This is a genomic window from Rhizobium sp. Root149 (assembly GCF_001427345.1).
Taxonomy (GTDB): Bacteria; Pseudomonadota; Alphaproteobacteria; order Rhizobiales; family Rhizobiaceae; genus Neorhizobium; species Neorhizobium rhizoryzae.
The window spans coordinates 1-56,481 of sequence record NZ_LMGD01000026.1 but is presented as its reverse complement, the minus strand read 5'-3'; the positions used below and the strand labels follow the sequence as shown (position 1 = coordinate 56,481).

The 56,481-nt window shown below is 58.5% G+C and carries 56 protein-coding genes and 2 pseudogenes (1 of these 58 only partly in view); 44 read left to right on the top strand and 14 right to left on the bottom strand.

The genetic code is table 11. The features are described from left to right. Together ASD54_RS25360 and ASD54_RS25355 are read right to left on the bottom strand one after the other, a co-directional pair. Positions 1–615, bottom strand: the 5' portion of a protein-coding gene (locus ASD54_RS25360) for a LacI family DNA-binding transcriptional regulator (RefSeq protein ID WP_082547396.1). 441 nt of this gene lie to the left of the window's left edge; 615 of the gene's 1,056 nt are visible here — the first part of the coding sequence; it begins with the start codon at positions 613–615; its stop codon lies off the left edge, out of view. 8 nt (positions 616–623) lie between these two features. Next, the gene (locus tag ASD54_RS25355; RefSeq protein ID WP_244484855.1) at positions 624–1,382 is read right to left on the bottom strand and encodes an SDR family oxidoreductase; all 759 of its coding nucleotides are present in this window, start codon (positions 1,380–1,382) and stop codon (positions 624–626) included. Between the two features lie 169 nt (positions 1,383–1,551). On the opposite strand from ASD54_RS25355, the gene ASD54_RS25350 reads away from it, so the two are divergent. From ASD54_RS25350 to ASD54_RS25305, 10 genes are all read left to right on the top strand, one after another. Beyond that, a complete protein-coding gene (locus ASD54_RS25350; protein WP_062557386.1) occupies positions 1,552–2,751 on the top strand; it encodes an ABC transporter substrate-binding protein in 1,200 nt (399 codons plus the stop codon). A gap of 47 nt (positions 2,752–2,798) precedes the next feature. Beyond that, on the top strand, positions 2,799–3,548 hold the full coding sequence (locus ASD54_RS25345; RefSeq protein ID WP_156379382.1) for an ABC transporter ATP-binding protein: 750 nt from the start codon (positions 2,799–2,801) through the stop codon (positions 3,546–3,548). Continuing rightward, on the top strand, positions 3,548–4,249 hold the full coding sequence (locus ASD54_RS25340) for an ABC transporter ATP-binding protein (RefSeq protein WP_062557474.1): 702 nt from the start codon (positions 3,548–3,550) through the stop codon (positions 4,247–4,249). The genes ASD54_RS25345 and ASD54_RS25340 overlap by 1 nt, the downstream gene beginning before the upstream one ends. A gap of 32 nt (positions 4,250–4,281) precedes the next feature. Continuing rightward, positions 4,282–5,151, top strand: a complete 870-nt coding sequence (locus ASD54_RS25335; RefSeq protein ID WP_062557385.1) for a branched-chain amino acid ABC transporter permease — start codon at positions 4,282–4,284, stop codon at positions 5,149–5,151. Then, positions 5,151–6,113, top strand: a complete 963-nt coding sequence (locus ASD54_RS25330; RefSeq protein WP_062557384.1) for a branched-chain amino acid ABC transporter permease — start codon at positions 5,151–5,153, stop codon at positions 6,111–6,113. The genes ASD54_RS25335 and ASD54_RS25330 overlap by 1 nt, the downstream gene beginning before the upstream one ends. Beyond that, the gene (locus ASD54_RS25325; protein WP_082547395.1) at positions 6,113–7,072 is read left to right on the top strand and encodes an NAD-dependent epimerase/dehydratase family protein; all 960 of its coding nucleotides are present in this window, start codon (positions 6,113–6,115) and stop codon (positions 7,070–7,072) included. The genes ASD54_RS25330 and ASD54_RS25325 overlap by 1 nt, the downstream gene beginning before the upstream one ends. A gap of 47 nt (positions 7,073–7,119) precedes the next feature. After that, a complete protein-coding gene (locus ASD54_RS25320) occupies positions 7,120–7,425 on the top strand; it encodes an antibiotic biosynthesis monooxygenase (protein WP_062557382.1) in 306 nt (101 codons plus the stop codon). 68 nt (positions 7,426–7,493) lie between these two features. Beyond that, complete coding sequence (locus ASD54_RS25315) at positions 7,494–8,483, top strand: fumarylacetoacetate hydrolase family protein (protein WP_062557381.1); 990 nt, start codon at positions 7,494–7,496, stop codon at positions 8,481–8,483. A gap of 53 nt (positions 8,484–8,536) precedes the next feature. Next, complete coding sequence (hisD, locus tag ASD54_RS25310; protein WP_062557380.1) at positions 8,537–9,847, top strand: histidinol dehydrogenase; 1,311 nt, start codon at positions 8,537–8,539, stop codon at positions 9,845–9,847. Then, complete coding sequence (locus tag ASD54_RS25305; RefSeq protein ID WP_062557379.1) at positions 9,844–10,599, top strand: SDR family NAD(P)-dependent oxidoreductase; 756 nt, start codon at positions 9,844–9,846, stop codon at positions 10,597–10,599. Before hisD ends, ASD54_RS25305 begins: the two co-directional genes overlap by 4 nt. Before the next feature lie 193 nt (positions 10,600–10,792). Here the strand turns inward: ASD54_RS25305 and ASD54_RS25300 are convergent, their stop codons facing one another. Next, positions 10,793–11,116, bottom strand: coding sequence for a LysR substrate-binding domain-containing protein (locus tag ASD54_RS25300; protein WP_244484854.1), 324 nt, complete (start codon positions 11,114–11,116; stop codon positions 10,793–10,795). A gap of 89 nt (positions 11,117–11,205) precedes the next feature. On the opposite strand from ASD54_RS25300, the gene ASD54_RS25295 reads away from it, so the two are divergent. The 5 genes and pseudogenes from ASD54_RS25295 (at position 11,206) to ASD54_RS26340 (ending at position 15,464) form a co-directional block, all read left to right on the top strand. Further along, positions 11,206–11,640 carry a transposase gene (locus ASD54_RS25295; protein ID WP_062557378.1) on the top strand — a complete coding sequence of 145 codons (435 nt, stop codon included), beginning with the start codon at positions 11,206–11,208 and terminating at the stop codon, positions 11,638–11,640. After that, positions 11,637–11,990 carry an IS66 family insertion sequence element accessory protein TnpB gene (tnpB, locus tag ASD54_RS25290; protein ID WP_200958492.1) on the top strand — a complete coding sequence of 118 codons (354 nt, stop codon included), beginning with the start codon at positions 11,637–11,639 and terminating at the stop codon, positions 11,988–11,990. Before ASD54_RS25295 ends, tnpB begins: the two co-directional genes overlap by 4 nt. A 45-nt stretch (positions 11,991–12,035) precedes the next feature. Further along, on the top strand, positions 12,036–13,691 hold the full coding sequence (locus ASD54_RS25285; RefSeq protein ID WP_062557377.1) for an IS66 family transposase: 1,656 nt from the start codon (positions 12,036–12,038) through the stop codon (positions 13,689–13,691). 2 nt (positions 13,692–13,693) lie between these two features. Next, positions 13,694–14,278, top strand: a complete 585-nt coding sequence (locus tag ASD54_RS25280; protein WP_062557472.1) for a plasmid pRiA4b ORF-3 family protein — start codon at positions 13,694–13,696, stop codon at positions 14,276–14,278. Between the two features lie 119 nt (positions 14,279–14,397). Then, positions 14,398–15,464: pseudogene (locus tag ASD54_RS26340) on the top strand (IS630 family transposase). A 9-nt stretch (positions 15,465–15,473) separates the two neighbouring features. Here ASD54_RS26340 and ASD54_RS25265 read toward each other — a convergent pair. Then, positions 15,474–15,698 (bottom strand): DUF6429 family protein, encoded by a 225-nt coding sequence (locus ASD54_RS25265; RefSeq protein WP_062557374.1) that lies wholly within the window; start codon positions 15,696–15,698, stop codon positions 15,474–15,476. A gap of 49 nt (positions 15,699–15,747) precedes the next feature. Between ASD54_RS25265 and ASD54_RS25260 the strand changes: the two genes are divergently transcribed. Further along, positions 15,748–16,341, top strand: coding sequence for an FCD domain-containing protein (locus ASD54_RS25260; RefSeq protein ID WP_082547393.1), 594 nt, complete (start codon positions 15,748–15,750; stop codon positions 16,339–16,341). A gap of 1,046 nt (positions 16,342–17,387) precedes the next feature. Here ASD54_RS25260 and ASD54_RS25250 read toward each other — a convergent pair. Further along, the gene (locus ASD54_RS25250) at positions 17,388–18,362 is read right to left on the bottom strand and encodes a mechanosensitive ion channel family protein (protein WP_082547392.1); all 975 of its coding nucleotides are present in this window, start codon (positions 18,360–18,362) and stop codon (positions 17,388–17,390) included. Positions 18,363–18,417: 55 nt separating this feature from the next. Further along, positions 18,418–18,831, bottom strand: a complete 414-nt coding sequence (gene rnk / locus ASD54_RS25245; RefSeq protein ID WP_062557370.1) for a nucleoside diphosphate kinase regulator — start codon at positions 18,829–18,831, stop codon at positions 18,418–18,420. Positions 18,832–19,363: 532 nt separating this feature from the next. Between rnk (ASD54_RS25245) and ASD54_RS26335 the strand changes: the two genes are divergently transcribed. The 6 genes from ASD54_RS26335 to ASD54_RS25210 all read left to right on the top strand — a co-directional run bounded on the left by ASD54_RS26335 (position 19,364) and on the right by ASD54_RS25210 (position 24,427). After that, on the top strand, positions 19,364–19,792 hold the full coding sequence (locus ASD54_RS26335; protein ID WP_082547391.1) for a GreA/GreB family elongation factor: 429 nt from the start codon (positions 19,364–19,366) through the stop codon (positions 19,790–19,792). Between the two features lie 184 nt (positions 19,793–19,976). Then, positions 19,977–20,879 carry a DMT family transporter gene (locus ASD54_RS25230; RefSeq protein ID WP_062557471.1) on the top strand — a complete coding sequence of 301 codons (903 nt, stop codon included), beginning with the start codon at positions 19,977–19,979 and terminating at the stop codon, positions 20,877–20,879. Positions 20,880–20,964: 85 nt separating this feature from the next. Then, positions 20,965–22,314 (top strand): NADP-specific glutamate dehydrogenase, encoded by a 1,350-nt coding sequence (gdhA, locus tag ASD54_RS25225; protein ID WP_062557367.1) that lies wholly within the window; start codon positions 20,965–20,967, stop codon positions 22,312–22,314. Between the two features lie 287 nt (positions 22,315–22,601). After that, a complete protein-coding gene (locus tag ASD54_RS25220) occupies positions 22,602–23,252 on the top strand; it encodes a hypothetical protein (RefSeq protein ID WP_244484853.1) in 651 nt (216 codons plus the stop codon). Positions 23,253–23,387: 135 nt separating this feature from the next. Next, the gene (locus ASD54_RS25215) at positions 23,388–23,915 is read left to right on the top strand and encodes a hypothetical protein (protein ID WP_062557365.1); all 528 of its coding nucleotides are present in this window, start codon (positions 23,388–23,390) and stop codon (positions 23,913–23,915) included. Between the two features lie 95 nt (positions 23,916–24,010). Beyond that, complete coding sequence (locus ASD54_RS25210; protein ID WP_156379375.1) at positions 24,011–24,427, top strand: NUDIX hydrolase; 417 nt, start codon at positions 24,011–24,013, stop codon at positions 24,425–24,427. A gap of 655 nt (positions 24,428–25,082) precedes the next feature. On the opposite strand, the gene ASD54_RS25205 is transcribed toward ASD54_RS25210, so the two are convergent. Then, positions 25,083–25,394 (bottom strand): hypothetical protein, encoded by a 312-nt coding sequence (locus ASD54_RS25205; RefSeq protein WP_062557363.1) that lies wholly within the window; start codon positions 25,392–25,394, stop codon positions 25,083–25,085. Between the two features lie 358 nt (positions 25,395–25,752). On the opposite strand from ASD54_RS25205, the gene ASD54_RS25200 reads away from it, so the two are divergent. Further along, positions 25,753–26,142, top strand: a complete 390-nt coding sequence (locus tag ASD54_RS25200) for a MarR family winged helix-turn-helix transcriptional regulator (RefSeq protein ID WP_348272052.1) — start codon at positions 25,753–25,755, stop codon at positions 26,140–26,142. A 135-nt stretch (positions 26,143–26,277) separates the two neighbouring features. Here ASD54_RS25200 and ASD54_RS25195 read toward each other — a convergent pair whose 3' ends face one another. The 4 genes from ASD54_RS25195 to ASD54_RS25180 all read right to left on the bottom strand — a co-directional run bounded on the left by ASD54_RS25195 (position 26,278) and on the right by ASD54_RS25180 (position 30,324). Continuing rightward, positions 26,278–26,901, bottom strand: a complete 624-nt coding sequence (locus ASD54_RS25195; RefSeq protein WP_244484852.1) for a carbonic anhydrase — start codon at positions 26,899–26,901, stop codon at positions 26,278–26,280. A 124-nt stretch (positions 26,902–27,025) separates the two neighbouring features. Further along, positions 27,026–28,192 (bottom strand): cystathionine gamma-synthase, encoded by a 1,167-nt coding sequence (gene metB / locus ASD54_RS25190; RefSeq protein ID WP_062557361.1) that lies wholly within the window; start codon positions 28,190–28,192, stop codon positions 27,026–27,028. An 81-nt stretch (positions 28,193–28,273) separates the two neighbouring features. Continuing rightward, a complete protein-coding gene (locus ASD54_RS25185) occupies positions 28,274–29,395 on the bottom strand; it encodes an HPP family protein (RefSeq protein WP_062557360.1) in 1,122 nt (373 codons plus the stop codon). A gap of 20 nt (positions 29,396–29,415) precedes the next feature. Continuing rightward, the gene (locus ASD54_RS25180; RefSeq protein ID WP_062557359.1) at positions 29,416–30,324 is read right to left on the bottom strand and encodes a LysR family transcriptional regulator; all 909 of its coding nucleotides are present in this window, start codon (positions 30,322–30,324) and stop codon (positions 29,416–29,418) included. A gap of 118 nt (positions 30,325–30,442) precedes the next feature. Between ASD54_RS25180 and ASD54_RS25175 the strand changes: the two genes are divergently transcribed. From ASD54_RS25175 to ASD54_RS25160, 3 genes are all read left to right on the top strand, one after another. Continuing rightward, complete coding sequence (locus tag ASD54_RS25175) at positions 30,443–31,144, top strand: 5-formyltetrahydrofolate cyclo-ligase (protein ID WP_062557470.1); 702 nt, start codon at positions 30,443–30,445, stop codon at positions 31,142–31,144. A gap of 56 nt (positions 31,145–31,200) precedes the next feature. Next, positions 31,201–31,482, top strand: a complete 282-nt coding sequence (locus ASD54_RS25170) for a hypothetical protein (RefSeq protein WP_156379374.1) — start codon at positions 31,201–31,203, stop codon at positions 31,480–31,482. A 409-nt stretch (positions 31,483–31,891) separates the two neighbouring features. Then, a complete protein-coding gene (locus tag ASD54_RS25160; protein WP_062557469.1) occupies positions 31,892–32,365 on the top strand; it encodes a DUF309 domain-containing protein in 474 nt (157 codons plus the stop codon). Between the two features lie 732 nt (positions 32,366–33,097). On the opposite strand, the gene ASD54_RS25155 is transcribed toward ASD54_RS25160, so the two are convergent. After that, positions 33,098–33,289, bottom strand: a complete 192-nt coding sequence (locus ASD54_RS25155) for a hypothetical protein (protein ID WP_062557356.1) — start codon at positions 33,287–33,289, stop codon at positions 33,098–33,100. A gap of 272 nt (positions 33,290–33,561) precedes the next feature. Between ASD54_RS25155 and ccoN the strand changes: the two genes are divergently transcribed. From ccoN to ASD54_RS25095, 11 genes are all read left to right on the top strand, one after another. After that, positions 33,562–35,202, top strand: coding sequence for a cytochrome-c oxidase, cbb3-type subunit I (gene ccoN / locus ASD54_RS25150; RefSeq protein WP_062557468.1), 1,641 nt, complete (start codon positions 33,562–33,564; stop codon positions 35,200–35,202). 4 nt (positions 35,203–35,206) lie between these two features. Continuing rightward, entirely contained in the window at positions 35,207–35,959 is a 753-nt protein-coding gene (ccoO, locus tag ASD54_RS25145; protein WP_062557355.1) for a cytochrome-c oxidase, cbb3-type subunit II, read from the top strand. An 18-nt stretch (positions 35,960–35,977) separates the two neighbouring features. Next, positions 35,978–36,148 (top strand): CcoQ/FixQ family Cbb3-type cytochrome c oxidase assembly chaperone, encoded by a 171-nt coding sequence (locus ASD54_RS25140; protein WP_062557354.1) that lies wholly within the window; start codon positions 35,978–35,980, stop codon positions 36,146–36,148. Then, entirely contained in the window at positions 36,139–37,020 is an 882-nt protein-coding gene (gene ccoP / locus ASD54_RS25135) for a cytochrome-c oxidase, cbb3-type subunit III (protein WP_062557353.1), read from the top strand. Before ASD54_RS25140 ends, ccoP begins: the two co-directional genes overlap by 10 nt. Continuing rightward, a complete protein-coding gene (locus ASD54_RS25130) occupies positions 37,017–37,196 on the top strand; it encodes a hypothetical protein (RefSeq protein ID WP_062557352.1) in 180 nt (59 codons plus the stop codon). Before ccoP ends, ASD54_RS25130 begins: the two co-directional genes overlap by 4 nt. Positions 37,197–37,218: 22 nt before the next feature. Next, positions 37,219–38,037, top strand: coding sequence for a DUF2189 domain-containing protein (locus ASD54_RS25125; RefSeq protein ID WP_062557351.1), 819 nt, complete (start codon positions 37,219–37,221; stop codon positions 38,035–38,037). 119 nt (positions 38,038–38,156) lie between these two features. Next, a complete protein-coding gene (locus ASD54_RS25120) occupies positions 38,157–40,319 on the top strand; it encodes a heavy metal translocating P-type ATPase (protein ID WP_280139234.1) in 2,163 nt (720 codons plus the stop codon). Then, complete coding sequence (gene ccoS, locus ASD54_RS25115) at positions 40,316–40,465, top strand: cbb3-type cytochrome oxidase assembly protein CcoS (protein WP_062557349.1); 150 nt, start codon at positions 40,316–40,318, stop codon at positions 40,463–40,465. Before ASD54_RS25120 ends, ccoS begins: the two co-directional genes overlap by 4 nt. 62 nt (positions 40,466–40,527) lie before the next feature. After that, on the top strand, positions 40,528–41,025 hold the full coding sequence (locus ASD54_RS25110) for a hypothetical protein (protein ID WP_062557348.1): 498 nt from the start codon (positions 40,528–40,530) through the stop codon (positions 41,023–41,025). A gap of 1,089 nt (positions 41,026–42,114) precedes the next feature. Then, positions 42,115–42,564, top strand: a complete 450-nt coding sequence (rnk, locus tag ASD54_RS25100) for a nucleoside diphosphate kinase regulator (protein WP_062557346.1) — start codon at positions 42,115–42,117, stop codon at positions 42,562–42,564. A gap of 149 nt (positions 42,565–42,713) precedes the next feature. Next, a complete protein-coding gene (locus ASD54_RS25095) occupies positions 42,714–43,253 on the top strand; it encodes a hypothetical protein (protein ID WP_062557345.1) in 540 nt (179 codons plus the stop codon). A gap of 296 nt (positions 43,254–43,549) precedes the next feature. On the opposite strand, the gene ASD54_RS25090 is transcribed toward ASD54_RS25095, so the two are convergent. Beyond that, positions 43,550–44,143: a DUF488 domain-containing protein gene (locus ASD54_RS25090; protein WP_062557344.1), complete on the bottom strand. Its 594-nt coding sequence runs from the start codon at positions 44,141–44,143 to the stop codon at positions 43,550–43,552. A 519-nt stretch (positions 44,144–44,662) separates the two neighbouring features. On the opposite strand from ASD54_RS25090, the pseudogene ASD54_RS27365 reads away from it, so the two are divergent. The 6 genes and pseudogenes from ASD54_RS27365 to ASD54_RS25060 all read left to right on the top strand — a co-directional run. After that, positions 44,663–44,779, top strand: a pseudogene (locus ASD54_RS27365) (DUF1127 domain-containing protein); the annotation flags it as partial. Positions 44,780–45,700: 921 nt separating this feature from the next. Then, the gene (locus ASD54_RS27025; protein WP_062557342.1) at positions 45,701–45,877 is read left to right on the top strand and encodes a hypothetical protein; all 177 of its coding nucleotides are present in this window, start codon (positions 45,701–45,703) and stop codon (positions 45,875–45,877) included. 192 nt (positions 45,878–46,069) lie between these two features. After that, the gene (locus ASD54_RS25075; protein ID WP_062557341.1) at positions 46,070–47,050 is read left to right on the top strand and encodes a DUF3991 and toprim domain-containing protein; all 981 of its coding nucleotides are present in this window, start codon (positions 46,070–46,072) and stop codon (positions 47,048–47,050) included. Positions 47,051–47,158: 108 nt separating this feature from the next. Further along, positions 47,159–47,764, top strand: a complete 606-nt coding sequence (locus ASD54_RS25070) for a DUF1419 domain-containing protein (protein ID WP_062557340.1) — start codon at positions 47,159–47,161, stop codon at positions 47,762–47,764. Positions 47,765–47,774: 10 nt separating this feature from the next. Then, the gene (locus ASD54_RS25065; protein ID WP_062557339.1) at positions 47,775–48,176 is read left to right on the top strand and encodes a DUF3085 domain-containing protein; all 402 of its coding nucleotides are present in this window, start codon (positions 47,775–47,777) and stop codon (positions 48,174–48,176) included. 99 nt (positions 48,177–48,275) lie between these two features. Continuing rightward, complete coding sequence (locus tag ASD54_RS25060; RefSeq protein WP_062557338.1) at positions 48,276–53,396, top strand: DEAD/DEAH box helicase family protein; 5,121 nt, start codon at positions 48,276–48,278, stop codon at positions 53,394–53,396. Positions 53,397–53,470: 74 nt separating this feature from the next. Here the strand turns inward: ASD54_RS25060 and ASD54_RS25055 are convergent, their stop codons facing one another. Beyond that, the gene (locus tag ASD54_RS25055) at positions 53,471–54,259 is read right to left on the bottom strand and encodes an NYN domain-containing protein (protein ID WP_062557337.1); all 789 of its coding nucleotides are present in this window, start codon (positions 54,257–54,259) and stop codon (positions 53,471–53,473) included. 416 nt (positions 54,260–54,675) lie between these two features. On the opposite strand from ASD54_RS25055, the gene ASD54_RS25050 reads away from it, so the two are divergent. Beyond that, positions 54,676–56,424, top strand: coding sequence for a ParB/RepB/Spo0J family partition protein (locus ASD54_RS25050; protein ID WP_062557336.1), 1,749 nt, complete (start codon positions 54,676–54,678; stop codon positions 56,422–56,424). Positions 56,425–56,481: the final 57 nt, after the last annotated feature.

The following is a 56,481-nucleotide window of genomic DNA, read 5'->3' as shown; positions in this document are numbered from 1 at the left end:
TGGTCTGCCCGATATGTAGGCGAAACTTTTATGGCCGGCGGCCAGAAGCAGGTTCGCGATCGCCGCGCTTCCGCTGAAATTGTCACTGGTGACGCTGGAAACCGACACCGCCTGGGAGCGGCGATTCACCATCAGAACCGGAACGCCGGCCCGCTGGCAGTTCTCTGCGGCTTTCGATGACAAAAGTGTTGATGCCAGGATCAAACCATCAACCTTGAATTTTAACACGTCCTCCACGAGAGGATCGGTATCGGCATCGGCGGGCGTTGTGAACAAAAGGATGCGATAGCCGATGCGGCTCAATGCCTCCGACAGACATTGGAGAAGTTTTGGATAGAACTGGTTTTCCATGTATCCAACTGCAACTCCGATCGTGTGCGTCCGGTTGGTGATCAGCGATCGCGCAAGAAGGTTGGGACGGTAGTTGAGCAGTTCGGCGGCGGCAAGAATTCTCTTGCGCGTTTCCGGTGCGATACTCGCGGTCTTGCTGAACGCCCTCGACACCGCTGCCTGAGATACCCCCGCCTCACGCGCCACATCCAGGGACGTCGCCGCACGGCGACGCGCGGAACGCTTGGTCTCGATCACCATATCGTCGGGCGTGTTGACTGGCATGCTCGCCCCTAAAACATCGACTGCAGATCCCCGTCTACCGCGATGGCCTGACCGGAGATAGCAGAGGAAGCTTCGGACGCGAGGAAGACTACCACAGTTGCGATCTCTGTGGGGGATATCAGGCGCTTCTGGCCTACCTGGCTGACCACCTTGCTCAACATCTCCTCTCGCGAGATACGATTTTCCTCCGCCTGCATCTCGATGACCCGCTGCAATCGCGGCCCGTCCACCGCGCCGGGTAGAACGGCGTTGACACGGATTCCGCGGGGAGCCAGCTCCAGTGAAAGCGCCTTTGTCAGTCCAACTACCGCCCACTTCGAGGATGCGTATGGTGAGCGGAAAGGGAAGCCCAGACGGCCGGCGGAGGACGAGATATTGATAATTGCTGACTGCCGCTCCCCGTCCATGAGCCCGATCATCTTGCGGACAACGTTGAAATATCCGCCCACGTTCACATCAAAGGTCCGATCCCATTCCTGCGGATCCACTTCATCGACTGGCCCTGCCGGGCCGGCAATTCCCGCGTTGTTCACCAGCACGTCTATCCCCCCAAGCTGCTCTTGAACCGCGTGGACGAGGCTTTCAACGGAAGCTCGGTTTGAGACGTCGCAATGGCTGCCGGTAATTTTGTCGGAGCTCAACCGCGAGAGCGCCTCATGATCGACGTCGCATACATGAACTTTAGCGCCACAAGCGACAAACTGCTCCGCAATCGACAGGCCGATGCCATTTGCACCTGCAGTCACCAGAACTCGTCTGCCTTTCATTCCGTCCATCTTAAGATACTCCTCGTGTATAGGGTTGCAAGATGTTATCAGGCTTCCGCACCCGAGGCGAGAGCAAACGAGATTTTCTTGAGCCAACCGGTGTTGCATACCTATGCATCGTATGGTAGGGGAATCGTAACTGGTGGAGCAGTTGGGAGGATCAGAGGATATGGGTAAGCAAACTATCGCAGCGCTAATACTCGGCATGGCAGGCGTGGCCGTCATCTTGTCGCCCGCCGCGGCACAGGAGAAAGTTCAGATCGGCATCCTGTCGGACTTCTCCGGACTCAATGCCATGATCGGCAAGGGTTCGCTGGCTGCGGCGCAGTTAGCGATAGAAGATTTCGCCGATCCCAAATACGCCGTCGAAATCCGGTCGGGCGACCATCAGAACAAACCGGATGTCGGGCTGACGCTCAGTCGCGAATGGTACGACACGGGTGTCGACGTCATCGTGGACGTTCCTAATTCGTCAGTCGCGCTGGCGGTGCAGCGCCTAGCGGAGGAAAAGGGCCGGATCGTCCTTTTCGGCTCCGCGGCTTCGGAAAAGATCACCGGTGAGTCCTGCACCAAGACCGCGGCCCAGTGGGGCTACAATACTGCAGTTGTTTCCCGGGTTGCCGTCAATGGGATAGTCGCCGAAGGCGGCAAGAAGTGGTTCTTCGTGACTGCCGACTATACATTCGGGAACGACCTCGAAAAGGGCGCGCGCCAGGCTCTCGAGAAGAGCGATGCCGAGATCGTCGGAGGCGTTAAAGTTGCCATCGGTACGACCGATTACTCGACGTACCTGTTGCAGGCTCAGGCTGCGGGTGCCGATGTTATCATGCTCAATCTGGGCGGCGCCGACCTCGTGAACGCCCTGAAGCAATCCCGGGAGTTCCAGATCCAGGAGTCGGGCGTCCGCGTGACATCCGCGTTTAGCGAGCCCAGCGTCCTAAAGGAGCTCGGGCCTGCCTCGGCGGCCGGGTATCTCTTTAGCACGAGTTGGTACTGGAACCTGAACGACACGACGCGTGCATTTTCGGATCGGTTCATGAGCAAGACCGGAGATCGTCCGCTGATGGCGCATGCGGCGGTTTATTCCGCCGTCAGTAGTTACCTCGATGCCGTGGCTTCGGCTGGCTCTACCGACGCTACGGTCGTCATGGCGAAGCTGAAGTCCAAAACGATCAACGACGTCTTTGCGACCGAGGGTCGGCTGCGGGCTGACGGTACATTCCAGCATCAAATGTATCTGATGCGCGGTAAGGGCCCGGACGCATTGCCGGACGCCTGGGATGTCGCCGAGGTCGTGGCGGAAATCCCAGGATCGGATGCCTTCCCGCCGGCGGCAGGAAGCGCGTGCTCGCTCGTCAAGTCGAACTGACCAATCGCGTCGAAGCTAACGCTTGCCAGCTTCATAGCTATGGAAAGGTGAGGCACGTGATACTGGAAACTATCGAATTGGGTAAGTCGTTCGGAGCGTTCGAAGCTGTGGCGGGCGTTTCCCTGCAGGTAAAGGAAGGGTCGACTCACGCCTTGATCGGACCAAACGGCGCCGGCAAGACGACGTTGTTCAACCTTCTCACTAAGTTTGTTCAGCCCAGTAGGGGGCGCATCATCTTCGCAGGGCAGGATATCACTGCGGCGAAACCCGACGCCGTCGCCAAAGTGGGCCTGGTTCGCAGTTTCCAGATTTCTTCGGTATTTTCCGAGCAGACCGTCCTGGAGAACGTCAGGCTTGCCCTGCAGCGCAGAAGGGGTGAATCCTTTGATTTCTGGCGCAGCGAGGATGTTCTTCGTCAGTATGACGACGAAGCGGATTCCCTGCTGGAGCAGGTCGATCTTCTACGCTTTAGAAAGGCGCGCGCAGGGGATTTGTCCTACGGGCGCAAGCGGGCGCTCGAAATCGCGACGACTATCGCGCTCAATCCCAAACTGATGTTGCTCGACGAGCCGATGGCGGGGATGACCGAAGAGGACGTGCAACGGAACGTCGAACTGATACGCCGTGTGCGCGTCGGTCGGACGGTGCTGATCGTCGAGCACAATTTGTCCGTCGTCAAAGACCTCTGCGACAGAGTGACCGTGCTTTCGCGGGGCAAGGTCATGACCGAAGGCGACTATCAGACGGTGTCGCAGCATCCGGAGGTCCTCACAGCCTATCTGGGAGATGATGCATGATGACCGGGCCGCTGCTCGATGTGAAAAACCTGAACGCCTGGTATGGCGAGAGCCATGTTCTGCACGGATTGGATTTCGAGGTTCGCAAGGGGGAGGTCGTAACCCTGATCGGCAGAAACGGTGCCGGAAAGACGACCGCACTGCGTTCGCTCATGGGTCTCGTTCGCCGCAGCGGTCAACTCGCGTTCGATGGCCACGACGTCGCAAAGCTCCCAAGCCACAAGATTGCACGGCTAGGCCTGGCGATCTGCCCCGAAGATCGCGGAATCTTTCGGGCGCTGACGGTGACGGAGAACCTTAACCTTCCTCCGGTGGTCGCGCCGGGGGGGATGACGATCGAGGCGATCTACGACGTCTTTCCCAACCTGCGTGAGAGAAGCCGCAACAGCGGCGGAAACCTATCGGGTGGAGAGCAGCAGATGCTTGCTCTAGCCCGCATCTTGCGTACCGGAGCGCAATGCCTACTCTTGGACGAGCCGACAGAAGGTCTGGCTCCAGTGATCGTCTCTCAGATCGCCAGCGTGATGCAGACGATCCGCGACCGTGGTTTCACGGTGCTGTTGGTTGAGCAGAATTTCCGCTTCGCGGCGCGGGTCTCAGACAGGTTCTATGTAATCGAAACGGGTCGGATCGTTGACGAGATGCTCGCGGCCGACGTGCAGCAGCACGAGAGCAAGATCAAAGGCTATTTGGGAGTCTGAGCGGCAATGTGCTGCAGGTAAAAGAGGCAAGTATGTCCACCATCCTTCTCTTAAACGCGCTGATGTTGGGGCTTATAAATGGGGCGTTCTACGCACTCCTTTCCATGGGCCTGGCCCTGATCTTCGGTCTCTTGAACGTCGTCAATTTCGCCCACGGCGCGCTCTTCATGTTGGGCGGATACATCGCCTGGACGCTGCTGAATTATCTGGGGGTCGGCTACTGGCCGTCGCTCATTTTTGCCCCCCTGCTTGTCGCAGTGCTTGCGGTCGTAATCGAGGTGGCGTTCCTGAGACGCCTTTACCAACTTGATCATCTCTACGGCCTGCTTCTGACCTTCGGCGTGGGCCTGATCATCGAGGGCCTTGCCCATAATCTCTACGGCAGCGCGGGCCTTCCTTTTCCGGTTCCCGCAGAACTCACCGGCGTGGTGCGAGCCGGGCCGTTGGTCGTTCCGATCTATCGGCTGTGGGTTCTTAGCCTCTCCATGGTCATGTGCATAGCCATCTGGCTTCTCGTGGAGAAGACGCGGCTTGGCGCGATCTTGAGGGCATCCACCCAGGATGCCAGCCTTGTGTCGGCCTTCGGGATCAACGTCCCGATCCTCGTCACGGCTACCTATGCTGGCGGGGCAGCCCTTGCTGCTTTTTGCGGTGTTCTCGCCGCACCGGTCTACTCCCTGTCCCCATCTATGGGGGCCGCCTTCCTCACCAGCGTGTTTGCCGTCGTCGTCGTGGGAGGCATGGGCTCTATAGTCGGCGCCGTGGTGGCAGGCTTTGGCCTCGGCATGATCGAAGGCCTGACCAAGATCTTCTATCCTGCCGGGTCGTCCATATCCATCTTCGTCGCGATGGCGCTGGTTCTGCTGATGCGCCCGCGCGGCTTGTTCGGAAAGGCATCCTGATGAACGGCTTCAACAGCAGGCTCCTCATCTTGGGGGCAACGGCTCTCGCAGTGGTTGTCGCACCGTCTTTCGCTTATCCGCTTTTTCTCATGAACATCATGTGCCTTGGCCTGTTTGCTGCGGGAACGAACCTGCTTGTCGGGTACCTGGGGATGGTGTCCTTCGGTCAGGCGGCGTTCTATGGGATGGGCGCCTATCTTTCGGGCTGGCTCGCCAGGACGTATGGCTTCACGCCCGAACTGGCGATACTAGCCGCGACGATAGCGGGAGCCATTCTTGGCGTTTTGCTGGGGTGGCTTTCGATCCGCCGTCGAGGGCTGTATTTCTCCATGATCACCCTGGCTTTCTGCCAGATGGTCTATTTCATCTGCCTGAGGGCGCCCTTCACGCATGGCGAAGACGGGATCCAAGGCATCCCGCGGGGAAGCTTTCTCGGGCTGTTTTCGTTGAACAGCGATGGAGCGATGTACGTTTTCGTCGGCGTAGCCTTCGTGCTGATCCTCGCGCTGATCCTGCGCATCGTTCATTCGCCCTTTGGCCATGTTGTGCAGGGAATCCATGGAAACGAAGCCCGAATGATATCGCTTGGCTACAATGCTGACCGGTACCGCTTGGGCGTCTTCGTCCTCGCGGCCGCGATAGCCGGTGCCGCGGGCGGCATGAAATCCCTGATCTTCGGCATTGCCACGTTGCAGGATGTCGGCTTCGTACTCGCCGGCGAAGTGGTTCTGATGATCTTGGTCGGCGGGATGGGGACGCTCATCGGCCCGCTCGTGGGCGCGGTTATAGTGGCCTCCCTTCATTATTACCTGGCGGGCTTCGGGTCTTGGGTGCTGGTCGCCCAGGGTCTTGTCTTCGTGGTCTGCGTCATGACCCTTCGCAAGGGACTTGTCGGAGAAATTGTTCATCGTATGCGCGAGCGTGAGCCTCGCGACACTTTGGCGGAAAGGCATGGCATATAATGAGAGTTATGGTGATCGGTGCGGGCGGGTTTCTCGGACGCCGGCTTGTAGAGAAACTCGCTTCCGGCGAGCAGGTCGGACCTTCCCGTAGGACCTCGTCCGAGATCCTGGCCGTCGATGCTGTTCCACTGAATACGGAGCTAGCAAATGTCACGGAGCTTGTCGGCGACATCCGCGATGAAGCGTTTCGGCGCTCAATCCTGACCGAGCCTGTTGATGTGGTCTTTCATCTCGCTGCCATTCCAGGTGGCGCGGCAGAGGCCGACCCGGCTATCGCATGGGACGTCAACGTTCTTGTCTGGAAGGAAGTGCTGAACCTGTTGTCGGCGCGTTCCGCCAACCCAAGGGTCGTCTTCACCTCCAGCGTGGCCGTGTTCGGCGTTCCCATGCCTCCGGATCTCATCTCGGACGATACAATACCGCTCCCGACCATGAGTTATGGCGGCCACAAGCTAATCGGCGAAATCCTCCTTGCAGATGCCAGCCGCCGTGGGGAAATCGATGGGATCGGTGTCAGACTGCCAGGGATCGTCGCTCGCCCGAAGGCGCCGACGGGCCATCTCTCCGCCTTCATGAGCGACATTTTCCATGCCTTGGCTGCGGGCGAGCCGTTCGTCTGCCCGGTTTCCGCCGATGCCACAAGCTGGTTCCTGTCGCGAGAACGATGTGTTGAGAACCTTCTTCATGCCTCGTGCATCGCGTCCGATTTCCCGGCTGATCGTCGGTGTTTCACGCTGCCAGCATTGCATCTCAGTTATATTGAGCTCGTTGCGGGAATCGCCGAGCACTTTGGCCCGCAGGTTCATGAACTGATCCGCTACGAGCCGAATGAACGGTTGCAGGCGCAGTTCGGCGCCTATCCGCGTCTCGAAACGGAGATTGCCGACCGGCTGGGTTTCAGGAACGACGGGAACGCCCGGGAACTGGTGGGACGTGTTCTTGGGATAAACCGGTCCTAATGGACCGGGCTTTCACCGTTTCGAAATCGAAGGACTAGGCAGGAAAGATGATCGTAGAGGTCGCGACAATTAACGTGAAGCGAGGCTCTGAAGAGGCGTTCGAGGAGGCGGTGGGCAAAGCGAGAGACGTCTTCTCCCAGGCCCATGGATGCGTGGGCCTGGCACTGGAGAAGTGCGTGGAGAAACCTGGGGAATACGCCGTCATAATCCGGTGGCGTAAGCTGGAAGATCACGTGCCGGGGTTCCGGGAGTCTCCATTGTTCGCGGAATGGCGCGCCTTGATCTCGCCTCATTTCACCGAGCCTCCAACTGTTAAGCATTTCGTCGTCAAGCTGGAGCTGATGTCCTTCTAACTGGCATGCAGTCCGTCCAAGAGGCATTAGACGCTCGAGGTTAAGCAGGTAACGAGAAGAGGAATGTTATGAAACTGACGACAATTGCCGATGGAAGCATCGATGGCCGGCTTCACATCGTCACCCGTAACCTCGAAAGGATGATGCCGGCGCAGGCGGCATCCACGCTTCAGCGCGCTTTGGATGATTGGGAAGTCATCGCTCCTCGACTGGAAGAGGAGTTTGCGGCATTGAGCGCTGCGCCGGACGCCGAAGGTACCCTGGCTTTTGTTCAAGCGAATGCCCTTGCACCCCTGCCTCGAGCCTGGCAGTGGCTCGACGGCTCGGCCTTCGCCAGCCATGGCGAGTTGATGTCGCAGGTCTTCGGCATTGAAAATGTTGCGCAAAGCGGCCGCCCCCTGATGTATCAGGGGGTGTCGGATCGCTTCTTGTCGTCCCGGGAAGATGTTCCTTTTCCCAATGAAGACGATGGCATCGATTTCGAGGGCGAGTTCGGGATCATCACCGACAGAGTTCCAATGGGCGTCTCCGTTGAGGCGGCGCGCCACTATATCCGTCTTGTGGTCCTCATCAACGACTGGAGCCTGAGGCGGATTGCCCCGATCGAGATGGGCACCGGATTCGGCTGGATCCAGGCAAAGCCACCCTGCTCGGTTGCGCCTGTTGCCGTCACGCCCGACGAGCTCGGCTCTGCATGGCAGCGCTGCCAGGTGGATCTTCCGCTCATCGTCGATTACGAAGGTTCGCGCTTCGGCGCGGCAATCGGATCTGCAATGGATTACGGCTTCGACCGCCTTGTTTCCCACGCTGCCTATTCACGCTCCTTGGTGCCCGGCACGATCATCGGCTCCGGCACGGTCTCGAACGCGAATTTTAGGGACATCGGTTCGAGCTGCATCGCAGAACGCCGCGGGATCGAGATGGTGGATCTGGGCGAGGCCGTGACCCCCTACATGAAATTCGGCGAAAGCGTGCGGATGAAGGCCGACCTGCCGGACGGGACACCGATGTTTGGCTCCATCGACCAGCGCGTCGCCCCTGTACCGCGATCCGCGTAAAATACTAACGGCCGCACCGCCTCCCGCGCGTCGGCATACTTTTGAGGCAAGCTATGACTATAACCTACCTGAAGCGGGGCAAGCCGCAATCGGAACGCAACGAGGACGACGCCAAGGTGCGATCTGTCGTTGAGACGATCCTGAAGGAGATCGAGAACCAGGGCGATGCAGAGGTCAGGCGGCTCAGCGAACAGTTCGACGACTATTCACCAGCCTCCTTCCGGCTGAGCGCTGAGGAGATCGACAGCCTCATCGCCCAGTTGACGCCGCGTGAGCTACAAGACATCCGCTTCGCGCAGGAACAGGTCAAAAAATTCGCGCAGGCGCAGCGGGCCTCACTCTCCGATGTCGAAGTCGAGACGCTGCCAGGCGTCATTCTCGGCCACAAGAATATCCCGGTGCAATCGGTCGGATGCTACATCCCAGCGGGCAAGTTTCCGATGGTCGCCTCGGCGCACATGTCAGTCGCTACCGCAAGCGTCGCTGGTGTACCGCGGATCGTTGCTTGCACGCCTCCATTTCAGGGCAAACCGAATGCTGCCGTGATTGCCGCCATTCATCTCGGCGGAGCTCATGAGATTTACGTCATCGGTGGTATCCAGGCGATCGGAGCCATGGCAATCGGAACAGAAACGATCGAACCGGTCCACATGCTTGTCGGCCCGGGCAACGCCTTCGTCGCAGAAGCCAAGCGGCAGCTGTTTGGCCGCGTCGGCATCGATCTCTTCGCCGGGCCGACTGAAACGATGCTCATCGCCGACGAAACCGTGGATGCGGAACTTTGTGCGACCGATCTTCTTGGTCAGGCTGAACACGGCTATAACAGTCCCGCCGTCCTCGTCACCAATTCCAGGGTTCTGGCCGAACGTACCATGGGCGAGGTGGAGAGGATGCTGACGATCCTACCGACGGCGGAGACCGCTCGAAGGAGCTGGGAAAATTATGGCGAAGTCATTCTCTGCGACACCTATGAGGAAATGTTGCAGGTTTCCGAAGACATCGCGTCAGAGCACGTTCAGGTCATGACCAATCGGGACGACTGGTTCCTGAAAAACATGACATCGTATGGAGCGCTGTTTCTCGGTGCGCGCACAAATGTTGCCAATGGCGACAAGGTCATAGGCACCAACCACACGCTGCCGACCAGGAAGGCGGGCCGCTATACGGGAGGATTATGGGTCGGAAAGTTCCTCAAGACTCACAGCTACCAGAAGATCACCAGCGATGCCGCCGCGGCCGAAATCGGCGCCTATTGCTCCCGTTTGTGCATGATCGAAGGCTTTGTAGGTCACGCCGAGCAGGCCAACATCCGCGTCCGGCGATACGGCGGGCGAAATATCCCCTACGGTGCGGCAGCCGAATGATTACTGCGAGCTTCACCCTGGCAGGTAAGCACGCTCTGGTTACCGGCGCCGGACGAGGTCTGGGAAGAGGGATCGCTGAAGCGCTTGCTGCCGCCGGCGCCCGTGTCACTGTCTGCGCGCGCTCGCAACCGGAGCTTGAGGATGCTGCGCGCGGGATCCGCGATGGAGGAGGTCTCGCCGACATCCTTGTGGCGGATGTCACTCAGGTGGCACGGTTCGCCGAGGCTGTTAACGGCATCGACCCTATCGATATCTTCGTTAACAATGCTGGGACCAATCGGCCGAAGCCGCTTTCGGAGGTAACGGAGGAAGACTACGACGCGGTGATGGGGCTGAACCTGCGGGCGTCCCTCTTTGCAGCCAAAGCAGTGTCTCAAAGAATGATCAAAGCCGGAAGGCGCGGCTCGATCATCAACATGTCCTCCCAGATGGGCCATGTCGGTGCACGAAACCGTACCCTCTACTGCGCGTCGAAATGGGCGATAGAGGGGTTCACCAAAGCGCTGGCAGTGGAACTCGCCAATGATTTGATCCGCGTCAACACGCTTTGCCCGACCTTCATCGAGACACCGATGGTCAGACCCTTCCTGGATGACGATGCGTTCAAGTCATCCGTTCTCGACAAGATCAAGCTTGGTCGCATCGGACAGGTTCAGGATATTGTCGGTGCCGCCGTTTTCCTTGCTTCCGATGCATCGTCCCTCATGACGGGATCCTCCCTTCTAGTAGATGGCGGCTGGACGGCGGAGTAGGCGGCCAGTCCAGGCTTGGGCATCGCACCGATGAACGCGTGGGCCGTGCTAGGTGTAGGACACACGTGATCGGTGCATTGGCAGACACGTCGGCAGCAGCGGCCGAACCCGGCACCGTGAGGATGATGATCCGCCGCAACAGGGCTGACAGGGAATAGACCGTAACCTCGGGCGCAACTCAGGTGCGATCAATTCATAATTCCGATAGTTGCAGCCATGCGGGCCTGTCGGCATACATTTCGTGGATGAGTTCCTTGACATCGTTGATCCTGCCATTCGCATCGGCGCGTCGATAGCTCATGATCACCGGGGATGTGGCCTGCTTGTCTTCGATCATCCGGTAGAACACGTCGTCGGGCCGCTGGCGTTGGGAGGAGGCGGGTACGATGCAGAGCCCCGCGCCTGCTGCGACCATTCCCAGAGCCGTCTGGATTTCCCGTACCTCTTCCACCGAAAGAGGCCTGATGCTGAATTCTGCAAGCAGGTTCAAGATCTCGTCGGCAAAGCTCGGTCGCAAGGTATCCGTCCGAGCGAGGCCGCCTTTGAATATTGAGTAAAACTGTTCAGACCCTGTCCTTATTCCCAGGCATAAGGACAGTTGCACAGATGGAGATTTTTGAAGGGGACAGCGCGTCTCGGGTGAGCCGTATCGAGGTGATCAACACCGGTCGGCGGCGTCGCTTTAGTGAGGATGAGAAGCTGCGCATTGTCGCAGAGAGCTTTGCGGGGAGAGGCCGGGCGTCGGCCACGGCCCGTCAATACGGCATCAGCCGCTCCCTGTTGAACCGTTGGCGCAAATCGGTTCGCCAGGGTTTGCACGGCCAGAAACAAACCGATGATTTTGTGCCGGCGCTCGTCATGCCGGAAGCTTTTATGCCGGTGAAGCAGGCCACGCCACCTGCTGCGATGGAGCATCCGGTGGCGTCTCCCTCCGGCCGTATGGAGATTGTCGCGGCGAACGGCCGTCGTGTGGTCGTGGACGGCAGCGTCGACGTTGAGGCGCTGCTTCGGATCATGCGGGGGCTGGAGACGTTGCGGTGATCACGCTTCCTTCCGGTCAAAATGTGCGTGTGTGGATTGCAACGGGCCATACCGACATGCGGTGTGGGTTTCCATCCCTTGCGTTGCGGGTGCAGGAGGTGCTGAAGCTGAACCCTCTGGACGGCAATCTTTTTGTGTTCCGCGGTCGCAGCGGATCGCTGATAAAAGTGATCTGGAGTGACGGCCAGGGGAGCTGCCTTTATACAAAAAAGTTGGAGCGCGGCCGGTTCGTCTGGCCGTCTGCGGAGGGCGGAGCGATCTCGATATCACCCGCGCAGCTCAGTTATCTTCTATCCGGGATCGACTGGAGGCACCCTCAGGAAACCTGGCGGCCGACGAAGGTCGGCTAGCATTATTCAATTGAAAATACAGTAGAAATCTGATCGAATGGCTTCATGATCTCAAACCCTGTCGATCTTCCTGCGGATGTTGTCGGCGCTTACCTGGCGCTGCTTGGTGAGCATGAAGCCTTACAGGCTAAACACGCTATCGCAGTTGCGGAAGCGGCCAATGCGCAGGCGATGCTCTCTGACAACGAGGCGCTGATCGTTGCTCTGGAATTGAAGATCGAGAAGCTCAGGCGCGAGTTGCGGGGCCAGCGCTCTGAGCGCACGGCGCGCCTGCTCGACCAGTTGGAGTTGCAGCTCGAGGAACTCGTGACGGCGGCGACGGAGGATGAGGTCGCGGCACAAGCAGCAAGCGCCAGAACCTCGAGCGTACGTTCGTTCACGCGCAAACGGCCGGTGCGCAAGCCATGGCCGGACGATATCGAGCGTGAACGTATTGTCATCGAGCCGCCGACAACTTGCGCCTGCTGTGGTGGTTCGCGCCTGTCGAAGCTGGGCGAGGACGTTACCGAAACACTGGAGGAGATACCGCGCCGGTTCAAGGTGATCGAGACGGTGCGGGAAAAGTTCACGTGCCGTGACTGTGAGGCAATCAGCCAGACCCCGGCACCGTTCCATGCCACGCCGCGCGGCTTCATCGGTCCTCATCTGTTGGCGACGATCCTGTTTGACAAGTTCGGCATGCACAGCCCGCTCAACCGGCAAAGTGCGCGGTTCAAATGCGAGGGGATCGATCTTTCGACCTCGACGCTAGCCGACCAGGTCGGGTACGCAACAGCCGCTCTCATGCCTGTCTTCGATCTGATCGAGGCGCATGTCTTTGCGGCCGAGCGTCTTCACGGTGATGACACCACCATTCCCATTCAGGCCAGGGACAAATGCACGACCGGACGCATATGGACTTACGTATGCGATGACCGGCCATTTGGAGGATCAGCGCCGCCAGCCGCAATCTATTATGCGTCGAGTGACCGGCGCGGCGAACATCCCCAGAAACACCTGGCCGGATACGGCGGCATTCTGCAGAGCGATTGCTACAATGGCGAGCCGATCGCTGTCGCCGCAACGAAAGAGATCTCGATCACCTTCGCCTTTTGCCACGCGCATGCGCGGCGGAAATTCTTTGAGCTGGCCGATATCCAGAAGAATGCGCGGGATCGCAAACGCAAGGGCAAGCCGATCTCGCCGATCGCATTGGAAGCCGTCAAGCGCTATGACGAGTTGTTCGAAATCGAGCGCCAGATCAACGGTCTGAGCGCCGAAGAACGACTGGCGGCACGCCAGGAGAAGAGCAAGCCGCTGTTCGATGACATGCACGAGTGGTTGACGAAGGAACGCGCCACGCTCAGCAGATCGTCCGAGGTCATCGAGCCGATCGACTACATGCTCAAGCGCTGGGAGGGCTTTGCCCTCTTCCTCGAAGACGGGAGAGTTTGTCTCACGAACAACGCAGCCGAGAGGGCGCTGAGAAGTGTCGCATTGGGAAGACGGAACTGGACCTTCGCCGGTTCCCAGCGTGGGGCAGATCGTGCCGCTGTCATGCTGACCGTCATCACCACCTGCCGCCTCAACGATGTCGACCCAAAGGCGTGGCTTGCCGATGTCCTGGCTCGCATCGCCGATTATCCTGTCACGCGCCTGCACGAACTGCTGCCCTGGGAGTGGAAACGCACATCGCCGGCAACCGTCATGCTGGCGGCCTGACAATGGTAGCTTCCGTCGTTCGCCTGAAGGTCACCCTCGATCGTGTCGAGCCGATAGTGATGCGGCGCGTTGTCGTGCCGTTCACCATCAGGCTCAGTCGGCTGCACGAGGTATTGCAGGCGGCGATGGGCTGGACCAACAGCCACCTTTACGAATTCCGCATGCGTGACGTCGGCTTTGGTTTGCCTGACGAGAAATGGGGGGATGGTCCGATCGATGCGCGCAAAGTCTCGCTGCTGTCGGCAGTCCAGGACACCGGTGCGAAATCGTTCAAATACCTTTACGACTTTGGCGACGGCTGGGAACACAGCATCAAGATCGAACGCACCTTTCCTGCAGTCGGCACGGAAGGACCGATGCTCCTCGAAGCAACGGGACACTGCCCGCCTGAAGACGTTGGTGGTCCATGGGGTTATCAGGAGTTCCGCGAGACGCTTGCAGACCCGGCGCACGAGCGACATGCCGAAATCCTCGAATGGTGGGGCAGCAGCGATTATGATCCCGCCGCCGCCAACTTCTCGCAGCTCAACAAAGCTGTCGATGACCTGGCTGCAAAATGGGCCCGAAAAGCGCGACGCAAAACCTGAACGCCGGGTTGTGGGGGAAGGCCGAAACTGGATATTATACGCCGCCTCGCTGACCTCGACTCTTTGGCATTCCCAAAGTGCGGTGAATCTGAATCTCTGGTGCAAACCGGAGGTCTGCGATGCGATCAGGGATTTCATTACGGGTGGATTTTGATGGAGACAGTCTGCGGCGGCTGGCGCGGCAGACGAAAGATGCCGCTCAAGCGCGCCGTCTGTTGGCACTCGCCTCAATCTACGATGGAGGCTCGCGTTCCGATGCCGCCCGCCTCGGCAGCGTCACGCTCCAAATTGTCCGGGACTGGGTCATGCGGTTCAACGAACACGGTCCCAAAGGCCTGATCAATGGCAAGGCTCCCGGTCCACAGTCGCGGTTGAACGATCAGCAGCGTGCGGCCCTGGCGCAAGCAATCGAGCGTGGGCCGACACCCTATCTCGACGGCGTTGTTCGTTGGCGTCTGTGCGATCTGGCGCAATGGCTTTGGGAAGAGTTTCGCGTTTCGGTGAGCGAGCAAACGCTGAGCCGTGAAGTCCGGTCCATGGGCTATCGCAAGCTGGCTGTCCGACCCAAACATCACGCGCAAGACCCTCAAGCCATTGAGGATTTTAAAAAAGTTTCCCCGCCGCAGTGGCAGAGATTGCCGCTGGAGCCGCCCGAGGAAAACGCGTAGAGATTTGGTTTCAGGATGAGGCCCGTATCGGGCAAAAGAACAAGATCACCCGCCGATGAGCCAGGCGAGGAACACGGCCTTCAGCACCGCACGATCAGCGCACAAGGTCGGCCTACATCTTCGGCGCAATCTGCCCGAAGCTCGGCAAGGCGGCCGCGCTGGTCATGCCATGGTGCGACACCTACGCCATGACCCAGCATCTGGCCGAAATCGCCCGACACGTCGATGCCGACGCGCACGCTATCCTCATCATGGATCAGGCAGGCTGGCACATGTCCAACAATCTCGTCGCACCCGAAAACATCACCATTCTGCCACTCCCGCCGAAATCGCCGGAGCTGAACCCGGTCGAAAACCTCTGGCATTTCATGCGCGACAACTGGTTATCAAACCGCGTCTTCAAATCATACGACGACATCGTCGATCATTGCTGCGATGCCTGGCGGAAGCTCGAAAGCCAGCCCTGGCGCATCATGTCGATCGGGCGCAGAGAATGGGCTATGGGTTTTGATCAGTGAGGGGCCGTATTACCGTGTGAACAACCGGCGGAACAGTTCTTCCGAACGTCGTAGACCTTCGTCCGTCAGGACCAGCGACTTCGACTTGTTCGCCGGATCGAAGATCAATCCCTTCTCATGCAACCGGTCCGTCGTTGCCCAGTCAAATCCCTTCCAGGCGCAACGCTCGTTGTGGAGCGTCAGCCATAACAGTGCCAAGACCGCGTCATCGATTTTGTCCTCGTCGAGTTCCATTCCGCCATGCTATCACGCGCGAGACTTCAAGTCCCGCGGCCCACCTCGGATGGATACGACACTGGCCACGAAGATTGGGTGCAGCAGGGGTACCCTGCGGAGCGCACTGGATCGCTTAGAACGCGAAGGTATTCTATGGCGTCATGTTGGTCAGGGGACATTTTTAGGTCCTCGTCCAAGGCAAGAACCTATTCGCCCTCAAGTTCTTTTCGAGATGGCATCTCCAACCGAACTAATGCGAGCGCGTATCATCCTTGAGCCACCGATCTCTGCTGTAGCAGCGGTCTCAGCAGGAAGTCAGGATGTGGCGCTTCTTCGCGAACTCGCCTTGCGGTCTCGGGAAGCAACAGATTGGGCAGAATATGAAGCTGCCGATGATGCTTTTCACAAAGCCCTAGCGGCTGTCACAGGAAATCATCTTTTGATGGCCGTGCTGGGGATGCTTTCAACCGTGCGTGGGAGAGCCCAATGGCAGAGAGGACACGATGCCGCTTTTAGCAAGGCGAGGAAACGCGAATATGCGCTGCGGCAAGGAGACGTTCATTTGGCAATCGTCGACGCTGTCGCAAACAAGAATGGCGTTCTTGCCAGCGAGACGATGCGACAGCATCTGGCCTACATAGATCACCTCTTCTCCGCCTAAAGGCCGCAGTCATGGGCCATCAATTATTCAGTCGATCCGACTGCTAGGCTTAGATGCCGAACGGGTGCACCATGGGCATCTCGCCGCTGCCTTTGGCAGCTCCTTGTTGCAAACCCGACACGTAAGTCTGGTGCTCGTGTTTCTCATGTTAGCCTCCTATTCGGATTCACGGTTCATGCAATGCCGAAGGGTTGCAATTCACCCAGCACAGGATCCAGAGCTCCGGGTCCTGTGCTGGGTGAAGCCCTGCATGCAGTGAGTGACCTCGTCATCGGGAATCGTGCTGACATGGTCACGGCCCTGTCCACGTGGCTTTGGCTGCTTGGACCTTGCTCGCAAGGAGCTCCACAAGCCCTCCTCGAGTTGGGTGTGAAGCCCACTTCAGCTGTTCGAAGACACCTGGATTGACTGCTTCTGAAACAGACTTCGATAGGCAGAATGCGGTCAGTCCGTCGATACTGATCTCGGCATTCCTTTCGACGAGAGAACAGAACACCTCTGCTGCTCTACGCGACAGGAAGATGACCCCGGAAAACGCGTTGTTATGTAGACCTTCCAGCGTTGAGCGGGAGATCGACGCTGAGGGCACAGCGGCATATACGACCGTCCTGCGCGATCGATACCCCCATTGTCGAAGTTCGGCGGCGATGTCGCAGCTGATGTCTCGGCCCGAGACATGAACTATCATGCCGTCCGCAGGTCTCCAGGTGGAGCAGATCAATCGCAACAATGACGCGGCGTCTCCTGTCCCAGCAAGCACTGACTGAGCTCCATGCGCTGCCAGCCGACCCGCGGTCTCAGGTCCAACAGCATAGATCACCTTGCCCGCAGGTGAGCCACCTTGTCCGATGAAGGCGTCGACACCGTTGGCGGACGTGAACGCTAAGGCTGCAGCGGGCTCTAAAGCTTCCGCCTCAACTTGCCTCACGTGCTGAATCGACAGCATCGGCTCGCTAACGCAGAATATTCCCATCGAAGCCAGCGACTCGACCATCTCTCCGGCTTGTAGGTCAGAACGAGTAAGCAGGAGACGACGCATCTTCTGATCACGCGGCGGTCTTGAGGATAGGTCCATTGCTTTGCTCCGATGGGTATCTGCTCGTGCAGCGAGATGCCTGCCTTTTCGCGCACTGACGCGGCAGACCTATTGCGGCCTCTCTGAGCGCGCTCGCTATAGAGGCAAGTACAGAATCCCTGCAGTCGATATCTTCGGCGAAATTGGGTACCCAAAAGCGTACCGAGTAGACCGCTCCATCCAGGGAAAGATCGATGAGCCTGACGTCAGGAGGAGGATCTCTCAGGACGGCCTCGGCCGCGAGTGCTCCTCGGAGAAGTGTGGCTTTCGCGAAGGAGACCTCGGCATCATGATCGAGCGTGATCGTGATCTGAGATCGGTAGTGCCTCCGCGGCGCGCTATAGTTCGTGAGTTGTTGTCTCGCCACTTGGCTGTTGGGCAGGATCATATAGGTAGCGTCCCTCGTCAGCAGACGCGTCGATCGCCACCCAATTTCCACAATCTGACCTCTTGTAGCTCCGTCGAAGTCGACCCAGTCCCCGATCCGGAAAGGCGCTTCAAGGCCGAAGGCGACCCCTGTGAGGATGTCAGCCACAACGTTCCTCATTGCAAAGCCGATAATAGCGATGATCAGTCCGGAGCCAGCCAGAATGCTACTTGCAGAATCTCCAAACAGAACGGAAGCCGACGCAACTGCAGCCGACAAGAATGCCAGCGAAGTCATCAATTCCTTCAGGAGTCTTGGCCGCCGATTCTTTTTCAGTTGCCGGTCGAAGAAAATGGACAGAAGGCGACTGAAGAGAATTGCACTGGCGAAAAGGATCACACATGTCGTTGCCTTCTCCGTCCAAAATACTTCACCAGCCTGGTCCGCAGGCAAACCAACAACTTGAATGGTCAGCGTGCTGACTATGACAATGATCGGCCAAGCAAAACGGTTAGCCTGCTTTACGCGGGCTCTTGATGTCGTCATCTTTTTCACTCTGCATTTAAGACGAATACGCATGCGGAAGCCCCCGGTCAGTTGTGAACGGGTTCTGCTGTCATCCGAAATCAGCCCGTTAAGCGGCGGTGAGCGGTGCTTCGGTCGTCACCTCAAGGACGGTCAACTTGTGTGAATGCCCGTCACGGCCGTTCCACTCAATCTGCTGTCCCGGAGAAAGTCCGAGAAGTGCAGCTCCAATTGGCGTCAGCACGCTCACCATTGAGCGTTCGATGTCAGCCAGTCCGGGGTAACAGAGGGTCACCGTTCTCCTATGGCCGCCTTCTGTCAGGTAAGATACAGTCGATCCTATCCCCACTGCGTCCGCCGGGAATTGCTCGTCTTCTACAACGTCAGCTCGCTCAAGTTCGATGAGCAGTTCTTCAGCAACGTCCAGGTCGCGCCCCGGTGCCGCGAGTGCAAGAGAGGTCAAACGTGAGTGGTCCGTCTGCCTGACGATGATGGTTGGCTTTCCGCCTTCGGCGTTCTTCATTTTAATGCCTCATAGCGCAGCCCAAGAGACTGCGTTCGGTAAAAACTGCTTGTGGAAGGTGAGGTCGCGCAATCCCGGAGGATCAAATCCCGGGTTTAGATGCGCGACAGCAGTCTACGGCCCGGGCTAGTGTCCTTCGACGGGACACTCTCGGCAGAGGCAAAAGCTATGGAGATTGATAATCTTCAACATGGCGCTTTAATCATGGCATGCTTCATGGGGAAGTCAACAAGCGCTTCATCGGGAAGTTTTGCCAATGGAGATGCGCCTACAGAAGCGGGTAAAGTGCTTGACTTCCTCGCGTCTTGCATAGATGCTGAGCCGATGTTGATTGATAGCGATATACGCGTGCTGCGCGCATTCCGGGTCTGTCCTATCGCAGGATCTTAGCTGGATCCGGCCTTGTCGCCTGCCGGGTCCTTAGCGGCTACCTCAACACGTTTAGCCTCACCATCTGCGACAATCTCTCTTGAAAACGACCAGACGATGCAACTCCGTCCATCGGCGGAGCTAATGCGCAGGTGACTAAACTATGTCTTCGCTTGACCGAACTACACCCGTGATTGGGGTAACTGACTTCCACGCTCTCAGCCGCTTAGCCCTTATGGCCTTAGCTAACAATTTTGATGTGGGCCCTGAATTGAGCGAGAAGCTGGAGAATACGTGGGTGCTGGCAGACGAACAGGTCTCGCCCCACACCGTTCGCCTTGGATCCGCTGTCTCCTACGAGGTTGATGGGCACCACCGCGAAGTCACTCTTGTTCTTCCAGATGAAGTGGATGCGGATAAGGGTCATCTCTCCGTGCTGACGCCTATTGGTGTTGCGCTGATGGGGCTTAAGCCCGGACAGCAAGGGAAGTGGCAATCTCGAGACGGACGAAGTCATCAACTGACGGTGGCGAGTGTCAGCCGGGCCAGCAAAGGTCCGTTAGTTGCCGTCGCTTTTGGCAGCGGCATTTGACCAAGGTGGCATTATCAGGGATGGGGCCTACGGCTGGCGGATGCAGCTTGCCTGGACGAGTAAGGATCCGGCCCCCAGCCATCATATCTATCGAAATACTGCTGCGGATGGCACGTCACACGCTCGCCTCCAATGGGATGAGAGCCTTCGCCATCCCCACAGCGCAACGTCTCTCGGAGTGATTATGGCAGTAGACAAACGTATAGATGGAACACGGCTGCACGCGGATTTCGCACAGGGTTTGTTTTGGATGGCGCTCAGCATGGCGTCTTTCATAAGCATGGCAGTGGGTTCACGAGAGCTCGCTTCAACCTTGTCAATCCGCCAAGTTTTGTTCTTCCGTGCCTTGGTCGGTCTAGGCGTGATTCTGCTGGTCGGCCGATCACTCCTACCGCAAATCCGTCAGAAGAAACTGCTTCGACGACATCTCGCTCGAAATGTCGTTCATTTCGCTGCGCAGTACTTCTGGACCATTGGGGTGGTTCTCCTCCCGCTTGCCTCAGTGTTCGCTCTGGAGTTCACGATGCCCATCTGGGTGGCATTCTTCGCATGGTTACTGCTCAGGGAGCAGCTAACCGGGCCAAGACTCCTCGCGACCCTTGGCGGCTTTATCGGGGTTCTGGTGGTAGTGCGCCCAGGATATGGAGTTGTTGATCCTGCCGCTGGCCTAGTGCTGCTAGCCGCCGGAGGCTACGGACTTTCCCTAATACTCGTCAAACAGCTCACTAAGGAATGCTCACCTGGGGTGATCGTGGTCTGGATGATACTCATTCAGTTGCCGCTGGGGCTTCTGGGTGCGATGACCGATTGGCGGGAAGTTAGCTTGACCGATGTTCCGTGGATGTTGGTTGCAGGTGTTGGAGCTTTGAGTGCTCACTACTGCCAGGCACAGGCGCTGAAGAGGCTCGACGCGTCCGTCATCATGCCTATCGATTTCCTGCGAGTGCCCATGGCGGCGGTCGTCGGGTTCTACGCCTATGGTGAAGGCATAGATGTCTGGGTTGTACTCGGGGGAGGGATAATCCTGCTCTCCAACTTCCAGGCAATGAGGTCTGAGCGACTGAGGTCTCGGACTCACGCCGCGTAACCCCATAACAAACTAGTTAGATCGTGTGAGCGATCCGGCTGCTGAGGGATCCTCGCCTTAAGCCGTTTAAATTGCGGAGTGAACAATGGTGCATGTCGACGAAAAGCTAGAACCCATTCTCAATGAGGTCTTGCGACGAAACGCGGGAGAATTTGAGTTCCACCAAGCCGTGCGGGAGGTTCTGGAGAGCCTTGGAAGGGTGATTGCAAAACATCCTCGCTACGCTGAGAACGCACTGATCGAGCGGATCTGTGAGCCTGAGCGGCAAATCATCTTTCGAGTACCTTGGGTCGATGACGGCGGGCAGGTCCAAATCAACCGCGGCTTCCGTGTCCAGTTCAACTCGGCGTTAGGGCCCTACAAAGGCGGCATCCGGTTTCACCCGTCAGTGAACGTCGGCATCATTAAGTTCCTTGGCTTTGAGCAGACATTCAAGAATGCCCTAACTGGGATGCCTATCGGCGGAGGAAAAGGCGGTTCCGACTTCAACCCGCGAGGGCGTTCTGACGGCGAAATCATGCGCTTTTGTCAGTCGTTCATGACTGAGCTTCACAGGCACATTGGCGAGTACACCGATGTCCCTGCCGGAGACATCGGTGTGGGTGGCCGTGAGATCGGCTACATGTTTGGACAATACAAAAGGCTGACCAACCGCTTCGAAGCCGGTGTCCTGACCGGGAAAGCCCTCTTTTATGGTGGTTCGCGAGCTCGCAAAGAAGCGACAGGTTATGGCGCGACCTACTTTGTCCGCAAGATGCTTGCCACAAAAGCGATGGACTTCTCCGGTAAGAGAGTAACGATCTCCGGCTCAGGCAATGTCGCCATCTATACGATGGAGAAGGTGATCGAGTTCGGCGGAAAAGTCGTCGCCTGCTCAGACTCCAATGGTTACGTCGTTGACGAAAGCGGGATCGATCTCGCCTTAGTCAAAGAGATCAAAGAAGTCCGACGAGACCGCATCTCGGAATACGTCAAGATGAAGGGGGCGGGAGCTCGCTTTATCGAGGCAGGATCCATTTGGGATGTGCCCTGTGATGTAGCGATGCCGTCAGCAACGCAAAACGAGCTCACTGGTAAAGACGCCAAAACACTGATCAAGAATGGTGTTATCGCGGTGGGAGAGGGAGCGAACATGCCATCCACGCCTGAGGCGGTAAAGTTGTTTCAGGAGGCTGCAGTCATGTTCGCTCCTGGAAAGGCGGCAAACGCGGGAGGGGTTGCGACATCGGCTCTGGAGATGCAGCAGAACGCTTCCCGTGACAGTTGGACATTTGAACAGACAGAAGCGCGCCTTGCGGTGATCATGAGCGCAATCCATGATGCCTGCGCCGAAACCGCCGAGGAGTATGGTGCGCCGGGGGATTACGTCCTTGGTGCCAATATCGCTGGATTTGTACGCGTTGCGGAAGCGATGGACGCGTTGGGAGTTATCTAGCTGAAGGGCGACCAGGTCCGGCTTGACTTGGTGGCGCGTCAGTTTACGATCGCATCCATGATGACTTTTGGAACGAGAGCTAAACGGGAGCCTCTACGCCTTAAAGCGGGGGCCTAACCCGATCGCATTAGTGCGGTCGGGCGCTTTGCTGTTTCCAAAAATCCGTTGGCCTCTGCTGTCTTTTGGCATGAGGCTCTTGGTCAGAGGTCATCATCATGTTTCCTTCGTTGCTCACTAGGGCCGAACTAGGTCCTGATCCTGCCGTTCTAGCGGATCTTGCCGCTATCTTGGGTGAAGACGAAGCCTCCCTCGCGGCAGTTGTCAAAGCGGCAGATGCCGTGGCAGGGATGCCTAGGTGGATAGTGTTGGCGGTGATCCATGCTTTCTGGCGGAAGGCGAACGTAGCACCTCAAGTCACTTCATCCGTCTTGAACGCTTGGCCGGAGATCCCAGCTTCTATCGAAGAGGTCCTTAGCTTCAAGGCTGGTGCCGCAGCTGAAGAGAGCGATCCTTTCCTGTTCTTTCATCCGATCGCGACTGAAACGATCCCCATCCCCGCTCTCGACGAGTACATGGACCTCGTACAGAACCGCTTCTTCATCTGGAAACGTCCAACCATCGACCGGACATCCTTAGGAAGAGCACTGATTGAAGGATCCCAATCGTATGGTGGAGGACAGTATCTTGACGCGCTCAGATCGCTCAAGGCTCAACCGTCATACCAGAGCATCTGGCTCGGCTTTACAGAAGGAGGGAGGTTCTTCCGCAACGAAAGAAGCCGCCATAACTTGCGACCAACATTGGCATCGTCAGTCTCTGAGATCAGTAACCCGAGCTCGTCCTTTGAGAACAGCTACGCTTGTAAAATTTCTATCAACGTCTCGATTGCTGCTCGTGAGTTGAAGCGGCGCGCTTTAGGTCTGGATGTTGTTTCATGACTGCAGCAAAGCTTGGGGCACCAAAAGAACTACGCTGGCGAAACGAGATCCTGGCCGCAGGATCTTAGCCCTGGTCTAGCGTGAGCTAGGCCAGGGAGAAGCCGCCTTAACCCAGAATCTTTTCGGAGAAATCAAATGTCCAGAGAATCCTTCTGTCAACTGACAGCGGGCGATGTCAACGTGCTGATGTCTATGCTTCACGCATATTGTGAGACGCCGGGGCTGTTTAGAGCGTTCCTGCGCGAAAAACTGAACCACGCCGAAATATACTTCAAAGATGATATTCCTTCAGATGTTGTGACGCTAGATAGCCACGTTTTGTATACCGTGAACGGGCAGGACACTTGGCTACATGTGCTTGTGAGGAGCAGCCCGGAAGGTCTGCCTGACTTCGCGCTCTCCGTCCACACTATGCGTGGGCTGGCGCTATTGGGCCTCGCTGAGGGTGAGAAGGTCGAGTGTTACCTCGAGGACGGCGGCTTGGAAGTATTGCAGGTCGTGACAGTAACCTACCAGCCGGAGGCACGTGAGAGCAAGACTGAGAGATCCCACGCAGCACCCTCGGAGGCCATCGATAACGCCCCGCAAGTGCTCACCTTCAAGCCACGACTGAGGTCGCTGGTGCGCGAGCCGGACGATGATCCCGGGCCGAGTGCAGCCTAATGGCTCGGCGCAAGCAGCTTCTCGACGCCGGGGATGCATTCGTGCCCGGCGTCGACACCGACCTGCGGTGTGCCTTGAGCTTCAGGAGTGAACCGATGCGCCAGGTTGGTGCCCTGCCGTGGCGCGTCTCCAAAAGCGGAAGCCTGCGCATCATGTTGATTACCTCGCGGAGTGGTCGTCAGTGGATTATACCGAAAGGCTGGCCCATTGCAGGCAGATCTGAATATTGCTCCGCGACTCAAGAAGCACTGGAGGAAGCTGGAGTGATTGGCATAGTAGCTGCAGCAGCGATAGGCGAGTTTGAGTATGCTACACGCAAAGAGCCGCAAATGAGGAGACGCGTTCGGGTCTTTCCCCTTGAGGTTCGTGGGACGTTGGTGCGTTGGCAGGAGTGCGCAGAACGGAAGCGACGCTGGTTTACTTTAGAAGAAGCAGTAACCACCGTTTCGAACAATGATCTTGCCGCGCTTATTCAAGCGTCATCGAGCAAGCTGTCAATGATAAGCGGCTAGCCTGCAGCCCGGCCCGATGGTGTCCCCTGCAGGATCTATCGAGCTATGATTTGGAGCATCGTGTCAAATGACATCGGGAGTTGGGCCGGGGCAACAGGTAAACTAGACCACGTTTTGCGTAACCGATAGCTGTCACCGCGAATGGTGTGACGTGGCTGTGGTGCAGTAGGCGATCAAGGAATGCAGCAGCAACGAAGGATCACCGAAAGCTGTTCCCCATTCGCTCACACTGCGGTTTGACGTCAAAAGTATGTCGCAGCGCTAATACGACGAGATACCAACTGGAAGAGGTGTGTAGCATTCGGGTCGAAAGTAGATAGCCGAGTCATCGATGACCAGTAGCTTGAGCTTCAAGAGGAGTGCGAAGCCTTTCCTCCAAACGTCCCTCACCATCTGCCTTTACGAGTGCGGTGATCAAGACCTGGTTTGTGAGAAGGGCACGGTGTTATTTTGCCGAGGGACCCACTTCCCAAGGCGATGGCGAGTGTTCCGCCGAAGCTGAGATGGTCTTGCAATGGTGCGTGCGAGAAAGGCTAGGCTGAGAGGATCAGCATAGGTTCATATCGATCGCGCCTGCGGCCAGGGCGAGTTGCCTCTCTCAATGCAGGTGCCCCTACAAATACCTGGTCTGGCGCTAGAAGGGGAAGGTTTCGTGCTATTGTTCTTCGATGTATTCTAGATCTACTGATATTGCGCCCTGGGCTGTGACTGCGAAACCCCGAACTTTTATGAAACGGCTTTCAGCAAGCTCAGCCTGCAGCTCATGAACAGTTTCTAGGCTTTCGATCATGAGTCGCTTCATGATGTTTGGGTTTGTTGCATTAAGAAGGCGCTGATTTGATTCTTGCAGCTCAAGTAACTTTGCGCTTACAATTTGCAGAGTGGCTTCATCAGTTAGTGGGGCTTGGGCATAGCAAGCGGATGCGAAATTAAACGTAATTGAGGCGGCAACGATAATATTCTTCATCCTACTATATCCATTTACCCATTTTATCTTTGGTCACTAAGTCAGAACGCTGATAAGCAAAGGTGCTCTTTAGTATTCGCAAAAAACTGAGGGATCCGAACCCGCGCCGATGAACCCCAGCTTGGTGCAGTTTTCTTTTATTGCAAGCGATACAGTAGAACAAAGCTTAGAGTTTTTCCTATAACCGCGGCGGGGCAAACCAGCAAGCCGATTGGCTGCATTCAAGACCTTTGCCTTCAAGAGGTGCAACGTCTGCTAAACTCAGTGTTCTTCCATATGAATAGGCACTGTCGTACGCTAACGCCCGTGTGAGTAAGGGAGCGCGAAATGTCAGAGGTCAAACTCAGCGATGAGGACCATGAAACTTCTCGAACCTGCGCTACACGCTGCGTCGGTTCATGGACTTCAGCACGTCAGCCGCCCAGCGGGAGGGCCTGCCGGCTCAGCAGCATCAGGCTCTCCTGGCGATCAGAGGACGTCGTGGAGGGGCAATGACAATCGGCATGCTGGCAACCAGATCAATGGTCGCGCACACTCCGCGACGGAGCTGGTCCGGCGTCTCGGGGCAAGCGGCTACGTGGAGCGTCGTGTTGACGAAACAGATCGCCGCCGCCACACGATCGTTCTGACGGACAAGGCTCATGACATCCTTGAAAAGCTCAGTTCGATCCACTTGACCGAGATCCGGGAAATGGCGCCGCAGTTGATCGACATCCTCCAAAAGCTACAAGGAGAGCGGAGGGAGTGAAACGATGGAGCGGAAGCTGAGCTAGCTCGCATCGGTCCAGCGATGTGCGGCATTTGCCAGCAGCGGCTTTCGCCTCGGCAGCGCGTCGAAAGTCGACTGAAAGTGAATTCTGCAAAAGGTTCAGGAAGACCGGATCTAGGTTCCGCGGCTCCCACCGACAATCGTGCAATCAAGATCCGAAAGCAGACCATCCTTCAGGCCGTACACCCAACCATGAATGGAGACGTTCTTGCCGGCCTTCCAGGCTGATTGCATCGTCGGGGTGCGAGCTATACGGTCGACTTGGGCGCGAACTGAAGCTTCGCACAGCCGATCCAGGTCGAGATCGCTCCAGCACTCAGTGCAGGCGAACTCCTGATCCGCAACATCCCGCACTGGCTGTAACCAATGATCTATCAACCCGAAGCTTTCATCCGCAACTGCTGCGCGGATACCGCCACAACCATAGTGCCCGCAGATGATTATATGCTTCACGCCAAGCTGATAGACGGCAAACTCTACGACGGAAAGCATATTGAGGTCGGCGGGGTGAATGAGATTGGCGACGTTGCGGTGGACGAACACCTCACCGGGCTCTAGCCCGGCAATGACATTGGCAGGGACCCGGCTGTCAGAGCAGCCGATCCATAGATATTCCGGCTGCTGCAGCTTCGATAGGCGCTCGAAATAATCAGGCCTTTCAGATCGGCGCTCCTGAGACCATCTTTTGTTGCGGGTGAAGAGGTCTTCGATCATCTGGTGCTCCCAAGTAATCTGCATTTCGTTAATCCGCCCGTTGCACGGGTCTAAGCCATTTCAGGTCAGCACCAGCGGCGCTCCCCGAAGAGGCCGATAGTTTGCACCGACGGCCCGCTTTCAGCCGGACATGCCCTGTCCTTGCTCATCACGGTGCTGCCCGTCCTGCGTCCAGAGCCTCGGACAGGTCATCGATAAGATCGGCCGGCTCCTCTAGACCAACCGACAACCGAAGGAGAGCATCTGAAATGCCTGCGGTAGCGCGCGCTGCCTCGCCCATGCCGAGGTGGGTCATGGTCGCGGGATGAGCGATAAGGCTCTCCACCCCACCTAGTGACTCGGCCAGCGTAAAGAGCCTGAGGGTGCTGATAAACTTCTGCAAAGCCGATCCACCCAAGCTTGTTTCGAAGCTCAGCATTGCGCCGAACCCCTTCTGCTGCGACGCTGCTAGCGTATGGCCTGGATCGGCCGGAAGACCGGGGTAATATACGTGCTCCACGGCAGGATGAGGAGCCAAGAACTCCGCAATCGCCATAGCGGCTCTCTGCTGTGCCTCCATGCGAGGAAACAGCGTTCGCACTCCTCTGAGGGTCAGATAGGCATCGAAAGGAGAACTTGTAACGCCGGTAAGATTTGCCCAGGCTGACAGCTCTTCCCCATCTGCTTGGTCTGCTGTCACCAAGGCGCCGCCGACGACGTCAGAATGGCCGTTGATGTATTTGGTGGTTGAGTGGACGACGTAATCCGCTCCAAGGAGAAGCGGGTTTTGCAGCGCAGGGGACAGGAAGGTGTTGTCCACAACAAGCTTGGCCCCGGCCTCGCGCGCCATGGAGGCGATTGCTGCGATGTCCACCACCCTCATCAAGGGATTTGACGGAGTTTCAACGAGCACCAGCCTGGGACGATGCCCAAAGCCCTCTCTCAGCATAAGCGAATCGTTCTGGTTGACGAACAGCACCTTGAAATGACCGCGTTCGGCTCGACCTTGGATCAACCTGTAGCTCCCGCCATAACAGTCGTGGGGAGCAAGCAGGAGGTCATCGGCCCGCAACGTCGAGAGTGCCAAGTCGAGCGCTGCCATGCCGGATGCCGTCACAATGGCGAGCGCGCCTCCCTCTAGAGAAGCGAGCGTGGCAGCTAGCTGATCCCGGCTTGGGTTGCGTGTGCGAGAGTATTCGTACTCGCGCGCTTGTCCAAAGCCTTCAAAGGTGTAGGTACTGGACAGGTAGAGGGGAGGCGTTACCGCGCCAAATGAAGTATCCTGTCCAATGCCCTGCGATACCGAGACCGTACGTGCCGACTTGGGTTTGGTCATTGCCAAGGCTCCTATCTACGACAGCGGTTGAGCCATCTATCATTCCCCCAGAGGATGAGACCGAGCGGGATACCTTATCCGCTAAGCGGCCTTCCCGTTTTCTGCGTGTCGCACCGAAAGATGCTTCATGGCGGCAGAGAGCAGGTCGGTTTGCGAAACAAGCCCCAGTATCCGATCGTGATCATCAACCACGATGACAGCGTGATGCCAGCCATCCGTGAGCGAGGAAGCCAGGCCCAGCGCAGGGTCTTCTGGAGACGCCGTAATAGCCTTGGAGGCCATGGCCGACAAAGGGCCGGTCCTGGTGGCGATCTCGCGTAGTCCTACCGTCCCAGCTAGTCGTCCATTTGCGTCGACGACAGGAAGCGTGCGGATGTTGTGCTTGAGGAGCAGCCATTGCGCCTGCTTGGCGCTCCGTTCAGCTCTGATCGAAATCACGTCTTTCGACATGATATCCGCACAGCGGACCTCTTCGTGCGACCGCACCACCGCCTCAAGTTCTACCTGCCGCAACAGGCGGCCGAGATCGTCACGGCCTATGTCGAAAGCCTCGTTCATCTTGTCCAGGGCAGCGTCGATGTCAGCCTCCCCAAACCCCAGTCGCTGATCAGACGGAAGGTCGCGCGTCTGATGAACATTCCCTGCCGGTGCAGCTACATGAGGATAGGTATGGCTGGAAAGCTTGTGGAACAGAAGGCCAAAGACCACCAACAGGCAAGAATTGAGGGCGACGGGGACAAACGGAAAGAGCAGGCCCCAGCCGGTCACGGCAGAGCCGCCGAGCACAGCGGTCAGCGCCGCTGCACCTCCCGGGGGATGCAACGAGCGGGTAAAAGACATCGCTGCGATGGCAAGAGAGACGCCAACACCAGTCGCCAGAACGGGATCCTTGATCAGCATTGCCGCCAACAGCCCCACAGCGGCGGAGATCGTGTTTCCTCCAATGATTGGCCACGGCTGCGCGAGCGGGCTCGCAGGGACTGCGAAGAGGAGTACGGCAGAGGCGCCCATCGGCGCCACCAGTAATGGGAGCTGCGAACTGCCATTGAACAGGAACGCGGAGATCATCCCGGTGAGCGCAATAGCCGCCAGGGCGCCAAAGCAACCCAGAAGACGATCTCTTAAGGTCGCACCCAAGAGGATAGGCTGGAAGATCCGGTTGCGGCGGCGCCGGGGCGCCTTTGGCGGGTAGAAAAGCGTCATAGCGGAACGGGTCTCGAGGATTAGTGCGTGAGCACTGCTGCGGACGAGCTGTTGTGAGATTGCGAAGCAATAGCGCTTCGAAAGGCTTCAAAAACGTCAGAGCGAGTATCGCTTTTGGTAACCAACACCGTCTCGACATTCGCTATCTCGTGCGTCCGAACCTCCGACGCCCAGTTCAACATAGCGAGAACGCTCTCGGGGATGACACCGACCGCATGACCGCCAAGCACAGTCGCGATGATGGCATGGTAGGAGCTCACTTCAGTCGTGCGAACCGGAGCGCCCAGTCCCAGCCATCGCTCTGCAACATTGCGGTACGTGCAACCCGGCTCCAGTGCTGCAAGGGTTTCCAGTTGTACATCTTCCGCCCCATTGAGCGGCGGGTGGCTGTTTGGCAGAACCAAAAGAAGACGTTCGGTATAGACGGAGGTCGCGCATAGAACCTTTAAGCTTTTGGTACTGTGCCACTCTTGCTGCATTTGCTTGGGAGGCAACGCGACGAACGCACAGTCGATGTCTCCAGAGACCACCGAGGCAATCAACTCGCGGCTCGCGGCGATGGTGAGCGCCACCTGCACCTCAGGTTGGCAATCGGCAAAGTGTTTAAGGACGGGAGGAAGTCTGCTGGCTGCAGTGCTTTCCATCGTGCCCACTCTCAAGACAGCCCCGCCGACAGGTGACTTCATCGCTTTGCGCGCCTCACGCGCCAGCGCCCTGAGGCGCTTGGCATAGGGCAAGAACAAGCTGCCCTCGCGGGTCAGGCTCATTTTCTTGCCTTCACGACTGAACAGATTGGTTCCGAGATCTTCTTCAAGCTGCTGAACGCGCGTCGAGACGTTGGACGGCGCGCGACCAAGCCTTCGGGCAGCGCGGGTTACGCTGCCCTCTTCCGCGACAGACAAAAAGATTTCTAAAATTGCTTCGTGCAATTATTGTTCTCGCTTCGAGAATGAACTGCGCTTATTATTCCTAACACGCAGAGTTCTTCAAGAGACCGTGGTAGGCCATTGTTCGAATTATGATGTGCGAGAGGAAATGGTTTTCATGATGTCCAACGACGAAGAGAACGACAATCCAGAGTTCGCTTCACCTGCCTGTCTGATGCACGAAGTCGATCCCGCGTATATGGGGCTTGAGCCTCAGGAGCCAGATGTTGTCGCTTGGCGACGGGAGGAGCGGCGGCGTCTAATCGAAATAAGGACGCAGAGGCCTCTGGTGGAGCGAGAGGAGCGCACGCGCTCCCTCTGTCGCCGCCTTGACAGCCTGCTCCCCCACTCAATGAACAAAACGATCAGCGTTTACTGGCCATTGGCGGGGGAGCCAGATCTGCGCGACTGGATGCATTCGCTCGACGCGCGGGGAGCCACCTGCTTGCTACCAGTGGTGATTCAGAAGAACTGCCCTCTGGTGTTTCGTCCTTGGCGTCGGGGAGAAGCCCTGGAGAAAGGCGTCTTCAATATCCCTGTTCCCATACGACTTGAGGAGCAGCGTCCGGATATTGTCATAGCTCCGGTCATTGGCTTTGACAGCGACTGCTATCGGCTGGGCTTCGGAGGAGGTTATTTCGATCGCACTCTCGCATCCCTTGGTTCCAGGCCATTGGTCATCGGTGTTGGATACGAATTCCAGAGGATGGAGAGCATCCGCCCTCAGGCGCATGACATTCCCATGGACGTCATTGTCACGGACCAGAGTTTGATAGTGCGAGAGCGGTCGCGAAGTCTGGTTTCATGGCACCTCGATGCGTGAGGCATGAGATGGACAGCGTTGGCATAGATCTCCTTTTTATCAGGCCATTTTTGCTGGTGATCGCGATCGCCCTAAGCTGGAACCAGTTCGTTGCGATCTTTGACCCCGACATCAAGATGGAGCGGCGGCGACTGATCAGCGCTACGATTGCAACCTCAGTTGCTCTTGCAGCCTTCGCGCTGACGTACAAGCATTATGGCCCCATCCGAGGCAGCCTGATCTCAACGCTGGGCCTTCTCGTGGCCTTGCTTCCTTATCCTCATCCACCTGTTGGCCTAGCCTCAAGCGTCGCGGCGAGTGGGTTCCTCTTGATGCATGTTTGGACAGGTACGGGCTGAACGGGAGATCCATCATGAGATATGTCGCTGATGTTCCGCACAAATGGGAGCCTTGGTACGCGTGGCACCCGGTCTTAGTTGACGGTGACAGCCTCTTTTGGCTTGAACTGGTTTGGCGGCGCAAAAGGCACAAGGGCGGCTGGAATTACAGCACGCTGCGTTCGTCTATCCAGGCGCAGGTGGCCGAGGCGTCCGTACCAGTCTATGTAGGCGTTTGAGGTAGTTTTAGGCCTTGGGATGCTGCGCCGCCGGTTCAGTAAAAGCTACTACTTAGACGTCATCGTGCCCGACGCACCATGTCTTTCCCAAGCAAGCAGCTCGTTATGGTCAAAGTATGAGGCAAATTCGTATTGTTCCGCACCGGTGTTTCCCCCGTTACGCTTACCTGCCCGGTCGGCAGCCGCACCCCGTGCGCGATCCTGATGGCCACAGCTACAAGCAAGAGACTGCACCGGTTAATGCGTCGCTTGAAGCCGAAGAATTCTTATGGGGCTGCGACCTCTTTAATCATGGCTACTATTGGGAAGCTCATGAGGCGTGGGAAGGGTTGTGGCATGCTTTGCAGAAGGGGGATGCACTGAAAGACCTGCTTAAAGCGCTAATACTGCTTTCGGCGGCTGGCGTGAAAATCCGGGAAGGCAAGGGTGCCGCAGCAGTTCGCCACGCGGGCCGAGGCGCGGCTCTGCTCCGTGGAGATAGGCGGCTTTCAGGTAAAGCCTTCGCCCAGGCGCTCGGATCATCACCGGAGCGGATCGCGAGTTCCGCGGAGGCGACAGCGAACAATCCGCCGGTTCTGCGGGTGACCGCACTCGGGTGCCCCGAGCCCGTCTTCGCGTTCGGCATAGGCGATCGGCTGAACCCACGCGGAACCGCCAATACATGAGCCGTTCTGGATCTGCTGATGCCAGCGGGAGAGGGTGCGGGTCCAGGCGTATCGCCATTCACATTGGCCGCAACCGCCAACAAGGGTGGAAGTTCGGCTCGACGTGGAGAGCCGATTAGAGCACCGAGACCGGTCAAAGAGCCGCGGAGCGGCGCGAGGCGTCGCTCCGGCACAAGCTAAGAAGTCCGACGTTCAGTACCTTTGTCTTCCACAAAGGCTTCACCGGTAAGCCGTTTTCATTCACCGGTTGCCTGAGCCAAAAGTTCCGCCATTCGCGTCTGGAATTGGCAGGCAATTTCACGGCTTCCACCTAATCCAAGTTTGCTTCGCGGTCACCTACATAGATTGGGTTAACCATTCCCAAGGTAAAGTTTGGGGTGCACTTGAGGCCTTAAAAACCCTCAGCATCGAGTGTGCCGAGCGCAAAGGGTCCGGGCTAAATTGTGATTTCGGGCTGGCGAAAACCAGCGCGAGACGGGTTGCTGATCATCAACATGCTTTCTTGGAGAGGCCGGCATCGAAACGCTCGCGCGCCTTCTTCGGCAGCTTCGCCGCTTTGACGGCGTCTTTGTTGCTGGATCATCGACGACAACAAGCGCTACCAGCATTCCGAAGTGAGGTGCACGCTTCATGACATAGGCGCCGGCTGTGTCGAAGGTAACCTTGACAGCCTCATTCATCTTGCCCTTGAACGGCGTTGCGTCTTCCGGCAGCAGGCCAGTCGCGTTGACTTCAAGTCAACATGGTTTGCAGCGTCCTGCGCGACGCCTTGAGGTTCTTAAGCTCTCGCGTTTGAGGTGCCTCTGAATCCGTCAACTCCGTGTGACGGGGGAGCTCAGGGTGGTGCCGCTCGAGTTCTTCGATCATCGCATCATAGATACGGATCTGTTCTTCGATGAATTTTATCATAAGCGGGTCGGCCATGGCTCACACCTTTGAAGCTTCTACGATAACTCGGCTAAAAACCAGCAGTTTGACCTGTATCAACCGTTACGGTGCTTCACCGCAGCAAAATCAAATGAACGTGTTGGCGCGGCTAGCGCGCATTCTTGACGATCATCAAGTAAGTGGCGAATTCCTCGTCAGTAGCTGAAAAAACCGCCTCTTTCGGTTGTCGCTCCGGACACATCGTTCTATGTCCGAAATGGCGGCGCTGAGCCGTGTCTGACAGAAGCAGGAGAGGGAGAGGCGACTTGATTGGGCGGTTAACCTCAGGCGAGCGGCAGCTCGCTGCTATTGTACTGACAGTGCTGGCCGTTATCGGAATAGCAATGGCAGCGGCCGGTCGCGCCGATCCGCTAGGCGTGCATGGCTTGCTCGTCTTGCTCTACAGCGGTGCCTTGCTTGCCCTTGTTCTATCTGGGCTTTTCGAACGGGAACCGGATCCGGAACGGCTGTCGCGCTATTATGACGATCCAATCAAGGTCGGTGTGGCCTTCACTATGATCTGGGCAGTCTTCGGCATGTTCATAGGCGTCTGGGCCGCCGCGCAGCTGGCCTGGCCGTCGCTAAACTTCGATACAGCTTGGGCCAGTTTCGGCCGGATCCGTCCAGCCCATACCACTGGCGTGATCTTCGGTTTCGGCGGCAATGCTCTCATTGCGACGTCTTTTCACGTGGTCCAGCGTACGTCACGTGCGAGACTAGCAGACCAGTTCAGCCCCTGGTTTGTGATCTTTGGGTATAACCTGTTTTGCCTGCTGGCAGTGACCGGTTACTTCATGGGCCTGACGCAGTCTAAGGAATATGCCGAGCCGGAATGGTACGCCGATCTGTGGCTGGTTGTGGTCTGGGTTACCTATTTCGCACTTTACATTCGCACTCTGGCGCGGCGCAAAGAGCCGCACATCTATGTCGCAAATTGGTATTACATGGCCTTCATCCTGGTCGTTGCCATACTGCACATAGTGAACAACATTGCGCTACCAATCTCGCTTGCGAGTGCTAAAAGCTATACCGTCTGGCCCGGAGTGCAGGATGCTATGGTGCAGTGGTGGTATGGCCACAACGCCGTTGCGTTCTTCCTGACCGCAGGCTTTCTGGCCATGCTTTACTACTATCTGCCCAAACGGGCAGATCGTCCAATCTTCTCTTACCGTCTCTCCATTTTAAGCTTTTGGGGCATCACCTTTTTCTATATGTGGGCTGGCTCCCACCACCTGCACTACACAGCCCTGCCGCACTGGGTACAAAACCTCGGCATGACCTTCTCCGTGATGCTGCTTGTTCCATCTTGGGCTTCGGCCGGCAACGCGCTTCTGACCCTCAACGGGGCGTGGCATAGGGTTCGCGACGACGCCACCTTGCGCTTCATGTTCATTGCCGCGATCTTCTATGGCTTGTCGACTTTCGAGGGATCTTTCCTTGCGATACGTCCAGTCAACTCGCTGTCGCACTACACGGACTGGACCGTCGGCCATGTGCATGCCGGCGCCTTAGGTTGGGTGGCGTTCATCACCTTCGGCGCTCTCTACACGCTTGTTCCGACTCTCTGGCGGCGTGAGCGAATGTATTCGGCGACCCTCGTGGAGGTCCATTTCTGGCTCGCATTGATTGGCACCCTGATCTACGTGTTTGCGATGTGGAACTCCGGCATCATTCAGGGGCTCATGTGGCGAACCTATACAGCTGAAGACACGCTCGCCTATTCCTTCGTCGACTCGCTTGTCGCCATGTATCCCTATTACATTGCTCGTACGGTGGGCGGATTGTTCTTCCTGATCGGGGCCATTGTCGGTGCTTATAATATCTGGATGACGGCACGTGCAGCACCCTTGTCACGCGCGGAACAGGATCTACCCGTGACCAACAATCCAGCCACGGCGCCGGCGGAGTGATGGCATGAGAGAACTCTTTCACCGAAAGCTGGAACGCACGGCAGTTGGATTTGTGTTTGCAATCATTGCTGCTGCAAGTGTGGGTGGTATCGTCGAGATCGCGCCACTCTTCACGATCGACGAAACGGTTGAGGACGCGCCGGACATGCGTGTCTACACTCCTCTGGAGCTGGCCGGCCGTAACATCTATATCCGCGAAGGATGCTATGCGTGCCACAGTCAGATGATCCGCACCCTGCGCGATGATGTGGAACGGTATGGACCTTATTCATTGGCAGTCGAATCCAAATACGACCACCCGATGCTGTGGGGTTCAAAGCGGACCGGCCCCGATCTTGCACGCATTGGCGGCAAGTACTCTGACTTCTGGCACGTTGCACATTTAACCAATCCGCGCGACGTCGTTCCACAGTCCAACATGCCAGCATACCCCTGGCTTGCACGTAACCCTCTCGACGTGGATGAGTTGGACCTTCATCTGCAGGCACAGCAAGCGCTGGGTGTGCCTTACAGCGACGAGATGGTGGCGAATGCCGCGCAGGATGCCATGGGTCAGGCCTCGCCAGACTCTCCGTTTGCCGCTGGAGTCGCTGAACGTTACGGCGAGGCAACACAAGTCAGCACGTTCGACGGCGTGACAACCCAAGTTACGGAAATGGACGCTTTGGTGGCCTATCTGCAGGTCCTCGGGCGACTGACGGATGCCGCCTATCGTGGCACAGTCGCCGAAGAACAGGCTCCCGATCCCAACAACTGAGCGGCGAAAGGATAACCAATGGATCTTGATCACGGGACAATGGTTGCCTTCTCGAAGAGCTGGGGCTTGTTTTACCTGATTGCCTTCTCGATCGGCGTGCTCATCTACACCTTCTGGCCGTCGAACAAGAGGCGTTTCGATCAGGCGAAAAAGGACATTCTGGACAAGGAAGACAAGCCATGGACGTAGAGGAAGTCGATCCCGTAAGCGGCCGCAAGACTACCGGCCACGAGTGGAACGGCATCAAGGAGCTCGATACGCCCGTGCCGCGCGGAGTCCTGATGTTCCTAGTGGTGACGCACTTGTTTGCGCTGCTCTGGTGGATCCTCATGCCAACTTGGCCGATTGGAACCACTTACACCAAGGGTGTTCTCGGGACTGATCAATGGGATAGGGTCGAGGAGGAAATGGCGCAAAGCCAGGCGGCACGTGCGAAGTGGACGAACGCCATCGAGACCAAGAGTTTTGATGAGATCATGGCAGATGAAAACCTGATGCAGTTTGTGCGCAGCTCCGGGCGGCAGCTTTTTGGCGACAACTGCGCTGCCTGCCATGGGGCGGATGCCAAGGGTGCGGCCAACTATCCTAATCTAACGGATGACGACTGGTTGTGGGGCGGGGAACCAGAGAACATTGCTGAGACGCTGCGGGTCGGCATCAATTCCCCGCACGGGGAAAGCCGCGTCGCGCAGATGCCGGCGTTCGGCCGCGACCAAATGCTGGAGCGGCCCCAGGTTCGACAAGTTGCACAGTATGTTTATTCGCTGAGTCATCCTGAAGCGTCGACGCCAGAAAACGTCGAAGCCCTACAGGCTGGGCGTGAGGTCTTCCTGACCAATTGCGCGGCCTGTCACGGAGAGGATGCCAAAGGCAGTCGCGACGTGGGCGCGCCTAATCTGACGGACGACTATTGGATCTACGGAGGTGACATTCAAACGCTGGTAACCTCGATCCATGGTGGCCGGCAGGGTCATATGCCAACCTGGGATGAGCGTTTGAGCGAAAGCGAGATCAAGACGCTGGCGCTTTATGTGAATGATCTGGGTGTGGAAAAGCCGTGACCAGGCAAGCACGATGGTCGATCTGGATCGCGGTCGGCGCGGCCGTCAGCCTGTTTGTCGGCGCCAACGCGCATCTCGTCTATGTTGCCATACGCAGCCAGCCAGGATGCGTGGATCATCTCAAGACTCGGGGAACCGATCCAGGGCAGTTCAGAGCGGCAAAATCTGCCTGCTGATCGTTTGAAAGGGAGTGGAAGGATGAAGACGCCGGGAAAAACATATGGTCTGCTGAGCGAAACCTCCACCGTGGAGGAAACGCGCAATCCCTTCTACAAGAGAAACCTCGCTCCGACAGCGCCGCTTGTGTGGCTGTCACGCGGTTGGGACGACCTTTGGAAGCAGCCTGCACTGAGCCTTCTCTACGGGGCCGGCGTCTTCTTGTTGTCGGCTCTGTTCATCTGGCTTCTGTTTGCCGGCGGTCGTGACTATTACGTGTTCCCCGCCATGGCAGGCTTCATGATCGTTGCGCCGCTGCTGGCGGCCGGCCTCTACGCCAAGAGCCGAACCCTTGAGGCTGGCGAGCGTGTCAGCGGCAGGCGGATGTTCCTCATCCGCTCCGAAACTGGCACACATATCTTCTTCACCGGCGTCCTGCTTGTTCTGTTGATGCTCTTGTGGATGCGGGCTGCCGTCCTCGTCTATGCCCTGTTTTTCGGCGTCAAAGCTTTTCCTGGCTTTTCCCAGATAACACAGGTGCTGCTAACTACGCCTACAGGCTGGGCGATGCTGCTGGTTGGGAGCTTCATCGGCTCCCTGTTTGCCGGCTTTGCCTTCGCCATCAGTGTTTTTTCGATCCCGATGCTGCTCGACAAGCGGGTTGATGCCTTGACTGCCATGGGAACAAGCACCGCCTTGGTATGGAACAATCTGCTACCGATGTTGACGTGGGGCGCCATCGTATTGGCGCTGTTCGTAGTTTGTGCCGCGACAGCGCTTGTAGGATTGATCGTAGTCTTCCCCTTGCTTGGACACGCTACCTGGCATGCTTATAGAGCCATGGAGGGATCCGCAGGTTGACCTGCTGCGCGTCCTTTGCCACCCACGACCGCAGAGCCAGTGACTCTGGCATCGAGCCGCCTGGCGAAGAGGTCGCTTGGGCAAGCCAGCCGCTTGGCGAAGACACTTACCGTACCGTTGTGAGTATTCCCGCGCTGCGGTGCGGCGCGTGCATCGTGGCCGTCGAGCAAGCGTTGATGGCACAGCCAGGTGTGTCCGCAGCAAGAGTTAATCTCTCAACACGCCGGGCGGCGGTGATTTGGACAGGTCAGCAGGACCAACCGCCGGCGATATTCTCCGCACTTGCTTCGATTGGTTATCCTGCCACGCTTGCGTCGGAGGAGCGGGGGCGGGACGAGGAGGTAACCAAGCTTTTCAAGGCGGTTGCCGTGGCCGGCTTCAGCGCAATGAACATCATGCTGCTGTCCGTTTCTGCCTGGTCCGGCGCAGACGGTGATGTGCGGCAAGGTTTTCATCTTGTCTCTGCGGCGCTCGCACTGCCAGCCTTGATCTATTCCGGGCGCATTTTCTTTATTTCGGCATGGTCAGCGCTGCGCGCTGGACGCACAAATATGGACGTGCCGATCTCTGTTGGCCTGGTGCTCGCCTTCGGTTTGAGCCTGTATGACGTTTCCCAAGAGGCGCCTCACGCCTATTTTGATGCCGCTACATCCTTGATCTTCTTTCTATTGATTGGCCGAACGCTTGAACTGCTGATGCGGGAGCGTTCGCGCTCGGCCGTTTCAGCTCTTTCTCGCCTTGAGCCTGCGGGCGGTCATGTTGTGGGAGCGAACGGAGAGACGATCTATCTGCCGCTACACGAGATCAAGCCAGCCATGCAGGTGATCGTCAATCCGGGGCACCGGGTGCCTGTGGACGGGATTGTCAGGGACGGCGTCTCCGAGCTGGATGCTTCCCTTATCACCGGCGAAAGTCGATGGAGCCCCTGCGGGCCCGGAACCCTGGTCCAGGCAGGGGTACTCAACCAGTCCGGCCGGATTGTCGTCGAAGCGACGGCGACGGCGACAACGTCGTTCCTGGCGCAGATGGTCAATCTCATGCAGGCTGCCGAGCAAGGAGGGCCACAGTATCGTGGCATTGCAGAAAGGGCTGCACGTCTCTATTCACCTGTCATCCATACCCTTGCTCTCTTCGCGCTTGTCGGCTGGTTGCAGCAAACAGGAGACTGGCATCAATCGCTGAGCGTCGCTATCTCCGTTTTGATCATCACCTGTCCCTGCGCCTTGGGATTGGCCGTACCAATTACGCAAGTGATCGCGGCCCGCCGCCTTTTTCAACGCGGTATCATTATGAAGGACGGTGCAGCGCTGGAAAGATTGGCTGAGGCCAGTTCTGTTACCTTCGACAAAACGGGCACGCTGACTTTCGGTCAGTACCAGTTAGTTATGCCAAAGGCTTTGATGCGCTATTCCGCGTCGATTTCTTCCGCTTTGGCCAAACATTCTCGTCATCCGGCGGCAGTCGCAATCGCTCGGTCAGTGTCCCCTGATGACGGCTTCGCTCTCGATCATGTTGAAGAGATTGTTGGATGCGGTGTTGAGGCGGTTGTAGGAACAGACATTTACCGCCTCGGGCGCCCAGCTTGGGCGATCGGCGAGGAGCAAGCCGTAGCAACAGTAGATGAGTCAGCCTCCAGAGCGGTCTTGTCAAAAAATGGGACGCTGTTGGAGAGCTTTGAACTGAAAGACCAGCTACGTCCGGGAACCGTTCAGCTAGCCGCCGCATTACGCAAGGAGGGATACCCGCTTAGTATCGTCTCGGGAGACAACGCAAACGCGGTAAGCGCCATCGCATCCAAGCTCCAAATTCAGGATGCCTCAGCCAATCTATTGCCTGTAGAAAAGCTCGAACGTGTACGCAGGGCTCGCGACAATGGCGAAAAGGTCTTGATGATCGGTGACGGACTGAATGATGCTCCAGCACTGGCTGCGGCTTATGTTTCGATGGCACCGGCGACAGCCGCGGAGGTTGGGCGCAAGCAAGCGGACTTCGTCTTCATGAGCGATGATCTTCGCGTCATCGGGGAGGCTATCTTCACTGCCAAATGGGCAAGAAGGATAGTGCGGCAGAATCTGGGAATGGCTATCATCTACAACGCTGTTTGCGTGCCCATAGCTGTGGCGGGCTTTGTGACGCCGCTAGTGGCCGCTATCGCCATGTCTTTCTCTTCAATTGCTGTCATCGCCAATGCTTTGCGGCTCAGCTCAGACAGAATGCAACCGCTGCCTTTCCAACCGAAGGAAAGCGATGACGCCCCGTTCGGAAATAGCCTGGCAGCATGAACTATCTCCTGATCTTGATCCCTATAGGGTTGGCCATGGGTGCTATCGGACTGATCGCCTTTTTCTGGTCGCTCAGAAACGGGCAATATGAAGATCTCGATGGCGCAGCAGAGCGCATTCTGATCGATGAGGATAACCAACCCTGACAACCGCTTGAAGCTGACATCTACCGCGACATCTAAGGGTAGCGGAACCGGAGGAATTTCAGATGCCTGTAGTCGCTGCTTTGTTCAAGGATCTCGAGGCCGCTGAGAATGCTGCGGCAGAACTGCGCGCCATAGGCGTCGCGGATGATGACATCAGCATTATCTCCAACCAGAGTGGGCATTTGACCACGGACGCTGATCCCGTGGAAACCACCACCGCAGGCGCCGGTATCGGCGCGGCGGGCGGTGGAGCGATTGGACTGGTCGCTAGTTTGGTCATGACGCCCATTGCCGGAATCGGCGTTGTAGGAATCCTGGGCTGGCTCGCCACGGCCTTGGCAGGCGCCTCTGTTGGCGTTGTTGCTGGCGCAACCGTTGCCGGCGTTTTCGACGTCTTACGCACCAGTGGCTCCTCCGAGGAGGAGGCGCACTTCTTCACCGAAGGTTTAAGGGCGGGTGCGACGCTTGTGGCGGTACGCGAGCCGATAGAACCTGATAAGGTCGCACGGATACTGCAGCGCTCGGGCGGAGGCATGGGGACCTCTTTTGCAGAAGACTGATATTGGCTCAAAGCAAGATCAGCGTCACGTGAGATAGCCCCACCTAGTGGGAGTCAGAGTTAGCAACATCGCTCACCGACAGCCAAATTCCTCACTCACCGGCGGGAATTTCTTGAGAGGGGCTCGGAAACGGAAAGTCCTTCAGTTGACTTTGCTCAGTGTCTGGCCATTCTGCGGCCTCATGAGAGGGCAGATAATGTTCATTAGCTCGTCAGGAGCGATTCCCACCAAAGTGCAGTAAGCCGGAAACCTGTGTCGGTCGTCGCCGCAGGTTTTCCGGTGGAGCAAGACGTCAGCAGACGTGATTTGCAAGGTAGCGGCAGACAATCCAAACGTGTCTCCAGCCAACGTGACTGTTCTCCTCATGACCTCTTTGATAAAGCCATCAATTGTCGTATCGCAATCTGACTTCCTGTGCCTTAGCGCCTTCGTACAAAGCGGAAGAGCAAGGGGCCTCAAGGTTGCAGACCTCCTATTTCAGGAGCTGGAGCGGGCATGGATTTCCCCCGATGACGAGGTAAGATCTGAAACAGTGCGGATTGATTCGACTATCACGTTTGTTACGTCTTCAGGTGACTCTAAGACTGTGCGGTTGGTTCAACCAGGTCATGCCAATATGGCTGCGGGTCGCGTATCTGTGCTATCCAATATAGGCGTCGCGCTCTTGGGTCTTCGGAAAGGCGACACCGTCTCCTGGATTTCGTGGGAGCACAAGGAAAATTCCCTGACTCTGGTAGACGTCGATCCACCACATTGTGTTCCCGATCTTTGCATTTAGCGGCATGACACCAAGGCTTGATGCCCAAAAGAGGTGGTTCGGGCGTCGTGGCGCGTTGCTTGACTTCCATGTCTGTCGGGTCCATGTTCGATCCATGTTGACAGAACGCCTTCTTTACCGTTGCAAGCGGGTGTGCCTCATCGCAGGCACCTGACCCCCGGCTTGGTCGCGTCGCGCCCGGCCGTGGGGCGCATAGGCAGCTTTTCCGTCAGATCCGGTCGAAGCCTGCCCGTGAGGGCGACAGTCAATTTCCCACATCAACAGTCACCGCGGCGCAATTTTGCCTGCGACAAGTCAGCGAGGATCCAGCAATGGCTCCCAACAAGAACACACACCGCAAGCCGGCCATCATGGTCACCCAATCCGATCACGACCGGCTGTCGCGTCTCGCCGATGCGCACGCCAACCGCGATCCTGACGCGTCCGAAGAGCTTCTGGCCGAACTGGATCGCGTACGCGTGCAGGACGGAAATATTGCCGCCGACGTTGTGTGCATGGGCTCGACCTTGCGCTTCACCAGCGATCTCGGCGAAGACCGCACCGTCACGCTTGTCTTTCCGGGCGAAGCGGATATTGCGGCCGGCAAGATCTCTATCCTTACCCCCATCGGTGCGGCCTCGATCGGACTATCCGCCGGCCAGTCGATCCACTGGACCGCACGCGACGGTCGCGTCCACCGCCTCACCGTCGAGACCGTGCAGGCGCCGGCGGAAAGCCCGGCGGCCCCTGCTGCCACGGCGGAGCTGCGGCCCGCATCATGATCCGCGTTCTGCCACCTTGCCGCCTCTCGCCCTACGGAGGCTGCCTCATCGCAGGATAGTTGCCCCTGCACCGCGGCTCGCGCGGGCAGGGGATCTCCCGTTCATGATCAATGTGCGCGCTCCCGCCGGGAGCAAAGGAGAACTGCGATATGTCCAAGGACAACATCATCCTTACTACGAAGGATTACACCATACTGGAAGCCATGTGCGACAGCCCGCGCGTCCGGCCGGAATTGCTCGTCCCACATATCCGCCGCAAGCTGGATGCTGCGATCGTCGTCTTCCGCCAGGACCTGCCGGAAGGGGTGGCGAGCGTCAACAGTCGCGTCACCTTCCGCGTAGATGGCGGTGCGACCGATACGCGGGTCCTCTCGACCGGCCAGGTCGAGGCGCCGGTTGGCATGTTCCTGCCGATTACCACGCCGAGGGGCTTGGCCCTGCTCGGGCTTTTCGAGGGCCAGGAGGCGGTAGTGGAGAATGCCGACGGACGCGCGGAACGGATCGTGCTCGATAAGGTGGATTATCAGCCCGAGGCCGCCCAGCGAGAGCGCGTGGCTGCACAGAGCGAGCTCCTCCCCGCACAGCACGAGCCGTTGCTTCGCGTGGTGTCCGGCGGCAGGAAGGAGGTGCGCCGCCTTGTCCCAGCAATGTGGGGCGGTACTGACGACCCAGGCCCGTCGGCTGCTTGAGCCGCCGCCGGCTTGGTATTGTGCGGGCCGTTTTGGCCCGCGTTTCGCTGCAACCGAGCATCGATTATCGGACAGCGATACGGAACCGCAGCGTGCAGAGCCCCCTTTTTCGCTTACAATCGTCATAAAAGCGCGTATTTCACCAAAGATAGCTTTGCTTCAGAATCTCCATCAACATGACGTTGGCCACACAAGAGATAACGCGTCGTGCGCTCGAATTCCGGTAGTGGCGTAGGAGCTGACAATCCATCTTCTTGTCAGCGCTGGAGTTGACTGCGTTCGCAGACTTGAGTGAGTTAGCAGCAGGGCAGATTTTCTGCCCCGCCCGGATAAGTGATTGCTCCGCCTCTGTGGAGTTTGGCTCCCTGAGTCAAAGCCGCCGGTACTGTTTTACCCACGTCCATCAGGTGGAATACTTTGATATTACGCTTTAGTAGATAGTCGGCGATAATCCGTCGGTGGCACCGCCACCAAACTGCTTCGGAACACATCATCGCGCAACGCCTTATGGTGCCCACGCTGATCAGCAGTTCCAGCCCCTCTATGAACGTATCGGAGAGCGTGTAGTCGGCGTAGTTATGGAAGCTTCTGTTGTTCCAGAACGCGTTCAAGTCTTGGTCTACCGCCTTCTGCTTTGAGCGTCTTCCTCCAAGTTGTGGGATGGCCAAGTACCTTATCTGGAACGGCTCGAGGCTTGCCGCGAGAACTTCCTCGTTGAATTGCGGATTTCTTCGCGAGCGTCTGATCGAACGCACATCCACGACAAGCTCTATCTCTGCGCTCCTCAGGAGTTCCGCAAACTCAGCGATTGTTCTGGTTGAATGTCCAACAGTAAAGAAGCAGGTCTTCCGGACAGCTTGATCCGCATAGCTTCTCCCCAGTGGACGCATCGTAGTCCCTCTCTGGCTTTGTCAATGCCGTGGTGGTTTCATCCGTTCTTATGATAATGCCGTGGAAGCCTTTTGGTGCCCTCGAACAGCCTGGAGTTCGCCGATCTATTTGCGGCTAGCGGACTTCCAGTGGCTAAACCGAATGATAGAGCCGATGACGAGCTGCCACTGCCGTGTCGTCCACGGGTTGCATTCAAGGCTCGTGATCCCCATATATTAAGCATGACAACCGTAAGCAGACATAAGAAGTACCTGGTCGTCTCGGCGTCCCTCCTCACGCGTCGCTAGCCCCGAGCGGCTGAGGCGTTTTGCCAGCCGTTTCGGGGAACACTCCACAAACAGATGCCGTCTTCCGCCTTCTTGAAGGCCATCAGGCGGCTGAACATTCTCGCTTCGCCTGAAGCACTGAAGTTGCTCGGCGATACTGAAGGAGTGAGCGCTATGTCCGCAACCACAAGAATGCCAGCATCGAAGCCAACCTACCACTCTCAGAAGAGGCCGCGCCTCACTGTTGCACAGCTGTTTTTACGCGCAGCGCGTCGCTGGCAGCGAAACCGCGCCTTTAACGCACTCTCGCAGCTGTCCGACCGACAGTTGGAGGACATTGGCGTATCGCGCAATGACATCCCAAGGGTAGTGAAGGGTATGTTCGTCGACAAACATGAAGACACAGGACCTCGTCATGAGGGAGTCGTGCAAGATGTCGGTCAGGTCGATGTCGCCGCCGAGCCTTATTCGAAAGCGGCGTGACCAATGGATGCCGTCGCTAAGGCCGTTCTGGCCGTGGGCCTTCTCGGTCTGATGATCATCGCTTTTGCGCTGATGTGAATGTCAACCTAAGAATCCCGGGGGCTGGCCAGACACAGATTGGTGAATGGTCGTTAACGCATCTGAGGTCAGCCCTCGTCGACTGGCAAATTCGTTGAACTTCTTGGGGAGAGACCAGCCATAGCCGATGAGGCAGGGAGCATTCCGGTGCAACTAGGTCACCATCGGCGCGACAATGTCATAGGACTTGATTCGACTATTAACAGTGACCGCCAACCTACGGTTACAGGTCTTCTGGGCTGAGCCGCCGAAGTTCCATAAATCTGATTATCTGATTTTTCATAAGTAACTGATATAAAATGATAAAAGCGAGAGAATTTTGCGCGTCGTACTGTGCGGTTGCGCCCCTGGTCTGGCAGACATCAGCCGTCCGGCTTAAATGTCCCCCGCTCAACTTTTCGGCGCAGGAGTGCTCTATGCGACTCCGTTCAATCGAAGAGCCGGTTCGGCCGGAGCTGGTCGATCGGGTGTCGCGGCCGTCGTCAGGGAAAATAGGATCCGACAGTCAGTGGGAATCGCGCGCCTCAACGTTGCGACACCGGTCGCACCCCAATCCCGCTTCTTGTGATGGCGTCCTGGACCAAGTCCGGATCTCCGTCGATCAACCCTCTAGGGGTCGGCTAGCAAGCTGCCGCCGCTTCGTCTTCGTCTTCGCGATGATCGCGACCGTCCCTGTTCCTTTGAGGAGCCATCAGCGGGAATTGGCCCGCTTCCGATGGAGCCTCTCAAATGTCGCACGATCTTTCCCTCGCACAGTCCCACGCCTTCCAGCTTTCCCGCGACCTCATGGTCCCGGTCACCGTCTTCGAGGTCGACGGCGAATACGGCGTCCTTCCTTCTGACGAGATCGACGCAAGCGACGACCTCGAGATCATTCACGAATTCCATCCATTCGGGGCTCACTGAGCCCCGCTTTGCCGTTCCGGCTGCCGCTTGCGAGCTGGCGGCCGCAAGGGAAGCTGCGCCATGGCCGGTGCAAATCTGCACCTTGCCGGCCATGCCCTTGCAGCCTTTGCTCTTCGCGCCTGTCGGAAACTGATCCCGCATGGTGCGGGAGGATAAAGATGGAAGGTCGGCCGCATGCGGCCGGAGAGGAAAATGAACAGAGACGAGATTGAAAGGCTTCGGGAAACGGTAGGCTGCCAGGTGGTGCTGGAGGCCGCCGGGTTTGCCCTCGATGTCAAGGAAAGCACCAAGCGCGCGATGAAGTATCGTCGCAGCGCCGAGATCATCATTGTCACACATGCCGGACGAGGCTGGTTCGATCCTCTCGGTGACGGCAAGGGCGACATCTTCGGTCTGGTCACGAGCCTGGAGGGGTGTGACTTCGTTGATGGCTGCGCGCGGGTGGCCGCACTTTGCGGCCTTGAGCCGTCTGAAGCCGTCTTGCGACGGGACGATTGTGAACTGAAGGACACGGCCTCAATCGCCGAGGATTGGAAGCGCCGGCGATCCCCTTGGCCCGGCTCTGCATCCTGGCGCTATCTCCGGTTTCAGCGGTCCCTTCCCGCCTTTGCCATTCGTGCGGCAATTGCTCAGGACCTGCTCCGCGAGGGACCGTATGGAAGCATGCGGGCAGCGCATACGGATGACAATGGCACCATCAGCGGATGGGAGGGGCGCGGCCCTGAATGGCGCGGCTTCGCGACCGGCGGGAGCAAGATCCTGTTTCGGCTTGGCACGCGACACGCAACGCGGCTGTGTGTCACCGAGGCGGCCATCGACGCCATGAGCCTGGCAACCATCGAAGGAATGCGAGACGAGACGCTTTATCTCAGCACTGGCGGGGGTTGGGCGCCAGCGACAGCGGCAGCGTTGCGAACCCTTTGCGAGGCGCACGACGTTCAACTCGTTGCTGCGACAGACGCGAATGTTCAGGGCGATGCTTTTGCCGGCCGCCTTCGGCAGCTCGCCGAGGAGGTCAGCTGCGATTTCATGCGCCTGCGCCCGTCTGCAGATGACTGGAACGAGGTGCTGAAAGAGAAGCAGCGGGAGAAAGAAGAAAAAGGAAAAGGAGGACGTGCCGCATCCGCGCCAGCCGCATCAAGGGAGGCTGCGCCCGGCGATGCCGGCCCTTGACCCGGCTGCCCCCGATGTCGGCGGCTCAGGAGGGGTCATGAAGGGCTGAAGAGAAAGGCGAGGTCATAGGGATCTCGGTGCTTCGGTCCGCCAAGCCCGAAGGAGCCAATGTCCAACACCACCGTCATCCGCAAGGTCTTTGAGGGATCCGCGACCCGCAAACAAATGTTCTCGCTTTTCGATCGTCATGCCAAACGTCCAACGCGCGGCGAGGATGAACCAGCTGCACTTTACGCCGGTGAGTGGTTCGAAATCTCGGAAACCGAACACGACTATATGTTCGAAATCCTTCCGCCGCTGTGGATCCGTGGATCGATGTTTGCCATGCGCGAGTTCATGACGGGCTCGGTCACCTCCATCTTCTTCGCGCTTCGGATCGACGGGACCGTTCGCCACTTCCATGGCTATTGCGATCTGTCGGACGGCTCGGCCGTTGAAGCGATGCGGTTGGCAATCATCGAGCGTGAAAGCCGACCGGTCCGCGCCATGACGCGCGAGGAACGCCTCGAGCACATCTGGAGCGCAACCGCCGACGCCTATCGCGGTTATGCGAGCGGTCGTTGGCCGCCGGCGGCGCAGGGACAACGCACGGTCATGCTTTGGAGCGGCGCCAACGGGACAATTCTGAAGCTCTTGAGAGATCTGACCGATAATGAGGTCTCCGCCAAGCTGCCGGTGCAGTTCCGCCACCTCCCCGAAGCCGTCGCGGCGTGAGGAGGACATCATGCTTTCTTTCCCTCTCGAACGGGTGCACGAGGTTCTCGACCGCGGTCGCACCGATGCCGCTGCCTATGGCGGCTTCCGCAATCCATACTATGGCCTTCGGCCAGGCGAAGGTGAACAGCCCGGCCTCTGGCTTGTCGGAGATCACGGCGTCTATTTGATGTCCAACGGCAAGCTTCCAGATGGCGGCAGACCACTCGTGGTTTATGCCGAGGAATGCGACCCGGCCACCAACGATGACTGGTTTCACGTCAAGCGCGCCACGTTCGGCGGCGATGACGGCGTCGAGTTTCTCGATGGCGTTCATCTGGAAGCCATGATGGCCGCCAGCCCCGCTGCGACGCATCTCTGCATCGTCTTCCACGACGACACGATACAGCTGTCGATGACCGCGCCGCAATAGGCGCGGCACGGCGCCTCAAACCAATCCCTCACCCTCCGCATGGTCGATCGGTGCCTCCGCGTCGCTGACTTCGTGCGCCTGTCCACCAAGGAGAAACCCATGAGCAAAGACCGCCTTCTACTCGATAATACTGGTGCCTTCGATATGCTTGGCAGTTCCGCCCTCTCTTCCGGCCTGAGGCTTGGCGTCACCGCCTTTGGCGGGTTCGACCCCGTCGCCGCCAATGACGACGATCCGGATCCCACGCCGCCCTCGCCTGCCCCCGCGCGTGCGATTGGAAAGCCAGCCCAAAAGGCTCCACGCAAACAGGGGGAGCGGGCGAACTTCTACTTGGACGACCAGGATCGTGGCCTCGCTGCGACCTGGAAGGAGCGGGCGCGGGCTAATGTCGCCGCAATCCTTACCGCCAACGAGATAGAGCGGAATGATGTGCCGGTTACGCGCGATCACCAGGCGCGGCTTATCCGGTTTACAGGCTTCGGCGCATCGGATCTGGCGAACGGCATGTTTCGCCGGCCTGGTGAGGCCGAGTTTCGTGATGGTTGGGATGAGTTGGGCAACGCGCTCAAAACAGCGGTCACTGAGGCCGACTATGCGTCGCTTGCCCGCTGCACCCAGTATGCGCATTTCACACCGGAATTCATAATCCGGGCGATCTGGTCCGGGCTCCAACGGCTTGGATGGCGCGGTGGCCGGGTGCTCGAGCCGGGTATCGGGACAGGTCTGTTTCCGGCGCTGATGCCGGCCGAGTACCGAGACTGCAGCTATGTCACCGGGGTCGAGCTCGATCCGGTGACCGCCCGTATCGCGCGCCTGCTGCAGCCGCGCGCGCGGATCATCAACGGCGATTTCGCGCGTACCGATCTGGCACCGATATACGACCTTGCCATCGGAAACCCGCCTTTCTCCGATCGCGCGGTTCGTTCCGACCGAGCCTATCGTTCGCTCGGGCTTCGTCTGCATGACTACTTCATCGGCCGGTCGATCGACCTCCTGAAGCCCGGGGCTCTGGCAGCCTTTGTCACCAGTGCAGGAACATTGGATAAGGCCGACACGACCGCGCGCGTGCATATCGCCAGGTCCGCTGACCTGATTGCAGCAATACGGCTCCCGGAGGGCAGTTTTCGTCGTGATGCCGGCACGGATACTGTGGTCGACATCCTCTTCTTCCGCAAACGCAAGGTCGCCGAGCCAGAGGGTGACGTACTCTGGCTTGATGTCGACGAGATTAGGCCAGCATCGGAGGATGAAGGCGCGATCCGCGTGAACCGCTGGTTCGCCCGTCATCCAGATTTCGTGCTCGGTACCCATGCCCTCACCTCCGGTCCATTCGGCGAAACCTACACCTGCAAACCGCGTACCGGTAGCGATCTCGAAGCCGATCTGATGGCGGCCGTCGGTCTGCTGCCCGAAAACATCTATGACGGTGAGTCGACCCCTTTCGATCTCGACCTCGAGGACGAGCTTGGCGATATCCTCGATCTACGGCCCGACAATGTCAAAGTCCGCGAGGGCAGCTATTTCGTCGATCCCAAGCACGGCCTGATGCAGATTGTCGATGGCGCGCCGGTCGCTATCACCGCCCGAAAAGGCCGGAGCGGCGACGGGTTGTCTGAAAAGCATGTCCAGATCGTCAGAAAGCTGATCCCGATCCGCGATGCCGTGCGCGATGTCCTGAAGGCGCAGGAGACTGATCGCCCCTGGCGGGATGCGCAGGTACGCTTGCGGATTGCCTGGTCGAGCTTCGTTCGCGAATTCGGCCCTGTGAACCATACGACGGTATCGATCCATGAGGATGCCGGGACCAATGAGGTGCGCGAGACCCATCGTCAGCCGAATTTGCAGCCTTTCCGCGACGACCCCGATTGCTGGCTGGTAGCCTCGATCGAGGATTATGATCTGGAGACCGACACGGCGAAGCCCGGGCCGATCTTTTCCGAGCGGGCCATCGCGCCCCCTGCCCCGCCCGTCGTCACCAGCGCTGCCGACGCGCTTGCTGTCGTTCTCAACGAGGCCGGCCGGGTCGATCTCGATCACATTGCCGAGCTCCTGCATTGCGATCGCAATACTGTGGTCGATCAACTCGGCGAGACTATCTTTCAGGATCCGGCTGACGGGTCATGGCAGACGGCGGACGCCTATCTTTCGGGCCAGGTCCGCACGAAGCTCGCAGCCGCGGAGGCGGCCGCCACGCTCGATACCGCCTTCCAGCGAAACGTTCGTGCCCTGCAGGCGGTTCAGCCGGCTGACCTGCGACCGTCGGATATCACGGCCCGCCTTGGCGCACCGTGGATCCCGGCCGTCGACGTCGTCGCCTTCGTGAAAGAGATGATGGATACCGATATCCGCATCCATCATATGCCGGAACTTGGCTCCTGGACTGTCGAAGTCCGCCAGCTCGGGTATTCCGCCGCAGGCACCTCAGAATGGGGCACCAGCCGCCGGCATGCTGGCGAGCTACTGTCGGACGCGCTGAACAGCCGCGTCCCGCAGATCTTCGACGTCTTCAAGGACGTGAACGGTGAGCGGCGGGTTCTCAACGTCATCGATACAGAGGCCGCCCGCGAAAAGCTTCAGAAGATCCGCAGCGAGTTCGAGCGCTGGGTCTGGACCGATCCGGATCGCACCGACCGGCTCGCGCGGGTCTACAATGACCGGTTCAACAATATCGCACCGCGCGCCTTTGACGGCTCACATCTCAAACTGCCTGGCGCATCCGGGGCCTTCGTTCTCTACGGGCACCAGAAACGCGGCATATGGCGGATCATTGCCGATGGCGCGACCTATCTTGCCCATGCCGTCGGCGCCGGCAAGACGATGACGATGGCGGCCGCGATCATGGAGCAACGCCGGCTCGGGTTGATCGCCAAGGCGATGCTGGTCGTGCCGGGCCATTGCCTGGCACAGGCGGCGCGAGAATTCCTGGCGCTCTATCCGAACGCCCGCATCCTGGTCGCGGACGAAACCAACTTCTCCAAGGACAAGCGCGCCCGGTTCTTGTCGCGGGCGGCGACCGCGACCTGGGATGCGATCATCATCACCCACTCCGCCTTCAAGTTCATCGGCGTGCCCTCCACCTTCGAACAACAGATGATCCAGGGCGAGTTGCGGCTCTACGAGGATCTGCTGGTCAAGGTCGACAGTGAGGACCGCGTCTCGCGCAAACGCCTCGAGCGGTTGAAAGAGGGTCTGGAGGCGCGGCTACAGGCCCTTACCACCAGGAAGGATGATCTTCTCACCATCTCGGAGATCGGCGTCGATCAGATCGTCGTGGACGAAGCGCAAGAATTTCGCAAGCTCTCCTTCGCCACCAACATGTCGACCTTGAAGGGCATCGACCCGAACGGATCGCAGCGGGCCTGGGATCTCTATGTCAAATCCCGCTTCATCGAGACGAAAAACCCCGGCCGGGCGCTGGTGCTGGCCTCCGGTACGCCGATCACCAATACACTGGGCGAGATGTTCTCAATCCAGCGCCTGCTCGGCCACGAGGACCTCCATGAGCGTGGTCTGCACGAGTTCGATGCTTGGGCATCCTGCTTCGGGGATACGGTGACCGAGCTCGAGATCCAGCCATCGGGCAAATACAAGCCGGTCAGCCGCTTCGCATCTTTCGTGAATGTGCCCGAGCTGATCGCGATGTTCCGCAGCTTTGCGGATGTGGTCATGCCGTCAGACCTCCGCGAGTATGTGCGGGTGCCCGACATCTCGACCGGCCGCCGACAGATCCTGACCGCAGCGCCAACGCCGATGTTCAAGACCTATCAACAGCTCCTGGAAACACGAATCAAGGCGATCGAAGAGCGTGAGGGGCCTGCCCAGCCGGGCGATGACATCCTGCTCTCCGTCATCACCGACGGCCGCCATGCGGCGATCGACTTGCGCTTGGTCATGCCTGCCGTCGATGACGAGCCGGACAACAAGCTCAATCTCCTGATCCGCAACGCGTTGCGCATCTGGCAGGAGACCTCGCACAACACCTATCTGCGCCCGGACGAAAAACCCTATGAGCTCCCGGGTGCGGCGCAGATGATCTTTTCCGATCTCGGCACAGTCAACGTCGAGAAGACCCGTGGTTTCTCCGCCTATCGGTGGATTCGCGACGAGCTAATCCGCCTCGGTGTGCCGCCGTCGGAGATCGCCTATATGCAGGACTTCAAGAAAACCGAAGCCAAGCAGCGCCTGTTCGGCGATGTCCGTGCTGGCCGGGTGCGTTTCCTGATCGGTAGTTCCGAGACGATGGGCACGGGCGTCAATGCCCAGCTTCGCCTGAAGGCACTCCACCATCTCGACGTCCCATGGCTGCCGTCCCAGATCGAGCAGCGCGAAGGCCGGATCGTCCGCCAGGGCAATCAGCACGATGTCGTCGATATCTTCGCCTATGCCACGCAAGGTTCGCTCGACGCCAGTATGTGGCAGAACAACGAACGCAAGGCCCGCTTCATCGCTGCCGCCCTCTCCGGCGATACCTCGATCCGGAGGCTGGAGGACCTCGGAGAAGGTCAGGCCAACCAGTTCGCCATGGCCAAGGCCATCGCGTCCGGCGACGAACGCCTGATGAAGAAGGCGGGGCTCGAAGCCGATATTGCCCGGCTCGAACGCCTCCGTGCCGCGCATGACGACGACCTGTATGCTGTCCGCCGGCAGATCCGCGACGCGGAGCGAGACATCGAGCATGCGACGCGTCGGATCGCCGAGATCGGTCAGGATATCGAGCGGCGCATCCCGACACATGGCGACGCTTTCTCGATGACCGCGCTCGGCCAACCATACGCTGAGCGCAGGGAGGCGGGCCGCGCCGTCATGAAGGAAATTTTGACACTCGTACAGCTCCAGAGCCAGGGCGAGGTCCATCTCGGAACGATCGGTGGCTTCGATCTCGTCTTCGACGGCGAGCGGATCGGCAAGGACGGCTTCCACTACCAGACCCGTCTTCAGCGAACCGGTGCAGACTACGAGGTCGATCTGGCCGTCACCGTCACGCCGCTTGGCGCGATCTCTCGCCTCGAACATGCGCTTGACGGGTTCGACGATGAACAGAGGCGGTTTCGACAACAGCTCGACAGCGCCGAACGGCGGCTTGTATCATACCGTTCGCGAGATGGTGGCGCTTTCGCTTTCGCCGACGAACTTGCCGACAAGCGTCGGCAGTTGCGCGAGAACGAGGCATTGCTTGCGGCAGATGTAATGGCTGATGCTGATCAAGCTTCGGCCGCATAGCGACGCTGCTGCGCAAAATTCAGGTGCATGCGATGAGCCATGGGCCGTGGTTGCTCGCGGGCCATTCTTTTTGCTCAAAGTTCATCTTCCGGGGTGTGCCCATCCGCGGCGTTCAACACAGGACCTGGATCGATCGCGTCCTCCGGGGCAATTTCCGCCGCAGCAAGGTTCTTGCGCCGCTTATTCGGGTTCGGCGATGTGGATCGGAGCCCGTCAATGTGCTCGTGCAGATCGGGTGCGATGTTGTTCCACATCGGATCGAGCAGGAAATCGATGCCCTCACGTCTTGCATGCTTGGCAGCGGGGACGAAGTCGCTGTCGCCGGCGACAAGTACGATCTGATTGACGAGACGCTTTTCGGCCAGAACGGCGATATCGAGTCCGATCTTCATGTCGACAATCTTCTGACGGGCGTAATAATAGAAGTCGTCGTCGGTGAGGTCTGCCCAAAGCTTCGTGCCCTTGATCAGATCTTGCATTACAGCAGGCCTCAGCGTCCACGCGCCGTTTTTCTCATCCAGGCGACCCAGTCTGAGCGCCGTCTTTCTGTTCTGGCGAAGCTCGGCGTGAAGAGCTTTCCTGAACACAGCTTCAGGCTGGGTCGCCAGATTGAAAGCCTTTTTGGACAGCGGTGTATGGAGCCGCTTCTCCAGTGGCGGGCAATCGTAGAAATAGATGCGGTAAAGGTCGGCAACCTTGTTGCTGCCCTGCCCTTTGCCACCCCGGGTATAAAGGTGCGCAAGGCACATGCGGTTCAAAGTTTCGGCCACGGCGCTCGGATCGTGGCGGTCGATGTCGGGATAAACCGTGCCAAACCGGCGCACGAAGAATCCGCCATCGACAAGAATTGCGGTGGTTTTCATCAATCCTCCAAAACGGAAAACCCCCTGGGGCGGGTCGACCGTTTATAAAAAGGGATCGACAGCAACCAGGGGGGCGATTGAGACCATAATTATGAAATCGTCGAGGGGATGTCAAGGGAAGCACATGCGCTGCCGCCTGACCGGGACGGCAACTGAAATAGGAAAGTAGGAAAGAAAAGGAAAGAAATTTCCTCGCAGGTCGGTCAGCCCGTCGGCGCTTACGCTCAACCGCAACCTGCGCAACCCGGCCCCTCGCCCGTCGCAGAGCTATCAGCTCCGCTCGGGCATCGCGGCAGGGCCGCTCGATTGCAGTGGCGCCGGCCCGCCCGCCCCGCGCTCCGGGAGGTGTCTTCGAAGGAATGAAGACATGAAGGAGCAGCAAGCCTGCCGCTCCGTACCCGACAAGGAGCAAACCGATGCAGATCCTCAAGATCGATCCCCGCGCGCTGAACGCAAACCCGGACGACGCCCGCCAGTCGAAATCCTCACCGCAGGCAGATGCGTTGCTGCTGGCAACGGTGAAGGCTGTCGGCATCATTCAGCCACCCGTCGTGTCGCCTCAGGTGGATGGCGGCAATGGCTACCTGATCCAGGCCGGACACCGCCGCGTTCAGGCCGCGATCGCCGCCGGCCTCGAAGAAATCGATGTCGTCGTCAGCGAGGCGGCAAACGACAATGGCGCCATGCGTTCGATGGTCGAAAACATCGCCCGCGAGCCACTGAACCCCGTCGACCAATGGCGTGGCATCGAACGGCTTGTCGCGCTCGGCTGGACTGAGGAAGCGATCGCCGTGGCGCTCTCCCTTCCCGTCCGCCAGATCCGCAAGCTGCGCCTGCTTGCCAATGTCCTGCCCGCCATGCTCGACCAGATGGCCCGCGGCGATATGCCGAACGAGCAGCAGCTGCGCACGATTGCATCCGCGTCGCTCGACGATCAGAAAGAGGTCTGGAAGGCCAACAAGCCGAAGAAGGGCGATACGGCTTCATGGTGGCAGATTGCCAACGGTCTCTCGAAAACAAAGATGTTCGCCCGCGACGCAAGCTTTGGCGACGATCTCCGCGAAGCCTATGGCATCGAATGGGCGGATGACCTGTTCGGTCCCGCCGACCAGGACAATCGCTTCACCACCAATGTCGAAGCGTTCCTCGGCGCGCAGCAGGAATGGATGACCAACAATCTCCCGAAGAAGGGGGCGATCCTCGACGTGAGCAATTACGGGCAGCCGGAACTGCCGAAGAAGGCCGAACGCGTTTACGGCAAGCCTGGGAAGGATGACCAGACCGGCCTCTACCTCGATCGTGACGGCAAGGTGCAGACCGTCCATTATCGCATGCCTGAACCGAAGCCGGCCAAGGGCGGATCGGTGGTAACCGATGATGGCACGTCCGTTGAGGATACGACGGGTGCCAAGCAGCGACCCGACGTGACTCAGAAGGGCCACGACATGATCGGCGATTTCCGCACCGACGCGCTGCATGACGCGCTGGCCCGCGCGCCGATCGAGGACGACATGCTGATGGCGCTCCTCGTACTCGCCTTTGCCGGACAGAATGTCCGCGTCGATAGCGGTGCTGGGGGCGCTCTCTATGGCGGCGCGCGCTTTGGGCGCCATGCCTCGCGTCTCTTCACCGATGACGGCCGCCTGTCGTTTGACATGGACACGGTTCGCGTGACGGCGCGCGGCACGCTGGTCGATGTCCTGTCATGCCGCCGCGGCATGTCGAACAGCGGCGTTGTCTCGCGCATTGCCGGCGAGGCCATCGGCGCTGACGCTTACCTGCCGGATATGGGCGGCGAGGAGTTCCTCGTGTGCCTGTCGCGCCAGGCGCTCGAAGCCGCGGCGAAGGATGCTGGCATCGAGCCGAAGGCGCGCGTTCGCGAAACCCGGGCAGCGCTCGTTGAGCACTTCGCGGGCGATGCCAGCCTCGTGCATGCAAGCGCCCTGTTCGCTCCGGACCCACAAGATGTCACGGCTCTGCTTCGCCACGCGGAGGCGACGGACGGAGACGACGAGAGTGTAGAGCAGGAGCATGAGCATGAGGACGGCGTCTCCGACGACGAGACGATCGATGCCGACGCGGGTGAAGGCTTTGATGGCGCCGACGATCCGGAAGCCGAAGAGCTCGATGACCACGAGACCGCCTACGGCATTGCCGCCGAATAGGCTCCAGCCAACAGATCTCAGACCCATCGCGCCGCCGGCTTCACCGCCGGCTTCACC

Excerpts from the sequence above, each read along its gene's own strand:
- ASD54_RS25295 (WP_062557378.1), top strand. The coding sequence starts at position 11,206 with ATGGAGATTTTTGAAGGGGACAGCGCGTCTCGGGTGAGCCGTATCGAG.
- ASD54_RS25205 (WP_062557363.1), bottom strand. The coding sequence starts at position 25,394 with ATGAAGAATATTATCGTTGCCGCCTCAATTACGTTTAATTTCGCATCC.
- rnk (WP_062557370.1), bottom strand. The coding sequence starts at position 18,831 with ATGAAGAACGCCGAAGGCGGAAAGCCAACCATCATCGTCAGGCAGACG.
- ASD54_RS25125 (WP_062557351.1), top strand. The coding sequence starts at position 37,219 with ATGAAGACGCCGGGAAAAACATATGGTCTGCTGAGCGAAACCTCCACC.
- ASD54_RS25140 (WP_062557354.1), top strand. The coding sequence starts at position 35,978 with ATGGATCTTGATCACGGGACAATGGTTGCCTTCTCGAAGAGCTGGGGC.
- ASD54_RS25325 (WP_082547395.1), top strand. The coding sequence starts at position 6,113 with ATGAGAGTTATGGTGATCGGTGCGGGCGGGTTTCTCGGACGCCGGCTT.
- ASD54_RS25060 (WP_062557338.1), top strand. The coding sequence starts at position 48,276 with ATGAGCAAAGACCGCCTTCTACTCGATAATACTGGTGCCTTCGATATG.
- ASD54_RS25265 (WP_062557374.1), bottom strand. The coding sequence starts at position 15,698 with ATGGAACTCGACGAGGACAAAATCGATGACGCGGTCTTGGCACTGTTA.
- metB (WP_062557361.1), bottom strand. The coding sequence starts at position 28,192 with ATGACCAAACCCAAGTCGGCACGTACGGTCTCGGTATCGCAGGGCATT.
- ASD54_RS25195 (WP_244484852.1), bottom strand. The coding sequence starts at position 26,901 with ATGCAGATTACTTGGGAGCACCAGATGATCGAAGACCTCTTCACCCGC.
- ASD54_RS25355 (WP_244484855.1), bottom strand. The coding sequence starts at position 1,382 with ATGAAAGGCAGACGAGTTCTGGTGACTGCAGGTGCAAATGGCATCGGC.
- ASD54_RS25230 (WP_062557471.1), top strand. The coding sequence starts at position 19,977 with ATGGCAGTAGACAAACGTATAGATGGAACACGGCTGCACGCGGATTTC.
- ASD54_RS25350 (WP_062557386.1), top strand. The coding sequence starts at position 1,552 with ATGGGTAAGCAAACTATCGCAGCGCTAATACTCGGCATGGCAGGCGTG.
- ASD54_RS25320 (WP_062557382.1), top strand. The coding sequence starts at position 7,120 with ATGATCGTAGAGGTCGCGACAATTAACGTGAAGCGAGGCTCTGAAGAG.
- ASD54_RS25075 (WP_062557341.1), top strand. The coding sequence starts at position 46,070 with ATGAACAGAGACGAGATTGAAAGGCTTCGGGAAACGGTAGGCTGCCAG.
- ASD54_RS25175 (WP_062557470.1), top strand. The coding sequence starts at position 30,443 with ATGTCCAACGACGAAGAGAACGACAATCCAGAGTTCGCTTCACCTGCC.
- ASD54_RS25055 (WP_062557337.1), bottom strand. The coding sequence starts at position 54,259 with ATGAAAACCACCGCAATTCTTGTCGATGGCGGATTCTTCGTGCGCCGG.
- ASD54_RS25305 (WP_062557379.1), top strand. The coding sequence starts at position 9,844 with ATGATTACTGCGAGCTTCACCCTGGCAGGTAAGCACGCTCTGGTTACC.
- ASD54_RS25215 (WP_062557365.1), top strand. The coding sequence starts at position 23,388 with ATGTCCAGAGAATCCTTCTGTCAACTGACAGCGGGCGATGTCAACGTG.
- ccoO (WP_062557355.1), top strand. The coding sequence starts at position 35,207 with ATGAGAGAACTCTTTCACCGAAAGCTGGAACGCACGGCAGTTGGATTT.
- ASD54_RS25200 (WP_348272052.1), top strand. The coding sequence starts at position 25,753 with ATGAAACTTCTCGAACCTGCGCTACACGCTGCGTCGGTTCATGGACTT.
- ASD54_RS25185 (WP_062557360.1), bottom strand. The coding sequence starts at position 29,395 with ATGACGCTTTTCTACCCGCCAAAGGCGCCCCGGCGCCGCCGCAACCGG.
- ASD54_RS25110 (WP_062557348.1), top strand. The coding sequence starts at position 40,528 with ATGCCTGTAGTCGCTGCTTTGTTCAAGGATCTCGAGGCCGCTGAGAAT.
- ASD54_RS25210 (WP_156379375.1), top strand. The coding sequence starts at position 24,011 with ATGCGCCAGGTTGGTGCCCTGCCGTGGCGCGTCTCCAAAAGCGGAAGC.
- hisD (WP_062557380.1), top strand. The coding sequence starts at position 8,537 with ATGACTATAACCTACCTGAAGCGGGGCAAGCCGCAATCGGAACGCAAC.
- ASD54_RS25340 (WP_062557474.1), top strand. The coding sequence starts at position 3,548 with ATGACCGGGCCGCTGCTCGATGTGAAAAACCTGAACGCCTGGTATGGC.
- ASD54_RS25315 (WP_062557381.1), top strand. The coding sequence starts at position 7,494 with ATGAAACTGACGACAATTGCCGATGGAAGCATCGATGGCCGGCTTCAC.
- ASD54_RS25250 (WP_082547392.1), bottom strand. The coding sequence starts at position 18,362 with ATGCGTATTCGTCTTAAATGCAGAGTGAAAAAGATGACGACATCAAGA.
- ccoS (WP_062557349.1), top strand. The coding sequence starts at position 40,316 with ATGAACTATCTCCTGATCTTGATCCCTATAGGGTTGGCCATGGGTGCT.
- ccoP (WP_062557353.1), top strand. The coding sequence starts at position 36,139 with ATGGACGTAGAGGAAGTCGATCCCGTAAGCGGCCGCAAGACTACCGGC.
- ASD54_RS25260 (WP_082547393.1), top strand. The coding sequence starts at position 15,748 with ATGGATACGACACTGGCCACGAAGATTGGGTGCAGCAGGGGTACCCTG.
- ASD54_RS25070 (WP_062557340.1), top strand. The coding sequence starts at position 47,159 with ATGTCCAACACCACCGTCATCCGCAAGGTCTTTGAGGGATCCGCGACC.
- ASD54_RS25095 (WP_062557345.1), top strand. The coding sequence starts at position 42,714 with ATGTCCAAGGACAACATCATCCTTACTACGAAGGATTACACCATACTG.
- ASD54_RS27025 (WP_062557342.1), top strand. The coding sequence starts at position 45,701 with ATGTCGCACGATCTTTCCCTCGCACAGTCCCACGCCTTCCAGCTTTCC.
- ASD54_RS26335 (WP_082547391.1), top strand. The coding sequence starts at position 19,364 with ATGTCTTCGCTTGACCGAACTACACCCGTGATTGGGGTAACTGACTTC.
- ASD54_RS25050 (WP_062557336.1), top strand. The coding sequence starts at position 54,676 with ATGCAGATCCTCAAGATCGATCCCCGCGCGCTGAACGCAAACCCGGAC.
- ASD54_RS25280 (WP_062557472.1), top strand. The coding sequence starts at position 13,694 with ATGGTAGCTTCCGTCGTTCGCCTGAAGGTCACCCTCGATCGTGTCGAG.
- ASD54_RS25090 (WP_062557344.1), bottom strand. The coding sequence starts at position 44,143 with ATGCGTCCACTGGGGAGAAGCTATGCGGATCAAGCTGTCCGGAAGACC.
- ASD54_RS25155 (WP_062557356.1), bottom strand. The coding sequence starts at position 33,289 with ATGGCCGACCCGCTTATGATAAAATTCATCGAAGAACAGATCCGTATC.
- gdhA (WP_062557367.1), top strand. The coding sequence starts at position 20,965 with ATGGTGCATGTCGACGAAAAGCTAGAACCCATTCTCAATGAGGTCTTG.
- ASD54_RS25335 (WP_062557385.1), top strand. The coding sequence starts at position 4,282 with ATGTCCACCATCCTTCTCTTAAACGCGCTGATGTTGGGGCTTATAAAT.
- rnk (WP_062557346.1), top strand. The coding sequence starts at position 42,115 with ATGGCTCCCAACAAGAACACACACCGCAAGCCGGCCATCATGGTCACC.
- ASD54_RS25065 (WP_062557339.1), top strand. The coding sequence starts at position 47,775 with ATGCTTTCTTTCCCTCTCGAACGGGTGCACGAGGTTCTCGACCGCGGT.
- ASD54_RS25330 (WP_062557384.1), top strand. The coding sequence starts at position 5,151 with ATGAACGGCTTCAACAGCAGGCTCCTCATCTTGGGGGCAACGGCTCTC.
- ASD54_RS25285 (WP_062557377.1), top strand. The coding sequence starts at position 12,036 with ATGATCTCAAACCCTGTCGATCTTCCTGCGGATGTTGTCGGCGCTTAC.